We start from the raw sequence: 56166 nt of genomic DNA on the forward strand, positions 1-56166 counted from the left end.
GGACATCGCGGCCGAGTACGGGGCCCGGGTCGTCCACGAACCGCGACGGGGGTACGGCGCTGCCGTCCACGCCGGCCTGCTGGCGGCCGACGCGGACCTGGTCTGCGTGCTCGACGCGGACGGATCGTTCAATCCGGCCGAGCTGCCCAGGCTCGTCGCGGCGGTGCTCGACGGCCGGGCGGATCTCGCCGTCGGGCGGCGTCGGCCTGTCTCGGCGGATGTCTGGCCGTGGCATGCCCGCGCCGGGAACGCGCTGGTCGCCGCCCTGCTACGGCGTCGTGGTGTGCCGGTGTACGACATCAGCCCGATCCGCGTGGCTCGTCGGGCGGCTCTGCTGGGGCTCGGTGTCAACGACCGCGCGTTCGGCTACCCCCTGGAGCTGCTGCTCCGCGCGGCGAAGGCGGGTTGGCGGATTCTCGAACTGGACGTCGCGTACGCGCCCCGGGCAGCCGGCACCACCTCGAAGGTCTCCGGGTCGGTCCGGGGCACGCTGCGGGCGACCCGGGACTTCGCCGGAGTGCTGCGCGCCGACGTCGGTGGTGGCCGGTGAACGTCCTGCTCCTGGTCGCGAAGGCACCGGTGCCCGGGCTGGCCAAGACGCGCCTCTGCCCGCCCGCCGATCCCACCCAGGCGGCCCGGGTCGCGGCGGCGTCGCTGTTGGACACCCTCGCGGCGGCACGCGCCACCACGTCGACCATTCCCGTGCTGGCCCACACGGGTCGGTTCGCCGATGCCGAGTACGGCGCGGAACTGACCGCCGCGTTGGCGGGTTGGCACCTGCTTCCGCAGCGCGGCGGCACCTTCGCCGACCGCCTCGCGAACGCCCACGCCGACACCGCCGCGGCGTTTCCCGGCCGACCGGTGCTGCAGATCGGCATGGACACGCCGCAGATCCGGCCGGCCCTGCTCACCACCGCGCTGGAGTTGCTCGCCGAGCACGGGGCCGTGTTCGGACCGGCGCTCGACGGCGGCTGGTGGGCACTCGGGCTGCGCGAACCGACGTACGCGAGCGCGCTACGCGATGTGCCCATGTCGACCGACGACACCGGTCGCCGCACCCTCGCCGCTCTGCGCGGGCACGGCCTACACCCGGCCATCCTGCCCGTTCAGCGGGATGTCGACGACTGGCCGTCGGCGCTGGCCGTCGCAGCCGACCTACCCGGCACCCGGTTCGCGGATGCCGTCATGTCGGTGGGCGGCCAGCTGGTGAGCGGACGCCCCCGGTGACCTCGACGATCAGTCTCGACGGTTTCGACGTGGTGCTGGGCAGACTCGGCCGGTGGGCCGCCGATCAGGACGGGTGCGGTACGCCGGTAGCCCCCATGCCTCCGGCCCAACCCGACCACTGGCTGGTCCACACCGACGGGCGACGTGACCTGTTGCCGGTACGGCGCTGGCACGGCCCGCCCGAACCGGCGATCGAGTCGATCGCCGCTCGCTGCACCGGGCCCACGATCGATCTCGGCTGCGGCCCCGGCCGGCTGACCAGGGCACTCGCCCAGCGGGGTCTCGTCGCCCTGGGGGTGGACATCTCGGCCGAGGCGGTACGTCTGACCCAGGGCCGGGGTGTGGTGGCCCTGCGACGCGACATCTTCGAACCACTTCCCGGCGAGGGGAGATGGGCACACGCCCTCCTCATCGACGGCAACATCGGCATCGGTGGCGACCCGGTCGGACTGCTGCGCCGGTGCGGCGCCCTGATCGCGGCCGACGGAACGCTCGTGGTCGAGGTGGAACCCCCGGGGGCGGGGCTGTGGCGGGGACAGGCGTACGTCCTGTCCGGATCGTCCGGCGAACCGGAAGTGCGGGGACCGGCGTTTCGTTGGGCGCGGGTCGGGACGGACGCGGTGGCCCGTACCGCCGCCGCTGCCGGCCTGCGGGTCGCCGACCGTTTCCGGCTCGGTCCACGCTGGTTCGCCGAGTTGGCGCACCCATGATCCGCCGGCCACGCGTCCCCGCCCCCGAGGACTTCACCGCGCCGACGCACTCACCGCTGGTCGCCGCCCGGCTCGGCCTCTGGCTCGGGGTGGCGTTCGGGCTGTGTTTCGCCACCGGACTGCTCAGCCACTACATCCAGCACCCCCCGGGCTGGTTCACCTGGCCGACCCGACCGGTCAACCTCTACCGAATCACCCAGGGCATCCACGTGCTCTCCGGTGTCGCGGCGATCCCGTTGCTGCTGGCCAAGCTGTGGAGTGTCTACCCCCGACTGTTCGTCCGTCCGCCGCTGCGCCAGCCGATCCGGTTGTCCGCCCACGCCCTCGAACGGATCTCCGTCCTGGTACTGGTCTGCGCCGCGTTCTTCGAACTGGTCACGGGCCTGTTCAACGCCGCCCAGTCGTACCCGTGGGGGTTCTTCTTCCCGACGGCGCACTACGCGGTCGCCTGGATCGTGGCGGGCGCGATACTGCTGCACGTCGCGGTGAAGCTCCCGGTCGCCCGCGCGGCGCTGAGCACGCCACTGCGGCGCAGGAGAGCGGTGCGGGCCGCAGCACCGGGGCCCGACGATCGGGACTCGTCGCAACGACGCGCGTTCCTGCGGGCGTCGGCGGGCGTCGCCGGAATCGCCGTGCTGGCCACCGCCGGGGTCACCGTGCCGTGGCTACGTCGGGTGTCGCCGCTGGCATGGCGTTCCGCCGCCGGACCGCAGGGTGTACCGATCAACCGTACGGCGGCTGCCGCGCGCATCGCCGTTCCACCGGACTGGCGACTGGAGATCGTCTGGCCGGGCGGGCGGAACACAGTGTCCCTCGCCGAACTGGCGGCCCTGCCACAACGCACGGCGGAACTGCCGATCGCCTGCGTCGAGGGTTGGAGCGCGTCGGCCCACTGGACCGGCGTGCCCGTCGTCCAGCTGCTCCGATGGGCCGGCGCACCGACCGGCCGACCGGTTCGGATCACCTCATTGGAAACCGACGGCCTGTACGCGGCCAGCACACTCCCCGCGGCCCATGCCCGCGACCCACTGACCCTGCTCGCCCTGCGAATCAATGGTGAGCAACTGTCTCCCGACCACGGATACCCCTGTCGACTCATCGCTCCGAGCCGGCCGGGCGTCCTGCAGACCAAGTGGGTGGCCCGGCTGGAGGTGTTGCGGTGAGGGTCGTCCGACTGTTCCTGTTCGTGCTCGGCGCGGCGGCCACGGCGTACGGCGGTTGGCTGCTCCTTCCTCAGCTCGGCACCACACTGCCGTGGCTGATCGGCGGCCCGGTGCTGCACGACGTCCTGGTGGCGCCGCTGGTCGGACTGGTCGGGCTGGTGCTGGGCCGACTGGTGACAAACCGGTTACGTCTGGCCTGGATCACAGCGGGTCTGCTGGCCAGCGCCACGCTGCTGCTGCTCGCGGTGCCCCTGCTGTGGCGACCGCCCTCGGCGCCTCCGAACCCGGGCCTACCGGACCGCAACTACCCGCTGGGGCTCGCTGTCGGGCTGGCCGTCGTCTGGGCCGCGATCGTGATCGTCCTGGTCGTCGCCACCACCGTCGACAGGCGCGTCACGGGCCGACGTAGCGACCGTCCCTGAGTCTGCCCCGCGCGTTCTCCACTCTTCGCCCCAGGAGGGCACACATGTCAGCAGGAGAAATCAGCACGACCGAGCACGCGCCGATCGGCGTGATCGGCGGATCAGGCTTCTACGAGTTTCTCGACGACGTCGCCGAGGTCAGCGTCGACACACCGTACGGACCGCCGAGCGACTCGCTGTCCATCGGTAATCTCGCCGGGCGGCCGGTGGCGTTCCTGCCCCGCCACGGACGCCGGCACACCCTCCCCCCACACCGCATCAACTACCGGGCCAACCTGTGGGCGCTGCGAGCACTCGGCGTCCGCCAGGTGCTCGCACCGGGCGCCGTGGGCGGCCTGCAACCGGATCTGGGTCCCGGGACCCTCGTCGTACCTGACCAACTGGTCGACCGGACCAGCGGCCGCGAGCAGACCTACTACGACGGGCAGCCAGGCACGGACGGGCAACTCCCCCAGGTCGTCCATGCGCCCTTCGCCGACCCCTACTGCCCGGTCGGACGGGCCGCGGTCCTCGACGCCGCCCGCTCCGCCGGTTGGCAGCCGGTCGACGGAGGAACCATGGTCGTCATCGGAGGGCCCCGGTTCTCCACCCGCGCCGAATCACAGTGGTACGGCCGGGAGGGCTGGTCGGTCGTCGGTATGACCGGTCACCCGGAAGCGGTGCTGGCACGCGAACTGGCGCTGTGTTACACCGCGCTGTCCCTGGTGACCGACCTCGACTCGGGCGTCGAGGTCGGTCACGGGGTCACCCAGCAGGAGGTGTTCACGGTCTTCGCGCGGAACATCGATCGTCTGCGCCTCCTGCTCGGCGACGCGGTGATGACGTTGCCGGAGGACCAGGGGGCCTGCCCGTGTGGACAGGCTCTGGCAGGTACGGAGCGGCGACCGTCGTAAGAGTTCCGAAAGGGTTCGCGAACAGTTCGACGGCCGCCGCGACCGTACGCTGCGGTGATGGGAAAACGGATCTTTCGGTCGCCGGTGGCCCGAGCCGGCCTCGCCTGCGCGGTCGTCGTGGTGATGCTGGCCCTCTACTGGTTCCAGCCGTGGAAGCTGTTCACCGACACCTACGTCGACGAGGCGGTTCCCCGCGTGGCGACGACCTCGGCCGCCCCGGTCCCGGCGTCCGCGAGCCCGGCCCCCGCGGGCCCGGCGGCCACCCCCGCGGCCTCGACGCCCACGCCCGCGGCGAACGAGATCCTGACCGTCGGCGAGTTCGTCACCCATGAGCACCGGACGACCGGCAGTGCCGAGATCCACCGGCTCGCCGATGGCCGCCACCAGCTCGTCATCCGGAACCTGAACACGTCGAACGGTCCGGACCTGCGGGTGTGGCTGACCGACCAACCGGTCATCCGAGGCACGGCCGGCTGGCGTGTGTTCGACGACGGCGAATGGGTCGAGCTGGCGAAGCTCAAGGGCAACAAGGGCAACCAGGTGTACGAGCTGCCGGCGTCGGTGGACCCGGACGACTTCCGGAGCGTCTCCATCTGGTGCAAGCGATTCGCGGTCTCCTTCGGCGCGGCCGACCTCACGAGCGCCTGACCGCGCCACTCGGGGCCGCAACCTGCCGGACATGGCATTGACATCTTTCACTGCGCGATCTAGCGTCGAGGCGAATCGATTCGACGCCGAGTTGGCTGCTCCGGCACCATCCGGCGAACGGTCGCGTGGTGTTCGGGCACACGATGCGGCCACCATCGATTCGACGTTCGACTGGTCCTGCGTGGGCGGCGAGACCAGTGGCGGGAACCTGTGTCGATGAGCCGGCCGGGCGCCGTGGGCACATCGCGTCTCCTCGGGCTCGTTCGCGACGAACTGGTTCGACGGGGATGACCTGCGGTGACGCGTCGTGACGGCGTACGGATCGCCGTGGACCTTTCAATCAGTTCGTGCCGAGTGGCGGGAGCCCCTTCATGACAAGACGTAGACCCATCCTTGGATTGCTGGCGACGGCCGCGGCCGTCGTCGTGACCGTGAGCGCTGCGGCACTGGCCGGTGGCCTGAGCACCACCGCGTCGGCCGCGAACATCGGAGCGGCCGCAGCGACCGCCGGGTGCGGCAAGGCGCCCACGTTGACCAGTGGCCAACGGTCCATCCAGAGCAGCGGCCAGAACCGTAGCTTCATCCTGAGAATTCCTGACAACTACGACAGGAACCACACCTACCGGTTGATCTTCGGATTCCACTGGAACGGCGGCACCGCCAACGACGTCGACGGCGGTGGGTCCGACGGAGCCGCCTGGTCCTACTACGGGCTGCGGCAGCAGGCGAACAACAGCACCATTTTCGTCGCCCCCCAGGGCAACGGCAACGGCTGGGCCAACCCCGGCGGCCAGGACGTCACATTCGTCGACGACATGATCAGGGTGATCGAGACCGACCTCTGTGTCGACACCACGCAGCGCTTCGCGCTCGGCTTCAGCTACGGCGGCGGCATGAGCTATTCGCTGGCCTGTTCCCGGCCAACTGTCTTCCGCGCCGTCGCGGTCTACTCAGGTGGGCAGCTCAGCGGGTGCAGCGGCGGCACCGAGCCGGTCGCGTACATGGGAATCCATGGCATCGGGGACGCGGTGCTCAACGTCTCCGCCGGACGGTCCCTGCGCGACAGGTTCGTCCGGAACAACGGCTGCACCGCACAGAGCCCGCCCGAGCCGAGGGCGGGCAGCCTGACCCACATCACCACCACCTACTCCGGCTGCCGGTCCGGCTATCCGGTGGTCTGGGCCGCCTTCGACGGCGGGCACACCCCCGGCCCGGTGGACGGCGGCGGCGACAGCGGAGCCAGGACCTGGACCAAGGGCGAGGTGTGGAAGTTCTTCACCCAGTTCGGTAGCGGCACCGAGCCCACGACCCCGCCGCCGACCACCCCGCCACCGAGCGGCACGTCGGCCCTGCGCAGCACGTCCTCCGGACGGTGCCTGGACGTCAACGGCGGCTCGCAGACCAACGGCGCGGCGGCGATCATCTGGGACTGCCACGGCCAGAGCAACCAGAGCTGGACCTCGACCGCCGCCCAGGAGCTACGCGTCTTCGGCGGCAAGTGCCTCGACGTCAACGGCGCCGGCACCGCGAACGGCAGCTCGGTGATCATCTGGGACTGCAACGGCCAGTCCAACCAGAAGTGGCGGCTCAACACCGACGGCTCGATCACCGGAGTTGGTTCGGGCCGGTGCCTGGACATGGTCGGCGGCGGCACGGCCAACGGCACGCGCATCCAGATCTGGGACTGCACCGGCGCGGCCAACCAACGGTGGAGCCGGAGCTGAGCCCGGCGAGGTTCCCGGCAGAGCAACAGCCGCTCCGGCTGACCATTCACGCACAAGGAGGCTCAACTGTGCCACTTCGTAAACTCTCCGCCCCCTGGCTGGGGGCAGCCATGGCGATCATGCTTCTGTTCGCCATCGGAACGTACGTCGTCACGACCGTCGCACCGGCTGCCGCGGCCACCACTGCCGGCTGCGGCAAGGCGCCCGGACTGAACAGCGGCACCCACACCATCCAGAGCAGCGGGAAGAACCGCAGCTTCATCCTTCGGCTGCCCGACAGCTACAACAACACCTATGCCCACCGGCTGGCCTTCGGGTTCCACTGGTTGGGCGGCACCGCCAGTCAGGTCGCGGGCGGCGGCAGCGACGGAGCCCCGTGGGCCTACTACGGCATGCTCTCGCAGTCGAACAACAGCACGATCTTCGTTGCCCCGCAGGGCCTCAACAACGGCTGGGGCAACTCCAACGGTGAGGACGTGACCTTCACCGACGACATGGTCCGCGTGATCTCGAACGCCCTCTGCGTCGACACCACGCAACTCTTCTCCGTCGGGTTCAGCTACGGCGGCGCGATGAGCTACTCGTTGGCGTGTTCCCGGCCGACGGTGTTCCGTGCGGTCGCGGCAATCGCGGCTCCGGGGGCCATCAGCGGATGCAGCGGCGGAACCCAGCCGGTGGCGTACCTGGGTATTCACGGTATCAACGACAACATCGGCAGCGGACGGTCGCTGCGCGACAGGTTCGTCCGGAACAACGGATGCGCCGCGCAGAGCCCGCCTGAGCCGAGGGCCGGCAGCCTGACCCACATCACCACCGCGTACTCCTGCCAGCCCGGATACCCGGTGCTCTGGGCCGCGTTCGACGGCGGCCACCAGCAAGGTCCGGTGGACGGGTGCGCCGGCTGTGAGAGCGGCGCGCGGAGCTGGGTCAAGCAGGAGGTGTGGCGGTTCTTCACCCAGTTCGGGTCGGACGTGCCCCCCACCACTCCCCCGCCGACGACCCCGCCCCCCGGCCAGCAGAACGTGCTGATCGCGGGGAGCCAGTCCGGCCGGTGCATCGACGTTCCCAACTCCAGCACCAGCAACGGCGCCCGGCCGCAACTGTGGGACTGTCACGGTGGCACCAACCAGCGCTGGACACACACCGCCAACCGCACCCTGACCGTCTACGGCAACAAGTGCCTGGACGCCAGCGGGGCGGGCAGCAGCAACGGCACCGCGGTCCTCATCTGGGACTGCAACGGCCAAGCCAACCAACAATGGAACCTGAACTCCAACGGCACCATCACCAGCGCCCAGTCGGGGCTGTGCCTCGATGCCGTCGCCTCCGGCACGGCCAATGGGACGCAGCTTCACCTCTGGGCCTGCCACGGCGGCGCCAACCAGCAGTGGGCCAGGCGCGCCTAGTAACGCCCGCCAGGTCGGAGACGCGCCGCTCGGGTCCTGTCCCGGGCGGCGCGTCGCCGTCAGGCAGTCGGAGCGGCGGAGACCGAGACGTGCGCGGTGACGATCCGCCAGCCGACAGGCAGGCGTACCCAGGTCTGGGTCTGCCGACCGGCGGCGGCGGTGCCGTCGTACCCGAATCGGGTTGTCACGACCGCCAGGTCCGGGCCGAACGCGGTGATGATCGGGTCGACCAGCCGGCGACCGGGCGGCAGCGGTGGCTGCGCGGCACGCCACTTGCGCTGCTCGTCCAGCCCGTACTGATGGTCGGCGAGACCGAACCGCACGGTCCGCTCGGAATCCCAGAAGTGCCCGCAGATCCGGTCGGCGTCGCCGTCGGCCAGCGCCCCCTCGTAGTCGGCGAAGGCCGTCGCCACCTCGGCGACCACGTCCGTCCGGTCGATCTCCATGCGGTACGTCCCTTCGATCCGTTCGGTCAGGAACTCACCGGCGCGGCCGGGAGCCGTGACACCCCCCGGCGAGGCTCTCCACCTGGTTCGACCTCCTCCGGGTCCGGTTCGCGGGGCGTGGGGCGGCCCAGTGCGAAGACCACACAGATCACCGCGACGAAGAGGTAGCCAAGTGCCACCTGACCGTTGGCGTTCCACTCGATCCGCTCGCCATGGATCAGCCCGATGAACGACAGCAGCGCGCCGGAGCCGGCGAAGATCGCGGCCCGACCGAACCGCTTGTCGATGATGAAGACCACCACCGCGCCGAGCACCAGGCCGGCGAGGATCGCGCCCTGACCCAGCACCAGCAGCCCGTCGTAGATCACGCCGGCGCCGTTGAGCGCATCGTCGCCGACCGCCGCGGCGGTGGTGCCGGCCGCCGCCAGGGTGTTGTCGATCTGCCCGGTGGCCCAGGCCGCGATGTTCGGGATCAGCGCGGCGACCACGGCCGCGGCGTGCGCCCTGGGGGTCGCCTGGAACGCCTGCGCCCCGATCAGCAATCCGATGTAGAGCAGGATCGGCACGATCGCCGCGGTCGGGAAGATCGCGCCGAGCAGTCCGAACATGCCGAGGAAACAGAGCAACGCGATCACCACACCGGTCGCCATCGAATAGCCACTGCGTCCACCGGCGGCCTTCCAACCCGGGTGCCCGACATAGACGGCCGGTGGGAACGGCGAGCCGAGCGCGGCCCCGATCACCGCGCCCGCGCCGTCGGCCAGCAGCACGCTGCGCAGGTTGTAGTTGTCCCCCGCGGTGGCCGCGCTCTCCACGTTCGTCATGCCTTCGGTGAAGTTGTACACGCCGAGCGGGATCGCGGTCGCCAGCAGGGGCGCCATGTCGGCCAGCCCGGTGAAGAGCAGGTCCAGCTTGAACGAGGGGACGGCGATGGCGATGTCCCGGGCCGCGGCCGTGACGTCCGGTACCGACATCGCCCCACCGGCCCAGCCGATCGCGGTGCCGAGCAGCAGCGCGGCGAGCCCGATCGGGAAGTTGAACGGCAGCTTCACGTCGGTCAGTAGGCCGATCAGCAGCAACGCGAAGACCGGCAGCGCGACCCAGGCCATCCGCCACATCTGCCCGGCCGGGTTCATCGAGATGAACGTGATGGAGATTCCGGCGAGGGTGCCGAGCAGCGCGGCCCGGGGCGCGTACCGCCGGATGTAGGGCCCGACGAACGCGCCGATCAACACGATCACGCCGATGATGAAGGCCCACGCCAGCCCGGCCTCCCAGGCCCGCACGGGATCCTGGGTGCGCAGGTAGATGGGGAGCATGATGACGAAGATGACGATGAACATGTGCGGCACGCTCGGCCCGTACGGCAGGGCCGTCACGTCGGTGCGGTTCTCCCGTCGGGCCAGCCGGCGCGCCAGGTAGGTGTAGTAGATGTTCCCGGCGACCAGGGCGATGCCGAGAGCCGGCAGGATGGTGCCGAACACCTCCCCCTCGGGAAGGTTCACCACGGCGAGGCAGAGCCCGGTCAGGGTGAGCACGTTGACCAGGACGTTGACGCCGAAACCGAAGAACGCGTTGGTGTCGCCGCGGACCCAGTACGGGAGCGGGGCGACTGTGGGTTTGGTCGAGGTCATGGCTGCTCCCGGTCAGGAGGAGGGCTGCAACTCGGGGTGGTGGGCAGCGCGGCGCGTACCTGCGCCGAGTCGGCGACCCAGCCGAAGATGCCGCCCTGGGCGGCGATCATGTCGAGTCCGACCCGGTGGAACTCGGGGAAGTAGGACCCGACGCAGTCGGCGAGCACGAGGCACTCGTACCCGCGATCGTTGGCCTCGCGCAGGGTGGTGTGCACGCAGACGTCGGTGGTGATGCCGGTGACCAGGAGGCTGCGGATGCCCCGCTCGGTGAGCAGGACGTCCAGGTTGGTGGCGTGGAAGGCGCCCTTGCCGGGCTTGTCGATGACCGGCTCGTCGGGCAGCGGCGTCAGCTCGTCGATGATGTCGTGGCCGTACTCGCCACGGACCAGGATGCGCCCCTTGGGGCCGGGGTCGCCGATCCGTTTGCTCGGCTCGCCTCGGCTGAGCTTGGCCGGCGGGCAGTCCGACAGGTCGGGCCGGTGCCCCTCGCGGGTGTGCAGGATGCTCAGGCCGACGGCGCGGGCGTCGGCCAACAGTGCCGCGAGCGGCGCGATGGTGGAGCGCAGCTGGCCGACGTCGTTGCCCAGGCTCTCACCGAACCCGCCGGGTTCCAGGAAGTCGCGCTGCATGTCGATGACGAGAAGCGCGGTGGTCGAGAGGTCGAAGGAGTAGGGGCCGGGCCGCGCGGCGGCGATGGTCAACATGGGCGCACCTCACCTGGCCGTGGCGGCGATGACGTCGTCGGAGGTGGTGACGCAGCCGAAGACGCCCCCCTGCATGGTGACCATGTGCAGTGCGGCGTCGTGGTTGGCCTTGTCGGTGGCGCCGGTGCAGTCGGAGAGGATCAGGCACTCGTACCCCCGGTCGTTCGCCTCGCGCATGGTGGTGTGCACGCAGACGTCGGTGGTGATGCCGGTGAGGATCAGGTGGGTGATGCCCCGGGTGCGGAGCACCAGGTCGAGGTTGGTGGCGTAGAAGGCGCCCTTGCCGGGCTTGTCGATGATCACCTCACCGGCCACCGGGGCCACCTCGGGCACGATCTCCCAGCCCGGTTCGCCCCTGACCAGGATCCGGCCGGCCGGGCCGGCCGCGCCGATCTCGGCGCCGATGCGCGCCGAACGCCACCGCTTGTTCGCCGGCAGGTCCGACAGCTGCGGGTCGTGTCCCTCCCGGGTGTGTACGACAAGCATCCCGAGCGATCGTGCGTGCTCCAGCAGCCGGGCAGTGGCCGGCAGGCCGGCCCGGGTGAGGCCGATGTCGTAACCCATCGCGTCGACGTAGCCGCCCGGCCCGCAGAAGTCGGTCTGCCAGTCGATGCAGAGCAGTGCGGTACGCGCGGTGTCCGCCGCGCCGTCGTAGGGCCATGGGTAGGGGTTGGCCGTTACCGGCCCGATGCTGCCCATCCTCTCGCCTCCTGTCGTGATCGCTGGTGCTGCCGTGTCAGCGTCGGGCCGCTGAACGGCGGTACGCCCGCCACCCGCCGCTGGCGCTGATGTCCTCGGCCGGCGGGCCCGCCGCATACGCTTCGCAGAGGAAACCGAGCACCTCGCGCCCGTCGTGCAGCTGAACCCAGCCGAGCGAGAGCGGGGCCGGCACGCCGGCCAGCAGCCCACCGAGCGCGGCGCTGGGCAGCCGCCACAGCTCCACCTCGATCGGGTGGCCCGCCGGCCCGTCCGGGCCGGTCCGGACCAGGCCCGGCAGTCCCTCGCCATCGGGGGTGTCCATCCGGTACAGCCGGTAGAGCGGCGCGGTGCGGGCGGCGCCGGCGAGGACCGCGCCGTGCCCGAGCAACTCGGCGTTGCGGGACTCACCGGTCAGGTGCCGGCCGACCACGGCGATCAGCAGTTCCGCCGAGCGCTGGGGCGGCGGTGAGTCGGCCTCGATCGCCCCGGTCGGCGCACCGCCCTCGGTGAGGGTGGCGGCCAGCCGGCCCAGGGTGGTGTCGCTGAACGCCGGGCCGACCAGGGTCAGGCTCGCCGGACGCCCAGAGCTGGTGAACCCGTTGGGTACGGTCACCGCGGCCAGGTCGAGCAGGTTCGCGAACTGGGTGTAGCGGCCGAGCATGGCGTTCCGCCCGATCGGGTCCTCGGCGATCTCGTCGAGAGTGAAGGTGGTGCCGACGGTGGGCACTACCAGCACGTCGATGTCCTGCCAGAGCTGGTCGACCTGCGCTCGTAGCTCGCGCAGGCGGTGCTGACCCCGGAAGGCGTCGGTCGCGTCGTAGCGCCGCCCGGTCTCCAGTACGGCCCGGGTCACCGCGAGGACCGACTCGGGGTGCGAGCCCAGGAAGTCACCCAGGGCGACGAGCCGCTCGGCCACCCACGGCCCCCGGTAGAGCAGGTCGCCCGCCTCGAAGAAGGCGCCGAGCGGCACCGACCGGGGGGACCCGACGAAGGTGCGCAACCGTTCCACGCCCGCAGCGAAGCGAGCCTCCTGTCCGGTGTCGCCGAAGAACTCCAGGTCTTCGGCCCGGGGCACCCCGAGGCGGAGCGTCCCCGGCGGGCGGGGCACGACCCTTTCGGCCGGGAACGGACGTCCCCAGGGGTCGGCCGGGGTGACGGCACGGGCGGCGTGCAGCACGTCGAGGGCGCCGGCCACGTCGGGGGCGAAGACCGACACGCAGTCCAGTGAGCGGCAGGCGGGCACCACGCCGGCCGTGCTGAGAAGACCACGGGTGGGCTTGAGGCCGACAATCCCGTTGAGCGCCGCCGGCACCCGGCCGGAACCCGCGGTGTCCGTACCCAGGGCGAAGCTGACCTGGCCCGCGGCCACCGCGACCGCCGAGCCCGAGCTGGACCCCCCGGAGATGAGGCCGCCGCCGAACACGCTCTGGCAGCTGCCGTACGGCGAGCGGGCACCGGTCAGGCCGGTGGCGAACTGGTCGAGGTTGGTCTTGCCGACCAGCAGCGCGCCGGCGTCGAGAAGCCGGCGCACCACCGGGGCGTCCTCGGCGGCCTCGTACCCGAAGTCGGGGCAGCCCGCCGTGGTGACCATGCCGGCCACGTCGATGTTGTCCTTGACCGCGAACGGGATCCCGTACAGCGGCAGTGCGGGATCACCGTGGCGGGTCAGCGATTCGGCGCGCTCACGCAGACGGTCGGCGGGGACGGTGCTGATCCAGACTGCCCCGTCGTCGCGCCCGGCGAGCCCGTCCAGGATGAGTTCGGCTTGGTCCGTCGGGGTCAGGCCGCCCTCGCGGTACGCCGACCGAAGCTCCGAAATGGACCCTACTCGCTCTGGCATACAGTCGATTGTCGACTGTTCTGTTACGGGAAACCGCGCGGCACGTAACGACGACATGACGGCGCGTGGCCCCGGCCCGCTCGCCCACGGCTGACCTGCGCTAGCCGAGGTACGAGCGCGCGCCGTGCCCGGAGAGCACGGTCAGCACCTCCTCCGGGTCTCCCCCGGCGACCGCCTCGAACAACCGCTCGTGCCGGTGGACCCCGTCCAGCGGCTGCGCCAGCTCCGCCTCCCGGCGCAGGTTGATCGCCATGTAGAGCTGAAGCTTCACCAGAATCGAGCCGTACACGGCGGAGAGCTGCCGGTTACCGGCGAGCGCCACCAGCGCGACGTGGAACTCCCGGTGTGACTCGGCGACCGCCATCCGGTCACCGACCCGGGTCGCCTCCCGTAACTGGTCCAGTGTCGCTCGCAACCCGGCGAGGTCGCTCTCCCGACCGACCGGGATCCCCGCCCGCACCGAGAAGCGTTCCAACACGTCACGCAGCTCGTACAGCTCCCGCACGTCGCGGTCCGACAGGGTGGCTACCCGGACCCCACGCCGGGGCACGTGCTCGACCAGCCCCTGCTGGGCCAGCAACCGCAGCGCCTCCCGCAACGGGGCCCGGCTGATCCCCAGCCGCCGGGTCAACTGCTCCTCCACCAGGCGCTCGCCCGGGTCGCTCTTGCCGCTGAGGATCTCCCGGGTCAGCCGAGAGACGGCGAGGTCCACCAGGCTGACGCTCTCCAGCTCACCATCCACCGTCGATGCGGCCACGTCGTCCACGCCGTGAGTCTGCCATCTGCCCCCGAACCACCGGGGTGCGCGCGTGCGACACCGGCCAAACGTCTCCACGCGTGTTTCGAGCCGCCGGCGGAGGGCATCCCCCACTGGGACCTGCCTCGCACCCCTCCCCGAGGAGCAGCACGTGAGTGATGACCAGCAGTCGGAGCCGCAGCAGCGCCCACCCGGCACCTTGGGCGCCATGCGCCACAAACCGGATCACGGCGAGGAGTCGTACCGGGGCTCGGGGCGCCTGGCCGGCAAGACGGCCATCATCACCGGCGGTGACAGCGGCATCGGCCGAGCGGTGGCCATCGCGTTCGCCCGCGAGGGCGCCGATGTGCTCATCTCCTACCTGAGCGAGCACGAGGACGCCCAGCAGACCGCGAAGCTCGTCCAGGAGGCAGGTCGCCGGGCGGTCCTCGTCGGGGGCGACCTCCGCGACGTCTCGCAGTGTCAGGCCGTGGTGGATCGAGCCGTCGCGGACCTTGGCGGCATCGACATCCTCGTCAACAACGCCGCCTACCAGATGACCCACGAGACCATTGAGGAGGTCACCGACGAGGAGTGGCAGCACACCTTCGATGTCAACATCACGGCAATGTTCCGGCTCGTCCGCGCCGCCCTCCCCCACCTCGGTGAGGGGGCGTCGATCATCAACACCGCCTCCATCAACTCCGACCAGCCACGCCCGACCCTCCTGCCCTACGCGACCACCAAGGGCGCGATCGCGAACTTCACGGCAGGGCTGGCGCAGATGCTCGGCGAACGCGGGATCAGGGTCAACAGCGTCGCCCCGGGGCCGATCTGGACGCCGCTGATCCCATCCACCATGCCACCGGAGCAGGTCGAGCAGTTCGGCAAGAACACCCCGCTGGGACGCCCTGGCCAGCCGAAAGAGGTCGCCCCCGCATACGTACTCCTCGCCTCCGACGAGGCCAGCTACATCTCCGGGGCGATCATTCCGGTCACCGGAGGCAAGCCAATCCTCTGACCTCGCCCGGTTGGTGCTGTCTGTCCGGTTCGGCCCGTTTGCCTGGGGGTAGGGCCCCATGCAGGAAGGGCGGTCGAGGCGCGGAGGCGGCCGAACCGTCTACCAGTTCCACACCCGCACCAAGACCGGCCGCGCCCCGCAACTCAACCAGGCGGCACCGGACGTGTGGGTGGAGCTCAACCCCGCCGACGCGGCCCGGTTCGGCATCGTCGAGGGCGACCTGGTCGGCGTCTCCTCAGCCCGCGGCGCCATCCAGGCCCGCGCCCGGCTCTGCGGCATCCGCCCCGGCGTGGTCTTCCTGCCCTTCCACTACGGCTACTTCGACCAAGACCCGGCCGACCGCACGCCGCGGGCGGCTAACGAACTGACCATCACCGCCTGGGACCCGGTGTCCAAACAGCCCCTCTTCAAAGTCGCCGCCGTCGCCGTGACGAAACTCGCCGACGCGCGGGGCGTACCCTCGCCGGCACCGACAGTCGGCGGCAGCGCACCACCAGCGGACGCTGACGTGCCGCCCACAGTTGGTGGGCCGGCAGCCGAGGCCACCAGCGGGAAGGAGTGAGCCGTGCACCTCGCCCACCACCTCGGTCTCCTGCACCGCGGGCAGGTCAACCTGGCCGACGCGTTCCGACAGGTCTCCGACGCGCATGCCGAGGAACCCGACATCGAGCACCCCTGCCAGCAGCAGGCGAAGCGCTGCGACGCACACGCCGAACAGCTGCACCCGTTCGTGGTCCGCTACTCCGAGGACGCCCCCGCCGAACCCGACCGGTTGCACTCGGAACTGTTCACCGGCACCCGCACCGGCGGCATCGGTCTCCTGCGTGACCTCCAGGACCTGTACCTGATGGCCGCCGAGTGCGACATCACCTGGACCGTCGTCGGCCAGGCCGCCTACGGTGTCCGCGACGAGGAGCCGCTCTCGGTCGTGCGACGCTGCGAAGGCGAAACGGCGATCCAGCTCAAGTGGCTGCGTACCCGGATGAAGGCCGCTGCACCCCAGGCGCTCGTCGTCGCCGACTGACAGCCCGGGTATTCTGGCGGTCCTGTAGTCCACATCCGCGTACCGGATGTGGCGAATCGGCGTCGAGCAACCGGCGTTGGTCCCGGCTCCGCCCCGTGGGGGGTCCGTGCAGCGGTCCGCGACACGCGGGCTGCCAATCGCACGCCCGCCATCCCGATCTCTGGTTCTTCGACGGGCGCGCCGGCCGTGAGGACCCTGTGCCATGACCCACTCGCCGACGGACCCCGCCGACGCCTTCGCCGAACTCGGCCGGATCAAGCTCGGTGAGACCAGTCTCGACGACGTTCTGCAGCGCGTCGCGGAACTGGCCAAACGGGTGCTACCGGTGCCGGTCGAGGTGTCGGTCACGCTGGTTCGCGGCGGGATCGGGCACACCGCGGCGTTCACCGACGAGTTGGCCCTCGACATGGACGAGCGGCAGTACGCCCAAGGAAGCGGCCCGTGTCTGGCCGCCGCCACCGCCGGCGACATCCTTTCCGTGCCCGACCTCACCGCCGAAGATCGCTGGCCCGACTGGGCCGAACGCGGCCGCAAGTCGGGAGTTGGCAGCTCCTTGTCGGTCGGCATGCCGATCCAGGAGGCGGTCGTCGGCGCGCTCAACGTCTATGCCCGCACCCCGCACGCCTTCGACGACGACACAGTCGCCGTGCTGGAGACCTTCGCCGCGTACGCCGCCGTCGCCCTGGCCAACGCCCAGCTCTACGAGAGCACCGCGAACCTCGCCCGGCAGATGCAGGATGCCATGGCCAGCCGTGCGGTCATCGAACAGGCGAAGGGCATCATCATGGCCGAGCGCCGGTGCACCGCCACCGAAGCGTTCAACATCCTGGCGAAGGTGTCGCAGGACTCCAATCGCAAGCTCCGCGACGTGGCTCAGGCCCTGGTCGACCGGGCCGCCGGAAAAGCTCAGCGCTGACCAGGGTCGGGGGGCCGCGTCTGCCCGCTGGGCTGCGTCCGGCGTCGGCCAGTCCGATCGGTACGTACCTGGGATCGGTCATCTCGTCCTCCTTGGGGGTTCCTGCTCGCTCCCTACCGCTACCCCGAGGTGGTTTCCACACACACCCCGGGCCGCTACTCCTCTGGGACGCGCGGGCCAACCTCGCCCTGCCTCAGGTGTTCCGCGTTGCGGTCGGCCTCGCTGTCGGCGTTCGCAGCCCCGGAGCCTGGATCAGTCGTACGGCGCCCCTCGGCGTCCTGATACACCGCGCCGGTCTCGAGGGCTCTCTCCTGCTGGCTCTGCTCGGGCGTAGTCATGAATTTCACCTACCCTCCGGCTCCACCGGCAAACGGGTCCGCCGGTGCTGCTCGATCGGTACCCGCTCGACGGGGACGCCATCGGTAAACGGTGCCCACCCAGGGCCGCGACAACGTCAGCGACGCGCAGCTCCGGTCGGCTCGCCGACCGGAGCTGCCCACTGTCAGGTCAACGGATGCCTACCGTCTGGTGATCGGGTTCGATGATGGCGACGACGCGTTCGTTATCGCGCGGGTAGGTGGCGTCGGTGTACTTGGCGACGATGCGATCGATGATCGACCAGCCGGCGTCGCCGTCGATCCAGTTGGCCACGCGGCCGCGTACCGCGATGGGGGTGAACGGGTCGTCGGCCGGGGCGATGGACAGCGCCAGACGCGGGTCTCGGCGCAGGTTGCGGGCTTTACGGCTGTCGGGCCCGGTGAAGAGGACGATGTGTTCGTCACGGGTGCCGACGTAGACGGGGGTGACGTGTGGTGAGCCGTCCGGTAGGACGGTGGCGAGGTGGGCGATCGGTGCTTCGTCGAGCACGCGGCGGATGTCGGGATGCAACACTGTCGTTCTCCCGGGTGTGGTGGTCAGCGGTCGTGGTGGGTGCGCCAGGCGACGTAGTCGGTGACGGCGGCGGTGAGGTCGAAGGCCGGCGTGAAGCCGGTGGCGGTGGTGAGCCGGGAGATGTCGAGGTAGGGATCGGGCCCCGGTCCGTTTCGGCGTCCGTCGAGCAGGTCGAGCCGCGCGTGCGGAATGGCGGCGTGGACGGCGTTCACCAGTTGCCGGTTGGTGAAGGGCTGTCCGCTTGAGATGTTGTAGGCGTCGTGGCTGAGGGTCTCGGCGGTGATGAGCAGGGCGACGGCGCGTCCGGCGTCCGGGGCGTAGCAGAAGTCGCCGCCATCGTCGGCGTGCACAGGCGCGGGGTGTTCCCCGCGCAGCACCGTGCTGATGTAGGGCGGGACCGGGTTGAAGGGTGTCGCCGGGTCCATGAGCGGTCCCCAGGTGCTGCCGATGCGAAGCACGACCGCTTGGATCCCGGAGTCTTGCAGTGCGTTCGTGGTGAGTGGTTCGACCGCCTTCTTGAACGCGATGATCGGATGCGGCGCCGGCGCCGTGGGCAGCGCCAGGTCCTCCTGCCAGGGGATTTCGCTACAGCCCAGGTAGGAGCCGAGGCTGCCGGCGACGGCGAAGCGGCGCACGCGCCAGGCGCGGGCGGCGTCGAGCATGGTGAGCAGCCCGGCGGTGTCGGCCCGGAAGTACGCCACTCGGTCCTCGCCGGGAATGCTGCCGGCCAGGTGGACGATGTCGGTGATCTGGTACCGGTCGCCGAGTGCGGACACCGCGGCGGGGTCGGTGACGTCGAGTCGTTCGACGATGACGTCGTCGGGCAGGAACGCCGGGCGCACGGTTCGCCGGTGGGCGGTGGCGACGACGGCGTGGCCGAGGTCCGTCAGGGCGCGGGCGGTGTGGGCGCCGATCATGCCGAGGCCGCCGGTCACGAGGATCACCGGACCACCTCGTAGTGCAGGTGGGTCACGGCCGGTGCGACGACGGCCTCGAGCAGGCGAAGTTCGACGGGCGCGGGCAGGGTCTGGAAGTACGGCCGGCCGGCGCCCAGCAGCACCGGCCGCTGGTGCAGGATCAGTTCGTCGACCAGACCCGCAGCCAGCGCGGCGGTGGTTACCCCGCCGCCCATGAGTGCCACGTCCTTGTCGCCGGCCAGGCGGCGGGCAACGTCGACGGCCTCGTCTATGCCGCTGGTCACCAGGGTCTGGCGGGGATGCTCGGCGGGCAGCGGTCGGTGGCTGAGCACGACGAGCGGCGCGTCGGGGTGCGGGGTACCGCCGCTGCCCCAGCCGGAGTCGTCGTACGTGTTGCGCCCGGCGAGGCTGGTTCCCACCCGTGCCGCGGCCGTGTCGAAGACGCGGGCGCTGGGGGCGCTGAGCCGGAACCCGTCGAACACCGCGCTCGGGGTGTCGCCGTCGAAGTACCAGTCGAACAGCATGCCACCGTCGCCGAGGCCGCGTTGAGGGCCCGGGTCTCGGCCGGTGATGTAGCCGTCGACCGAGACCGACAGCGCTGCAAGGACTTTGCTCATGGGTTGCCTTCCGTTCGTTTGCGGGACGTGTCAGAGGGCTTGCGGGAAGTTGGGGTAGACGCGGTGCGACGAACGCGGTTTCCGTCGGAGCGACCGGTTGTACGTTCAGCAGCGCGATCAGCTCGGTGACGGCACCGGCCGGGGTTGGCCGGGCGAGGTACTCCGACCGCAGGCGGCCGTCACCGACGTCCTTGCGTGGGTCGACCAACGCCCGCTTGGCGACGGTGAAGGGCCACGGGGTCGGCCACGACCACCCGGGCGACGCGCCGTGTCGTAACCGGCGTGGTCGCGGGTGAGCACTTACCGTCGAAGTCCCTACGCAGGCGCAGCAGATACCGGTCGATCACGGGGGGACGCTACCGAGCGACGCGCTCGCCGGTCTTGAACAAATCGCGCACCGTCACAGGGATGCCGGCGAGCGACGGGCCGCGAGGAACGGCGCGTACGACGCGGTGTGGTCGTGACCGCACGAGCACCTGTCGACCTCTCCGCCGAGCAGCCCACTCGGCGTCAACCCGGTGAGACGGCGCACCTCCCGACTCAGGTGGGCCTGATCTGCGTAACCGACATCGACCGCGAGCCCCGCCATGCCGTCTGCCCCGCGCCGTCCGGTCGCGATCGCGCCCGCCTGCGCCAACGCGAGGAAACCCTGGAACCGGAGCGTCCGTTGCAACGACTTCGGCCCCGTGCCCACCGCACACAGGCATCGACGCCGGAACTGACTGACCGACAGTCCCAGATGGTCGGCGACGCTGCCGACGTCACGCGGCGCCCCCGCCCAGGGCATCAACAACCGCACCGCCTCGCGGACCAGCGGGTCCGACGCGGCTGCCCGCGCGCGGTGCAGCAGGAAGTTCTGCAGACTGAGCAGCGCCGCCTGCGGCGTCGCCGCGGCAGTGATCACCTCGCCGAGGCGGTCCACCCACCGGTGGCCGAGTTCGTCGAGCGAGACACCCCGGTCGAGCAGGTCCGCAACGCCACCGGGGATCAGAGCTGGCACCCCGGGGTGGAACCGGACACCCAGCAGGGTCGTCCCCGCGGGGATCACCTCGACCCGCGGTCTGGTCAACGGGCCGAGCAGCCGCGGCTGTCCACCGAGTGGCCAGTGCAGCTCAGCGCCACCGGCCGGTAGGTGTCGCTGCACGTAGGGCACCGCCCCTGTCGTTTGCACCCACACTGTCCGAAGGTGGTTGACCAGCCCAGGTACCGGGGGAAGCTCAACGTAGTACGGGGCCCCGATCATGGCATCAAGCGACGCAGAACTCGTTGCCCTCGGGGTCAAGCATGACGACGTGCCCGAGGACGTCCCCGTACCACTCCTCGCGGATCACCGTCGCACCGGCCGCAACCAGGTCGGGCACTTTCTGCCGGATCAGCAGGGCGCGCTCGGCCATGTCCCGAGAGCCCGGACCTGCCACTCGAATGTCGATGTGCATACGGTTCTTGGCTGACTTGCCCTCGGGGACCTTGAGGAAGGCAATGGCAGGGCCCCGGCCGTCCGGGTCGACGATGGACGCGTTGTCGGGCTCGTCAAAGCCGGCTTCCTTGACGTAGCCAAGGGCCAACGCCCAGAAAGCGGCGATCCGCTGGGGATCGGCGGCATCGCATCCCAGGGTCCAAACAGTGGCCACCGCGCCACCGTACGCGAGCTATGACGACCTGTCACCGACCTGGGCTCAGTGGCCACGGAACGCCTCCTCCAACCACCATGAGCCTCGCTCCGCGCAGACCTTGGCGTCGATCACCAGCGGCCGGGTGCGGGGGCCGGCGAGCCAGCGGCGTACCGGTCCGAGATCGTCGACGGTCCGGACGGTCAGCCCGTCGCAGCCGTAACCGCTGGCGATCGCGGCCAGGTCGGTCTCGGGAAAGGTGACAGTCTCCAACGGGTGTCCGTCCGGGCCGAAGTGGTGCACCTCGGCGCCGTACGCCGCGTCGTCGTAGATCACCACGAGCAGGGGTAGCGCCAGCCGGACGGCGGTGACCAGTTCGGTCGCGGACATGACGAAGCCACCGTCGCCGACCGCGGCGACGGTGAGCCGGTCCGGCCGGGCGACCGCCGCGCCGAGCGCACTGGCCAGACCGAGCCCGATCGACTGGAACGCCTGGGTGAAACAGAATCCGGCCACGTCCGGCACGTCGAGCCACATCGACGGGTAGCCCATGAAGTTGCCCGAGTCGACCACCATCGTCCGGTCGGGCGGCAGCAGGTCGTCCAGGGCCGCCGAGAGCGTCCTCGGGTCGATCGTCGCCAGTGCGCCGGGCCGCGCCGGGGCGCCCTCGTCCCGGTACGGGACCGTCCGCCACCGGCCGTGCTCGCGAATCCGTTGTGCCAGCTCCGGCGTACGCCAGCCGCCGGTTACGGCGCCCACGGGCCCCGGGGGGTCGACGCCCAGTCGACCGAGCACCGCCTCGGCGACGGCCGTCACCTCGCCGGCCACCGTCAGGTCAACCGGCCGGTTCACCCCGAACGCGGCCGGGTCGTGGTCCACCTGGACGACGACCGCGGAGGGTGGGATCAGTTCGCCGTGCCGGGTGGTCCACATGTTCAGCGTGCTGCCCCAGGCGACGACCAGGTCCGCCGCGCCGATCAGCTCGGCGGCGAGCGGGGTGGCGAAGCCGCCGGCCACGTCGATGTTCCACGGGTTTCCGGCGAACAGTCCCTTCGCCGCTGCCGACACCGCGAGCAGCGCGCCGCACGCGTCGGCGAGCCGGATCAGCGGTTCCCGGGCCGCGCGGGCGCCCCGACCCGCGATGAAGACCGGTCGACGTGCGGCCTGGAGCGCGGCCAGCAACGGCTCGACCGCAGGGGCGGCGCCCGGGGTCGGCGCGACCGCGGGGACCGGGCCGGACCACGGTTCGGTCACGCTGCGCTGCACCTCCAACGGGAGGCCCAGCACCACCGTCGCGCCCCGGGCGGCGGCCCGGTACGCCGCGCCCGCGTCGTCGGCCGCGTGCGTCGCGCGTACCCGATGGAAGTCGGCCCCGACCGCGGCGGCGAGGGCCGGCAGGTCGATGAAGAAGTTCGACAGCGGCGCGGTCGCCTCCGGGGCCAGGACCACCATCGGGGTACGGCTCTTCGCGGCCTCGGTGAGGCCGGTCAGCGCGTTGGTGACGCCCGGACCCTGGTGCACCGAGAGTAGGCCCACCGTTCCGGAGGTACGGGCGTACCCGTCGGCCATGCTCGCCGCGCCGCCCTCGTGGGCCGCCGCCACGAACCGGGCGCCGGCCGCCACGAGCGCGTTCGTGACATGGAAGTTGCCACTGCCGACCACCCCGAAGACGTGCCGTGCGCCGTGTCCGTACAGAACCCGCCCGACCACCTCGGCTACCCGCATCGGTGGCCCGGTCCTATCGTTCGACAAGCGCGAGGACCCGGCACGGGCTGCCGGACCCGGAGACGATCGGCAGTGGTCCGGCGATCACCACCGCGCCGGTCGCCGGCAACTGCGCCAGGTTACGGAGCTGGGTCAGCCCGTACTTGTCCTGGCCGAGCAGGAACGAGTGGCACGGGAACGGCGGGTCGAACGAATGCGCGGCGCCCGCGTCGGTCCCGACCGTCTCCACCCCGACGCCCTGGATCGGCGACTCCTCAGCCAGCCAGCGGGCGCACTCGACGGAAATGCCCGGGGTACGGCCGGCGTTGGCGTACCGCTCCGGGTCGTCGCCGTACGCGTCCCAGCCGGTGCGGTAGAGCAGCCAGCCACCGGTGGGCAGGGCTCCGTGTTCGGCCTCCCACGCCTTGACGTGCTCGACCTCGAGCAGGAAGTCCGGGTCGTCGGCCGCGTCGGCGGAGTGGTCGATCACCACCGCGGGGGCGATCAACTGGCTCACCGGGACCTGCGACACGTCGGCGCCCTGTTGTCCGGAGACCCAGTGCACCGGGGCGTCGAAGTGGGTGCCGGTGTGCTCACCGGTGGAGAAGTTGTTCCAGTACCAGGCCGGACCGCGGTCGTCGTACCGGCTGATCTCGCTGAGCCGGAACGGCCAGGTCTGGCCGAACTGCTCGGGCAGACCCAGGATCGGGGTCTGGTCCGAGAGCGGAGCGGTGAGGTCGACAACCTGGATTCGGCCGCTGGAAAGAGCGGCGACAAACTCCTGCAGCACCGTCATGCGGCGACGGTACACGCCGTCGGCGGGTCAGCCGCTCCGCCGATTACCGTACTGACGCGGGCTCTGGACCGAGCCCCGACCGCCGAGGTGCTGACCCTTTCCGTGCGGCTGGGGCGAGGCGACCTTGCCCTTCGCGCGCCGGGCAGCCCGGTTGGCGGGGACGGAAGGTTCGTCGGTCTCGGCCGTGGTCGGGGTGTCGGCATCCTCCGCGTCGGCGGCTTGGACGGGCTCAGGCTCCGGCATCGGTTTCTCCCTGGATTCGTGGGGTGCCCTATGAACCATCGGCAGCCGATGGACGGGGCCTACTCGACACCGGTGTGGGCCCTCAGACGGTATCGCAAGGCCGAGATCCGGCGACAATCCACCAGCCCCGAAACGCGAGCACGGGTCTTCGTCGACTCTCGACCCATTGTCGGACGTCCTCGGTCGCCGGCGGCGGACATGGCACGATGGCCGTGTCCTGCGCCGCCGGTGGCCGGGCACGACACTGATGGAGTCGGGATGTCAGAACTGGCCGGCACGCCGGTGCCAGGGTTGGCGAAGCTCTGGACGCACGATCCGGTCACCGCCGGCCCGTATCGGCTGGTCGGCCGGCTGGGCGCGGGTGGGCAGGGGGTCGTCTTTCTCGGTGAGGACGGCGCCGGTGACCGGGTCGCGGTCAAGATGGTCAACGTCGATCTGAGTGATCCACGGGCGCGCTCGCAGTTCGTCAAGGAGATCGCCGCCGCCCGCCGGGTGGCTCCGTTCTGCACCGCGCAGGTGCTCTTCGCCGAGGTGGACGGCGAGCGGCCCTACGTGGTCAGTGAGTTCATCGAGGGCCTGACCCTGCACCGACACGTCCGCGAGCGCGGCCCGCTGACCGGTAATGCCCTGCACCGGCTCGCGGTCGGCACCGTCACCGCGCTCGCCGCGATCCACAGCGCCGGCGTGGTGCACTGCGATCTGAAACCGGACAACGTGGTGCTGGGCGAGGACGGTCCCCGGGTGATCGACTTCGGCATCGCGCGCGCGTTGGGCGTCACCGAGACGGCGTCCAGCCGGGTCATGGGGACCACCGCGTACATGGCCCCCGAGCGGTTCCGCAACGACCCGATCGGTCCGCCCTGCGACGTGTTCGCCTGGGCGGCCACTATCGCCTTCGCCGCCGGTGGTCGGCCGCCCTTCGGCAATGATTCGCTCTTCGCCGTGATGCACCGGGTGCTGCACGACCAGCCCGACCTGCCGGCGTTGCCTCCCGTCCTCGACGAGCTGATCCGGGAGTGCCTGGCCAAGGATCCTGCGGACCGGCCGGCTGCCGAGCGCGTGCTGGTGCGGCTGCTCCGGCAGGACGGCAGGGTCACCGAGCCGCTACGTCGGGAGAACCTGCTCGAGGCCGGCAACGAGACCGCGGGAGCGCCGACGCCGAACCACCCGCTCCCCCAGGTGACGCCGACGGCACCGCAGCCGGGCCCGACGCAGTCGCGGATCCCGACCCAGCCGACGGTGCCGACCCAGTCCCGGCCAACCCCGCCAGCACACCTGCCGGTGACGACCCAGCCGGCACACCTGCCGGTGACGGAGCCCGAGGCTGGTGCTGGCGGCGACGGCGCGATGCGGCGGCTGCGTCGTGAGGCCGCAGACGCCTGGGGCATCTCGACCGCGCTCTTCCTCGGGTCGGTTGGCGCCGCCGCCGGCTACGTCGCGTCGAGCGCGGTCGGCCCGGCCGCCGCGGTCGGGGCGGTCGCCTTCGTCGTGGTCTACCTGGTACGGCTGCTGGTCGCGACGGCGATCGGGGGACGGTCCGACCGCGGGTGACAGACGCACCGGGGTCGGGGTCGCCGGCTGGCGCCGCATCGATAGGTTGACTGCCACCAGCCGCCCGCCGAGGAGGACGTCCCGATGGCCCCAACCGCTACGCGTACGGGGCAGTGGTTACCGTACACCGCCGCCGTCATCGCCGGCCTGGTGGTCATCGCCGGGGCGTTCGTGTTCGTCCGGCAGCGTGAAGCCGGCTGCGCCACCACCCTCCAGGTCAACTCCTCCACCGAGAAGGCGGCGCTGCTGGTCGACCTGGCCGAGCGCTACAACCGCAGCGACCGGTCGATCGCCGGCGGCGGCTGCGCCCAGGTGCACGTCAGCGCGTTGAACTCGGGCAAGGCCACCGAGGCGCTGGCTACCGACTGGACCCACACCGGCCTGCCGCAACCACAGGTCTGGCTACCGACGTCGAGCCTGTGGACCGGCCAGCTCCGGCTGCTCGACGAAGCCGCCGGCCGGGAGTTGCAGACTCCGGACCACTACCCGTCGATCGCCAACAGCCCGCTGGTGATCGCGATGCCGCAGCCCAAGGCCGAGCTGGTCCGCAAACGCGGGGAGCTGGGCTGGGGCGAGATCCTGGGCCTCTCCGGGCGGGACGGATGGACGGACTTCGGCAAGCCGGAGTGGGGCCGCTTCACCTTCGGCAAGGACAACCCGAACCTGTCCACCTCGGGGCTGGCGGCGACCATCGCCACCTACTACGCGGCGGTGCAACGGGCCAGCGACCTGACCCGGTCCGACCTGGCCGAACCCGCGGTCACCCAGTTCGTCCGTCGGATCGAGGCCAACGTGTCGCACTACAGCGACGACTCGGTGGACCTGCTGCGCAGCCTCGCCGAGGCGGACCTGGCCGGCGGCGCGGCCAGCACGGACGACATGAGTGCCATCGTCCTGCAGGAGGAGCTGGTGGACCTCTACAACACTGGTGCGTTGAGCCCTCGGCAGGACGGGCAGGAGCGGGGCCGCCGACCGAACGTCCCGCTGGTCGCCGTCCATCCCAAGGAGGGCACGTTCAACCTGGACCATCCGTTCGTGGTGCTGCCCACCGCCGACAAGCGGCAGCGCGCGGCGGCGACCGACTTCCAGAAATTCCTGACCGAGGGCGCCCAGCAGGAGAGCTTCGCCCGCCTCGGCTTCCGGGACCACGAGCGTCGGGCCTCGGCGGAGCTGCTTGCCAGCGTCGGCGCCGAGCCCAGCGGCGGGCTCAGCTACTTCGAGCCGCCTGCCCCGGAGGTGGTCGGCGCGATGCTTGACGGTTGGCGCACGCTCCGCAAGAAGGCCAACATCCTGATCACCCTGGACACCTCGGGGTCGATGCAGGCGAAGGTCGGCACCCGTACCCGATTCCAGGTCGCCGCGACGGCGGCGGGCAAGGGCCTCGCGTTGCTCAACGCCGAAGACCGGGTGGGTCTCTGGTCGTTCTCCTCGGAGACCAAGCAGCATCCGAAGAGCCCCTACCGGGAGGAGGTCCCGCTCGGCGGGTTCGACCAGACACGGATCAACAACAAGATCGCCGGCCTGCAGGTCGTTGGCGACACCGCGCTCTACGCGACGGTCCGGGCCGCACACCGAGAACTGCTCGACCGGTACGACCCGCAGCGGATCAACGCGATCGTCGTGCTGACCGACGGCAAGAACGAGTACAGCAAGGACAATGACCTCGCCCGGCTGCTCGCCGAGGTCGCCCTGGACCCGCGGCGTCCGGTGAAGGTGTTCTGCATCGCCTTCGACCGGGACTCGGACTTCGCCACCCTGGACCGGATCGCCAAGGCGTCGTCGGGCAAGGCCTTCGACGCCACCGATCCCGCCAAGATCGACGAGGCGTTCGTGAAGCTGGTCAGCAGCTTCTGACGCTCTCCCCTGGCCGGCACCGCGCCGGAGCGGCGATGGCCGGTCGAGCCGACGAGAGGCGACCATGACGCGGACGTTCCTGCAGTCGGATGAGTTGCACGACCTGGTGGCGGAGCAGTTCGGCTCCCACAGCCGACTCACCTACCTGCACCGGCTGACCGGCGGCAGCAAGAAGGGCGTCTACCGGCTTGGGCTCGACGGTCAGAAACCCGTGATTCTGTATGTGTGGGCGGCAGGCGAGAATTACTGGCCGCCGTCGCCGGCGGTCCCGGACGACCCGTTCACCGACGCGTCGGGCGCGGAACTGTTCGCGGCCAACCACGCGGCGCTCACCGCCGCCGGTGTACCGGGCGCTCGGCCACCTTGACGCAGCAGCGGCCCGCGCCCCGCGCCTGGCTGATGCGCATCACCGGATCGCCGCCCGCCTGCATCATCTCCGTGACCGGGTGGCGCCACGCCAGGAGTACGCACTGGTGCACGGTGAGCTTGGACCGGATCACGTGCTCGTCGCGCCGTCCGGCGAGCCGATAATGATCGACATCGAGGGTTTGACGTACTTCGACGTGGAATGGGAGCACGCCTGGTTGCAGATGCGCTTCGGCGAGGCGTATCCGGCGCTGCGTCCGGTCGATCTGGACCCGGACCGGTTGGAGCTCTACCGGTACGCGCAGGTGCTGTCGCTGATCGAGGGTCCGCTGCGCATCGCGGAGACCGACTTCCCGAATCGGCGATGGATGCTCGACCTGGCCGAGTGGAACATCACCAAGGCACTCGCCGCAATCTGATGCCTGCCGCGGCCCGTTGTCCTGCCGGTGGGGGCAGGCGCTCCGCCTGCCCCCACCGGCTGTGCCGTCACACCAGTCGGCGGCGAACCCACCAGAGGGAGAGCAGGGACAGCACGACGGCCACCGCGAACAGCACGCCGAACTCCCGCCACTGCAGGCCCCAGAACTTCGAGCCGGACACGTAGGTCACCTTCAGGCTGAGGTTCTGCTGCCCCAGCCATCTCTGGCACGTCTCGCGCCCACCGGACGCCCGCGGACCGCACTGGGTCACATCGGCCGGACCGCTGAACTCTGCTCCGGTCGAGGTGATCGTGGTGCTCGACACGACCCAGTCACCCCTGCGCTCGGGCTCGACGTGGACCGTCATGTGCCCGGTGTCGGGGTTCATCGAGATCCCGAAGTCACCGTCGAACGTCAGACGGGTGACGGTGGTGACCGGCTGGGCCAACCAGGGGCGCACCACGAATGGCGCGGCGATCTGGAGGCCGACGACCACCAGCAGGGTCACCGCCATCGCGGCGAGGGTCCGCCGCAGCACCAGGCCGGTGAAGACACCCACCACGAAGGCCAGCGTCGCGTAGCCAATCGCGACGATCCCCCGGGCCGCGAACACCAGCGGGTTCATCCGGTCCGCCGAGGCCCCGTCGATGGGCTGCGCCCACTCGGTCAGCACCAGGCTGAGCAGGCCGGCGCCGAGCGCTGCGGCCCCAGCGCCCACCGCCAGCTTGACCAGCAGCCAGCGGACACGGCTGACGGACTGGCTGAAGACCATGCGGTACGTGCCGGACTCGAGCTCCCGGGCCACCAGCGGCGCGCCCCAGAAGATGCCCACCAGGGCGGGCAGCAGGTACAGGGCCGCGATGGCTGCGATGTGGAACTCGTTCGCCCATTTTGGTTGCAGCGCTTGGAGGAACGCTTCGCCGGCGGCGAGGCAGGCATCGCCCTGGCAGCCGGTGTATCCGGTCTGCTTGGCCAGCTCGGTTACCTCCGCCCAGGTCAGCGTCAGACCACCCAGGACCACCAGCAGCAGGCCACCGGTGGCCAGGGTCGGGGTGCGGAACTGCCGCCAGGTCATCCAGATCATCGCTGTCCCTCCAGAACCCGTTCCGGCCCGTCGCCGGTGGCTCCGCTCATGTACGCCAGCACAATGTCCTCCAGGTCCAGCCGGTCGACCTGCCAGGACGGGTCGACGATCGGCGCGGTGCTGCGCACCACCAGGGTCGACTGCACGTCGGTGTGGCTCTGTTCGACCAAGGCTCGCCCGGCGCCCAGGTCGGCGGTGTCGCGCCGCTGCCCGACCAGGCGGTGGTGGGTGGCCAGCAGATCGTCCACGTCACCGGCCACCCGCACCCGCGAGGCGACCAGCACGATCAGGTGGTCGCAGACCCGTTCCAGGTCGGCGACCAGGTGCGAGGACATCACGACGCTCATGCCCTGCTCGGCCGTCAGCTCCATCAGCCCCTGCAGGAAATTGCGCCGGGCGAGCGGGTCGAGTGCCGCCACCGGCTCGTCGAGCAGCAGCAGATTGGGCCGCTTGGCCGCGGCGACGGTCAGGGCCAACTGGGCGCGCTGGCCGCCGGAGAGCTTGCCCGCCTTCTGCGCCGGGTCCAGGCCGACCTGGGCGATCCGCCGCTCGGCGAGCGCACCGTCCCAGGACGGGTTGAGGTGCGCGCCCATCCGCAGGTGGTCAGCGACGGTCAGGCCGGCGTAGACCGGAGTGTCCTGCGCGACGAACCCGACCTGCGGCGACCCGCTGACCGGCCGCACGCCGAGCACCTCGATCCGCCCCGCGGTCGGATCGAGCAGCCCGCAGGCCAGTTGCAGCAGCGTGGACTTGCCGGCGCCGTTCGGCCCGACCAGGCCCACGACGTGGCCGGCCGCGATGTCCAGAGTGCAGTCCTTCAGTGCGGAACGCCGCCCGTACCGCTTGGTCAGACCGTCCGCGAGCAGGGCGCTATTCATGCTCGGGCCTCCGAAAAAGCCCGAAAGCTGCTGAGGAAGAGCGCCTCGATGCTCTCGTCGTCCAGGCCCGCCTCCCGAGCCTCGGTCAGCCAGCGCGCCAGGTCCTGCCGCAGCGGCTCGTGCTTGCTCAGCGAGTCGCCGCCCAGCGTGCGGGTGACGAACGTGCCCAGTCCCGGCCGTGCCGTGACCAGACCCTCGTACTCCAGCTCGCGGTATGCCTTGGACACCGTGTTCGGGTTGATCGCGACCCGGGCCACCACCTCCTTGACGGTGGGCAGCTTGTCGCCTTCGTTCAGGACCCCGAGCCGGAGCGCGTGCCGTACCTGTCGGATGAGCTGCATGTACGGCGCAACCCCGGACCGTGAGTCCAGGTGAAACTCGATCATCTCGCCACCCCATTCCACTAGTTACCTAGCACAATAGAGCCGCGGGTGCTCCGCGCGCTACCGAACGGCGTCACCTCGCGTCATGGGATCTCTCCTCATCGAGCAGTGGTTCAAGTTGCCGAAGCAGGGCCGCTCGGCTGACGTTGGGCGGCAGCTCGATCCGCAGGCTGATGGTCGCCCCCTCGACCGTCAACACCACCGGCTTCTGATGGTTGCGCAGGCGCCAGTTGCAGATTGCGGCGACCAGTGCCTCCGCCTGCGGCTGCAGCGTGGCCAGGGTGGCCAGATTCGCCTCAACTCAGCCGGTAGCAGTAGCTTGACGCTCGTCACGTCTCCCCTCTCACGAGTGATGCGATCCGTTCCTGCACGGCTGGATCCAGCTCGTGGAGCGTGGTCGAGGCGACCGCACCGCTGAAGTAGCCCTGCACGTGATGTATCCCCAAACGGAAGATCTCGTACAGACTTACTGGAGCGTCATCATCGAAGCCCTCGACAATGACCGTCCTCGGCTGCCCGGTCTGTCCCTGGTCGCTGGCATAGCGAGCGACACGCGCCACGAGCGCGAGTTCCTCCAACGCCATGGGGTGGTGCAGGATCGCGCGGTCGACCTTGATCTGGGTGAGCGGGAGCTCGGCCATCCGCGCCAGCGATGCGTAGCCAACTCCGAAGTCGTCGACCGCGAAGCTGATCCGAAGCTCTCGCGCGAGCGTGGTCAGCCGGTTGTGGAAGTAGACCAGGGGCTCCTGCGGCCACCGCTCGCCCGGCTCCGGTGTGATCGGATCCTGCTCGGAGATCTCCAATGTCAAGGTTCGGGGATGCAACCCTGCCTCGGTGAGCGCTTTGCTCACCTGGTTGAGGTACGCGTCGCTGAGCAGTGAGCGGACCGCCACGTTGACCGACAACGGCTTGGTTCCCTGCCATCCCGACGCAGCGTCGGCCTCGGCGTAGGAGTGGATCGCCTTGGCCAGGAGGATGGCATCACGTTCGACGACGAAACGGTCGCCCCAGTCGTGAGCCATGCGCAGCGCGGACCAGGGAGCGCGCAGCTCGCGGTCGTTGCGGCGGGCGAGGGCCTCGAAGCTCTGCACGCTGACGCCTGTCGCGCGTTTGTCCAGTTCAACTACCGGCTGAAACACCATGATCATCGACCCGACCAGCTGTTGGTAGAGGCCGAAGGCGTCGTCGTACAGCTTGAGCGGTAGTCGACCGAAGGAGGTACGCAGAGCGGTCAGGACGGTCATCTCCGACTGCAGCGGATCGGCCACCGGATCGGACTCCCAGACCGCGCGGAGCATGACGGCCAGCGGTTCACCCATGTCCAACTGAGCAAGTGCCGGGTCGACCACGGCGAGGGTGAGAGTGCGGTCGCTGGCGAACGAGAGAGGTACGCAGAGCATCCGACGACCGACCCCGTGCGAGACGACAAAGCCTGGTGTAGCCCGCGGATGCTTCACCCTGTCGACGGCCGCGGTCTCCAGCATCGGCGACAGGCTGTCCTTGTCGAAGCGTGCCGTTCGGTTCACCACACCGAAGCTGCTTCCCGTGAACTCGACGACTGCGGCCGACTCCGCATCGAGCGCCTGCCGGATGAGCTCGACGCGTCCGTCGCGTTCGCTCTGCTGAGAATGGAGGGGTGAACGCACGTCCGCCCGGAAGATCCGATCCAGCAGCTGCCGGATCGAACTTGTCTGGTCCTCGAGTGGGTTGAGGCAGGGACGCGAGATGCCCGGGTTCGCCGGGCTGCTGAGCGCTTGGCGGTCGTGGCGGGACATGGGCGGTTGGGTCAGCACGGTGGTGGCGCCGTAGACGTGCGCCGTGTGTACCGGCGGCGGATCCATGCCCTGCTCGGCGACGAATGTCGCCATCTGCGCGAACGACACCCGTCCGGCCTCGTCGCCCGCCCCGCCCCGCAGCGCCCGCAAGACGTGGTGCGTCAGTGTTCCGTGCCCGTGCTCGGCGCTCTCCCGGGTCACCGATCCGCTGGGGCAGGCGAGCAACGCGTTGTGCCGTGGTCGGTCCACCGTCTCCGCGTAGGACTGCAGAACCTTGATGTTGCGTCGGTCGGCATCGGCGTAGACACCCGCGTGGCAGCAGTCGAGCACCAGGAACGAGGCACCCGCGAAGGCGTCGAAGATGTCCCGCTTGAGGAAGGACATCCGCAACCCGTTGTCGGGTTCGCGCGCAAGCATCCCCGGGTTAAGGTCGGCCGTGACCAGATAGGCGTCGAGCTGGTCGCTCCATTGTGGGACAAGCGTATGACCGGCGAAGTAGACGAACAGAACATCCGACGGCGCGGAGCGCAGAGCCAAGTCACGCAGGAACAGCTTGATCTCGCGCCAGGTGGCGTCGGGACCGACGAACATCTGCACCGCACCGTCGTCGAAGGTGCCGATGTCCTGGTCCAACAACACGTCCCGCAGGGCGAGAGCATCACTCTCGGCGTACCGAAGCGGTGGCAGTTGAACGTCGCGGCCGCACTGGTCGACTCCGATCAGGACTGCCCAACGTCTACTCGACGCCATCAACCCCCCAAGGCGCTCGCTGCGGTGACAGCGTGAGTTCAGCTCGATGCCGCGAGTGACACTAGCGGCAACTCGGGGTACAAGCCGCCCTGAGCAATCAGTCAGATTGTTGTCACGGCACCGGCCCGGACCAATCTGGAACCGCCCGAAGAGTCACCTGATAGCCGATGTTTCAGCCTCCCTGGGCAGAACACCTGACGGCACGCTGCTGCCAAGCGCACACAGCACAGGATGCGACTACGTGAGCGCATCGCTACTATGGGTCAGCAATCCAGGGGGAAGGGGTCGTACCCGCGTGCGAAGTCCCGCCATCGAAACCGCGCCGACGTCCGCGCCGGGCCGACCCGCGCCACTCGTGGCCGGCCGGCTGCGCAGGCTCGCCCGGCGGCTGATGCTGATCGCGGCCGCCGTCGGGGCCGGTTTCGTCGTGGCCGCTCTGTTTCAGGGGCCGGCCGCCGCCGACGGCGTGCGCGGCGGGTCCGATGCGGCGCTTCATCGCGAGGTCGGCGGCCTGATCGAGCCGGTCGCACGGCTCACGGTTGCCGACCGCCCCCGCCACGACCGCCAACGAGCCGCAGGTGCCGACGACCGCCGCCGCGACAAGCTCCGTGCCCCGCTGGCGGAGCCCATCGGTGGCGTCGTCGCCCCCCGCGAGAGGGCACCCTCGACGGAGCCTCGACGGTTGACCGCTGCGTCGTCGCCCGTCAACCCACCGCTGCCCCGGGCCGGCGCGTCCGTCCCAGCCGATGCGGCAGAGCGCGAAGGGCTCCGGCCGGCTTCCGTAGCTCGCGCGGCTCATCGTTCGGCTCACCGTGTCGACCTGTCGCGGCCGGCCACTGATCAACCGCGAAAGCCAGCCACCGCCGCCCCCAGTCCGACCGCGCCGCTCGCGCCGGCCGTCTCACCCGTGGTGGGCCTGATCACCGCACCCCTGCCGTACGTCGTCGACATCGTGAGCACAGTGCCGATTCGGCCCGTCCTCGTGGCGCTCCTCCGTGTCGCCGATGCCGTTCTGCCACCCGTTCTCGGCCCGGTGACCGTTCCGGCGGCGACACTTCCACTGCCCGTGCCCCCAGTGCTCGGGCCGGCGGCCGGGCCGGTGAGCGACCCTGCTCCCCCACCGACAGTCCCGACACCACCTGCGGAACCGGCACTGGCCCCCGTACGCGCCGCAGTGCCGCAGACCCCGGCCGCGCCACCGCCGCTGTCCGTCGTCGGCCCCGCGCGTGCCACGGCCCCGACGGGGCACCTCGCCGCACACCCGGGACCGCCGGACGCGGGGGGTGTGTTCCCTGGTCAGCCCGTCACGCCCGGCGACCAGGATGCCGCTGGCGTCGATAATGGATCGACGCCCGGGTCGGGGCTGGTCCGGCCGCTCGACCGGCAGGCGCATTTCGGTGCCGGGCAGCCCTGCGACCTCGTACCGCTTCTGGTCGAGAGCCGAACTCCGCCTGCGATCGCCCGCCCCGGCTGAGGCGGGTCGACCGACCCGGTGGCTGGCCCGAGCGGCCCGCTCCACCCGCTGGTCGGTCGATCAGTGCCCGCGCCCGTCCGCCGTGGCGGTGCCGCCGGCCGATGCCCACCCGTCTGTAGCGCACGACCGCCCGGACCAACCCGTGGACGTTCCGGGATCGGTGGCAGTCGTGACGCGTACCGGAGATCGGAGAAAACGTGGTGATCCACGTTGTCATCGCCGAGGACATGGGTTTGCTCCGCGGGGCGCTCTGCGCCGCGCTGTCACGCGAGGAGGACATGGAGGTGGTCGCCGACGTCGAGGGTGTCGGCGAGCTGTTGACGGCGGTCCGTCGGTGCCGACCGCAGGTGGTGGTGCTGGCGCTGACTCCGGAGCTGCCCGACCCGGTCGAGGTGGTCGCCCGCATCGACGTCGAGGCGCCGCACGCCGCCGTGCTGGCGATGAGCCCTCGGTGGAGTCCGGCGCTGGTGGAGGCGGCGCTGGCAGCCGGTGCGCGCGGTCTGGTCGGGAAGGACAGCCCGCTGGCGGAGTTGGTGCGGGCGATCCGCGCCCTCGCGGCCGGGGAGCGGGCGATCGACCCGGCCGCGGCGGTCGCGGTGCTGAGTCCCCCGGAGATGCCGTTGACGCCTCGGGAGATGGACGTGCTGCGAATGGCGGCCGAGGGTCTGCCGCTGAAGGAGATCGCCGTCCGCCTCTACCTGGCACACGGGACGGTGCGCAATCACCTGTCGGTGATTCTGCGCAAGACCGGGGCTCGCAACCGGTTGGAGGCGGTGTCGCGCGCGCGGCGTAACGGCTGGCTGTAGTCGTCGGGGCGGGTCCGGTTGGAGATGTCCGGACCCGCCCCTCGTCACCGTGCGGACCCGCTGGATGCGTGTTTGAATGTTGACGTTGAGTGATCGCTATCGGAGTGCGGGAAGGCTCATCGTGATCCGTACCCTGCTCGCCCTGGACGGTGCCCTGGTGTTGGGCGCGCTGTCGTTCGTCCTCGCCGCCGAGGATGACATCCGTGTCGTGGCGGAGGTGGATCGCGGCGACGCGGTCTCCGCGGCCGTTCGCGCCCAACGCCCCGACGTGATGGTGGCCGACCTCGACTTCGTCGAGGGAGTCGATCCCGGCCGCCTCGGCCTGTGCCCCGTCCTGGTGCTGGCCCACCCGCATCGGGCCCGGCGGCTGCGCGGCCTACTCTGCCCGACCAGGGCGGTCGGCATCCTGCGAAGCGACGCCGCCCCCCAGCGGGTCATCGACGGAATCCGCCGGCTCGCGCGCCGGGAGCCCGTGCTCGACGCGGATCTCGTCGTCGCGGCGCTGCGCTCGGACGGCCCGCTGACCAGCCGCGAGACGGAGGTGTTGCGGCTGACGGCCGCGGGGGCGCCGGTCGCGGAGGTGGCCGTGTCGCTCGGGCTCACCCGTGGCACCGTCCGCAACCATCTCGGTCGCATCGCGCGCAAGGTCGGCGCGCGTACCCGGGTGGAGGCCGTGCGGATGGCAGGCGAGGCGGGCTGGATCTGACCGGCGCCGAGTTCAGCCCTGCCGCGCCGACGCCACGTGCGGCACCACGGAGTCGTCCCAGCAGCCGACGAGCACCCGATAGGTGGCCGAGCGGATCAACAGCTCTTCGTGCGTCCCCACCACGGGCTCGTCGCCGTCGAGGACCAGCACCCGATCGGCGCGTAGCGCGGAACTGATCCGGTGTGCGATCACCACGAGGCTGCCGGGCCGCCGGGCGAAGGCGGCCTCGACCGTCGCTTCCAGCGCGGAGTCCAGGTGACAGGTCGCCTCGTCGAGGACCACCAGCGGGGCGGGTGCCAGCCAGGCCCGGACCGCCGCGATGAGCTGCCGCTCGCCGGCAGAGAGCACTGCCGGCGCGACCGGCGCGCCCAGACCGCCCAGGCGGGTCGCCAGGGGACGCGCGCCGAGCGCGTCGAGGGCGACCTCCAGCGTGTGATCGTCGGCGTCCGGCCGGAGGTAGCGGAGGTTGTCGGCGAGACTTCCGGTGAAGACGTACGCCTCCTGGGGCACCAGCACTCGCATCCGGGCGAGTTCGGCCGGCTCGACCTCGGCGACCGTCGCGCCGGCCAGGTGGACCGTGCCGGCCTGCGGCGGCACCAGACCGGCCAGCAGGGCGGCCAGTGTGGACTTGCCCGCACCGCTCGGACCCACCACGGCGAGATGGTCCCGGTCGGCCAGTGTCAGCGAGAAGTTCTGCAGGATGGGCCGGGCGCGCGGGCCGTAGCCGAAGGTCAGTCCCCGGACCTCGACGGCTGGCGAGCGGCCGGCAGGCGGCCGGCAGTGGGGTGACCGGGCTGCGGGGGCCGACGAGCGCTTGTCGTCGGACACCGGACAGGTGCGCAGGATGTTCTCCAGGGTGACCGCGTAGCGGAGCCCGCCGCCGCCGAGGCCCTGCACCAGGGTGTGCAGGGCGGGTTGCAGCCCGGTGGAGACGTAGATCAGCGCGCCCAGCACCGCGCCGGCGGTGAGACCACGCTCGACCAGCCACGGGGCGGTCACCATCAGCACCAGCAGTGGCAGCCAGCCGCCGATGCCGAGGCTGAGGCTGCGGATCGCCGCCATCCGGGCGAGCATGCGTTCGGCGGCGGCCTGCGCCGACACCCAGCGGGCCACGTCGGTCGTCACGCGTGTCTGGGCCCCGCAGGCCAGCACGTCGCGGTGACCGGCCAGCGCGGCCGCCGCGGACTGGCCGAGCCGCTCACCGGCACGGACGTACGCGCGCTGGTGCGTGACCATCGCCGGCAGCGCGGCGACGAACACGACCAGGCCGGCGACCAGCGGCGCGGCGGCCAGCGCCGCCACCACCGGTGCCAGGGCGAGCAGGCCGAGCAGGGCCGCGCCAGCGGAGAAGAGGAACCCGCGAGTCACCATCAGCAGACCGGCGAAGGTGTCGCGGACGATCTCCATCTGGTGGGTAAGCCGGGTCACGGCGGCGCTGTCCGGGCGGCCGCCCGCCCGGGTGGCGTCGCGCAGAGCACCCCGGACCACCTGAGCGGCCACCTCGTCGCGGAACGGCTCGACCACGGCACCGAGGCTCCGGTACGTCCGACCGGTGGCCGCCGCGCCGAGCAGCACGGCCACGGCGAGGCCCCCCAACCAGACCAGGCCGTTGACAGGACGTCCGGCCAGGAAACCCTCGTCGACGGCGCTGGCGACCAGGTAACCGGAGAGCAGCGCGGGCAGCGACTCGACAAGCGACCAGCCCCCGAGCGCGGCGAGCTCTCGCCGGCGGGCCCGCAGCGCCCGCCAGGTCACCAGGCGCACGCCGGGTCGGCTCACGACCCACCCCCGGCCAGCTGGAAGACGGCACGGTAGTCCGGGTCGGCCCAGAGTTGCCGGTGCGGCGCCAGGCCACGCAGTCGACCGCCGTCCAGCCAGGCGACGAGGTCGGCCGCCGCGGCCGCCGCGGTCCGGTGGGTGACCACCAGTCGGGTACGCTCCCCGGCTCGCCCGACCACAGCCTCGGTGATCCGGTGTTCGGTAGCGGTGTCGAGGCTGGACGTCGCGTCGTCCAGGATGAGCAGCCGCTCGGCGGCGAACGCGCGGGCCAGGCCGAGGCGTTGGGTCTCGCCCCCGGACAGCGGTGTGTCCACCAGCGGGGTGCGGTAGCCGCCGGGCAGACGGTCGATCACGTCGGCGACCGCCGCCATCCGGCTCGCCCGGAGGACCGCCGGCGTGGCCGGGCTGCGATCGGCAGGCGGCGCCGCCACGTCGACCGGCAGCGCCAAGCCGATCGCGTCGTGGACGGTCGCGCCGATCAGCACCGGCTGGTCGAAGGCGTAGCCGACGGCTCGGCGCAGCGCCGCCGCGTCGAGGTCCCGCAGCGGCACGCCGTCCAGTCGCACCTCACCGCCGTCGGGGTCGTACAGCCGACCCGCCACGGCCGCCAGGGTCGACTTGCCGGCGCCGGACGCTCCGACGACTGCCACTGTGGCGCCGGCCGGCACGTCCAGGTCGACGCCGTCCAGGATGGGCCGGCCGTCGTCGGCGTGTACGCACACCCCGCGCAGTCGCAGGGCGCCGCCGCCGGGTGGAAGAGGGCGATCGCCTGCCGGCGTGGCGGGCTGGGTCAACAACTCGGCGACCCGGTGTGCTCCCGCGCGGCTGCGGACCAGGTGGTTCAGGGTGGCGAGCACTCCACCGAGCCCGGCGCCCATGGCCGCGTACCGGACCGCGGCGACCAGCTCGCCCGGCGTGAGCCAGCCCGTGGTCAGGGCGTACCCGCCGACCGCGATGACGCTCAGGTTCAGCAGTGGCGCCACGGCCGAGGTGCGCGCACTCGCCCGGGCCAGCAGTTCCCAGGCGCGCCGGCCGTGCCGGTCCAGCTCCGGCAGGGCCGCCAGCACCCGGTCCTCCTCGCGCTGGGTGGTGCCGGCGGCGGCGATGGTCCGGGCACCGGTCAGCGACTCCAGCAGCCGGCCGGCGATGGTGCCGAGCACCCGTTGGTACCCGGCGGTCGCGGCCGAGGCGTCGGCCACGAAGGCGCGCATGAGGACGGCGAGCAGGCCGAGACCGGCGAGCAGGGTCATCCCGAGGACCGGTTCGATGATGGCGAGCGCGACGACGCTGCCGAGCGGCGGAAGCACCGCCACGATGGCCAGGACCACTGCGTTGCCGGCCTGGCCGGCGTCGGCGGCCTGGCCGACCATCCGGCCGACGAGGTCACCCACCGGGTGCCGGCGGGTGGCGCGGACGTCCAAGGCGAACAGGTGACGCAGTAGGCGCCGGCGCAGCCCGGCGGTGGCGCGTGCCGCACCGAAGCCGCTGGCGAGGTCCGTCAGGGTGTCGACGCCGATGAGGACGACGACCAGGGCGCAGGCGGACACCGCCCACCAGCCGGAGCCGCCGGCGAGGGCGGCGTCGACGGCGCGGCCGAGAGCCGCGGGTAGCAACAGTTCGGCGGCCGCGCCGAGCAGCGCGACCGCCGCGAGTACGGCGGTCCAGCCGCCGCCCGCCAGGACCGTCTGCCGCAGCAGCCTGTCCCCCACGGCGAACGTCGGCATCGGTCCTCCCGTTGGTACGCGGTTGCCCTGGGTGGGCACGTCTACCCACCCAGGGCCCCACGTGTGCGTGGATCAGTTGCAGGTCGTGACGGAGAGCGAGCTGTCGCCGCAGAGCAGCAGGCTCGCCCGGCTACCGCCACCGGTGCGGTCGGCCGGAGCCATCTCCAGGCCCTGGAGGTCCAGAAGTGCCATGTCGTTCACCTCCCTTCCATCCGTTCGCCGATCGGGTCGCCCCCGCTGTCGCGAGGGAGTCTGTTCGCGCCCGGCAGGGGCGCGAGGAAGGGCAGCGCCGGCGGCTGGTCGTGCTGCGCGCTGGCCAGCGCGTACAGCACGCCGGCGGTGCCGGTGCCGAAGTCCATGGAGAGCCGCAGCAGTTGCTCACCGGGGAATGCGGTCCCGTCCCGGTACGGCAGCGCGTGCCAGGCCAGCCGGTCCAGTTGGGCGCGGAGTTCGCGGCGGTCGGCGTCGTCGGTCGAGGCGGCGAGGTAGGCGATGATGCCGGCCCGGCCGGCGAAGAGCCCGGACTGGGCGTAGAACGGTGAGCGGGCCGCGCGGCGAACCCCCGCGCTCGCCTCGGCGAATCGGTCGTCGGCCCGGTGGCGCAGGTACTGGTCGAGGACCAGACCGATACCCACACTGCCGTGCGCCAGGTAGGGCATGGTGCGCCAGCCCTCATTGACCTCCAGGGCGCCGTCCGGGCGCACCACACACCGGCGCAGGTCCTGACGCAACGCCGTGGCGGCGTGCTCCAACAGCTCGTCGTCCCCGCCGAGCTCGTAGAGCCGCAACAGCATCAGCGCCGGTCCGGTCCGGCCGCGCAGCAACCCGGCGTACGGATTGCGTCCGCCGCTGAGGTCCGGGCCCGGGTCCTCGGCCAACTGCCCGATCACCTGCTCGACGGCCCGCCACGCGGCGTCGCGCAACGACGCCTCCCCGGTACGCGCGGCCATCTCGGCCAGGTTGAGCGCGATCCCGGACAGGCCGCTCGCCAAGCTGTGGTCGAGCCCGTCCAGGGGTTCGCGCAGGCAGATGTCGAGAACGTCCAGCGCGTCCTGCCGGCGTCCGAGGTGCTCGAGCGCGTAGGCGACACCGTGCAGCCCGTCGTAGAAGCCGCAGCGGGTGCCGGACGGGGGCGTTGTCGCCCGCCGCACCAGCCAGTCTTCGTGCTCGGGCCACCGCCCGGCACCGCTCTTGTCGAGCGCGTACAGCACTCCCGCCGCCCCGTGGGCGAGGTTGAGGCCGCCGCTGCGGAACTGCTCGATGTCGCCGGGGAACAGCCGGTCGTCGCGTTCCGGGGTGGCGCTGGCCACGATCGCCGTCGTCAGCCGCTCCCGCGTGGTGCGCCAGTCATCCGCGCCAGGAGCCTCTGCTGGGTCGACGGTGACCCGCGGGGCACCGGTGATCTCCTCGACCGCCGGATCGAGGAAGGACCTCGGCACCGGGAAGTTCGCGGCGATGATGTCGGCCAGGTGGGTCACCTTCGCCGGGGCGAGTCGGACCAGCTGGGTCAGTGGCAGGAACAGCGCCAATCGCAGGCACGCCAGGGCGTACCTGTCGACCGCCGGGCCGGTCCGGTCCCTCGGTGCCGCGAAGCCCTGGTTGCGCAGCCCGGGTCGGCGGTGCCCGGCGATCGGGGCGGCCACCTCGAAGTCGACAAGGGCGACCCGGTCGTCCGGCCGGATCATGATGTTGAACAGGTGCAGGTCCCCGTAGACCAGACCGCGCTCGTGGATCGCCGCCACGACAGATTCGACCTGCTCGTAGATCTGACGGGCCCACCTGGCGTACGCCGCCCGGTCGCCGTCCGTCGCGTCGGCGTCGATCAGCGGGTACCTGTCGACCAGCACCTTGTTCAGCGGTCGGCCCTCGATGAACTCAAGCGCGAGGAACCGGTGCTCGCCGAGCGCGAACTCGTCGTGCACCCGAGGCACCTGCGGCAGGTCGGCGAGTTGCCGCAGGGCCTGCGCCTCGCGGGCCAGCCGGGCGACGGCGTCGGTGCCGTCGGCGTCCAGGCCGGCGTGCGGTCGGGCCTCCTTCAGCACCACAGCGGTGTCGGTGCGCAGGTCCCTGCCCACGTACAACCCGCCGCCGTTCGAAAAGTGGATCACCCGCTCGATCCGGTACGGCACCTGGTCCGTGCTGGTTCCGCTCCGCGCGGCCAGGTGCGGGCCGAGGAAGTCGGGCACTGTGACCCAGGACGGTACGTGGAAGACGGGCTCGCGGCGGTCCGGCACCAGCGTGCCGGAGTCGTCCTCGATCGCCGGCACCACCTGGCCGTCGGGAGAGTGGCAGTAGCGGGCGGCGAAGCCGCCGTAACGCACGTAGATCGGGCCGGCGCCGTAGCGGAGATCACTGAGGATGTACGGCCCGGGCTCGCCGGTGAGCAGTTCGTCGAGTTCCTTGCAGGCCAGCTCCAGCTCCGCGTCGTCGCGGGGATAGACAGTGATGAACTTGCCGCTGGCGGCCCGGGTGGCGTACTTGGAGTTGCGGAGCAGCAGCGTGCGCGGCCCGCGCAGAAACTTGAAGGACAGGCCGCGGGGGACGCAGTAGTTCCAGACCGCGTCCAGCACCCGCTCGGCGTTCTCCAGACCCGCCGACACATGAATCTTCCAGCCCTGCTGGGGCAGCGAGCCACCGTCGGGCGCGTAGATCAGCCAGTCGTCGAGCGGCTCGCGGCGCCAGCCGGTCGGCATCGGCCGCTCGGCGGCCGGGAAGACGGGCTGCGCGACGGCGCTGCCGAGCGAGTCGTAGAACAGCCGGTCCGCGGCGCAGTAGCTGTCGTAACGTTCGTCCACCGTCCCGCCGCCCCTCGAACTCGGCCGGCTCTTGTTCCGGCGTCGAATCGAGTCTCATCCACAGGACGCGGCGGGCTCCAGTGCGCTTAGTCACGACCTTCGATGCAGGGCGCACAGGTACTCATGACATAAGTCAGGCCCGCGCACCGTAGACGGCGGCGCCCATCGGCTCGTCGACGTCCAGGTCCGCTACCGCGGCGACACGGGCGATCATCATGTACTGCCCGATCACCATCAGGAGTTCGACCACCTCGCGCGGGGGGAGCAGCCCGGTCAGTGCGGCGGTGCTGTCGTCGGGCGGGCGGACGTCGCGGACGACATCGGTGGTGAAACGCAGGACGATCCGCTGGTCTGACGTGAAACAGTCGTCTCCGATCTCGTCGCGCCCGAGCGCGTGGATCATCTCGTCCGTGGCGCCGACGGAGCGGGCGATTGGCTCGTGCTGAACCCACTCATATTTGATGTCGCTCAACTGGGCGACTCGCAGGATCGCGATTTCGCGCAGCAGCGGGTCGAGGGCCAGGTCCGTGAGCAGCGTGCCGCCCCAGCGCATCCAGTCCGGAAACGCCGTCTCGGCGTTGGCCATGACGCGGAAGAAGTTCAGGGGACGGGCGGCCTGCAACGCGTCGCGGACCGGCGCTGGGGCATCGGCGGGGTTCACATAGGGCAAGCGACTCATATTTCCCCCTCAGAAGCGGCAAATCGGGTGCACCGGACCATATCCGATCCCAGATGCGCTCGCCGCGGATCCGTTCGGGGAGACTGGCGGCGGTGCGGCGGTGAGCACTCGTGCGCGACGAAGGCGGCTGGTGGGCCGAGCCAAACCCACGCTGACGCTCATCGATGTTGCAGAGCCGGCCCAGACGTGTTGGAATGGCTCATATCGCCGCAGCGCGGGGGCAACCGCGCTGGGAACGGCCAGCACGGGAGCATCGCAGCGCCGGCAGCGCGCCGCCTTGGCGGACGCTCGCCTGCCGGATCGCCGGGCCACCTCTACGACGACGGGCGTTTCTCCGGGCAACCATCCCCGCCTGCCGTAGGCAATACCCCCCCCCGGCACGTGTCTCCGACGGACGACGCACTCGACGCCTGACCCGCCGGGGCGTCCGATTCGGCCTGCCAGCACACCAGAACCGGCGACGAGGTGAGAAGCAATAATGATTTCCCGAGAGAGTCTCGCGGGGTGGTACCGAAACCGTTTCGTGTGGGTGGCGGTGATCCTGCTGGTGGTGTCGGCCGGCGCGCTCGTACTGGTCAATCGGGCCGACCCGGAGGCGAAGCCGGAGGACCTGCGAACGCAGATTACGGCCCGAATGCGCACCACCCTCGAACAGGCGGACCCGGGGCAGCACAACCACGCCGGACACGGTGCGCAGCAGGCGGCCACCACGGAGAAGCCGGCAGTGATCTGCGGGGTCCAGGTCTACGGCTACGAGCCGAGCGAGGCCACCGTGCTCGCCGACGTGCAGACGGTCTACGGCTTCCACCTCTGCGGGGTCGCCGAACAGAAGCGCCCCTGGGACGTGGCGGTCAAACTGGCCGGTCCCGTGATCATGGACATGTCCACCGAGCCTCCGGGCATCCAGGTGGTCGAGGCGACCGAGGAAGTCATGTTCACCGACCGGGTCCGGCAGATGCTCCCGCCGAAGTACGCGGAGCTGGCGCTCAAGGAGGCGCTGACCCAGTCGGAGATGGCAGACCAGCGCCGCCGGTACGACGCCGCAGCCGGCCTCTGACCATGCCCGGCGGCCGGTGGCGTGGTCGTTACCCGTACCCGGATCCGAACCGGGCGGCTGCGGACACCCCGGTCAGCTCGATCCACATCCGACCATAGATAGCATAGATCGATAAACGTTGATATTTAAGCTGATAGATGCAACAGTTGGCTTGGGAGCGTTCCCATTCAGATCTTTAGTCTCGAAGAGCGGAGGATGAACAGTGCGTTCACTCAAGTCCGATCGATCCGGCGGACGATCCCGGTCACCCGTCCGTCGGTCCCTGCGAGCGTTCGTCATGGTGTTCGCCATCGTGGCCGGCATGCTGCCCTTCACCGGGGCAGCCCAGGCGCACGGCACGATCATCAACCCGATGAGTCGCGCCTACCAGTGCTGGAAGGCCTGGGGCAACCAGCACATGAACCCAGCCATGCAGCAGCAGGACCCCATGTGTTGGCGGGCCTTCCAGGCCAACCCCGACACCATGTGGAACTGGATGAGCCAGCTGCGGGACGGCCTCGGCGGCCAGTACCAGGCTCGCACCCCGGACGGTCAACTGTGCAGCAACGCCCTGTCCAGGAACGACAGCGTGAACCAGCCCGGGGCGTGGAAGACCACCACCGTCAGCCGCAACCTCACGGTCCAGCTGTACGACCAGGCCAGCCACGGCGCTGACTACTTCCAGGTCTACGTCACCAAGCAGGGGTTCAACCCCGCCACCCAGAAGCTCGGGTGGGGCAACCTCGACCTGATCACGACGACCGGGCGCTACGCGCCGACGCAGAACATCTCGTTCAACGTCTCGCTCCCGTCCCGCAGCGGAAACCACATCCTGTTCGTGCTCTGGAGGGCGTCGCACCTGGACCAGACCTACATGTGGTGCAGCGACATCAACGTCACCTGATCGGCAGGACCGACAGCTGCAGCACTACTTCGGCCCAGGGCGTTCGCGTCCTGGGCCGAAGTGTTCTTCCGGTAGCACTCCGCCCGCGGCACAAACCGGCCTTGAGGGTCGGAACGGTCTGCGAGGATGTGGACACCAGCAAGGCCATGGCTCAGCACCGAGCGGATTCATCACGAGGAAGCACGACGGACGCATCGAGCCCGGCTGGAGGAGCACCGGTGTCGCACAGTGGGCAGCACCTCCCGGAGATCGTCGTCGGACTCGTGGCGACCCCACCGGACCACCCCGCCCGGGTGGCCGCGCGGCTCACCACCGAGCTGGCCGGCCGGCTCGCTGAGCAGGTGAGCGCGGATGTGCGGTGGACCGTTCGGGAAGGCTGGGGCGAGGTGGCGCCGCGACGCGACGGCGGCGTCGAGGCACTGCTCGACGATGTCGCTCGACGGCGCATGAGCGACAAGTGGGACATCGCGATCTGCCTGACCGACCTGCCCCTGCACGCCGAGCGGGTGCCGTTGGTCGCGCAGACCTCCGCCCGGCGCCAAGTCGCGATGGTGTCGCTGCCCGCGCTGGGACTGCACCAGCTGCGAGCAGCCCGTGCGGCCGTGCCGGATCTGGTGAGCCGACTGCTGACCGACGCTTCCGACCAGCGGGTGCCGCCGATCGAGCGGGCATCAGCCGAGATGGCAAGCCGGATGCCCGCCGTCCAGCGAGAGGTCGGCGAGGCCGACCCCGGTGAGCACCGCTACGTCGCCTCGGGGCTGATCGGCCGGGTACGGCTGTTGACCGGCATGGTCCGCGCCAACCGCCCGGGGCGCGCCCTGCTGGGTCTGTCCAAGCTGCTGGTCGGTGCGTTCGGCACGGCCGCGTTTGCGCTCACCACGGACACCATCTGGCAGATGGGCGATGCGCTCGGCGGACTCCGGCTCGCCGTGATCATGCTGCTCGGGCTGACCGCGTTGGTGGCCTGGTTGATCGTCGCGCATGACCTGTGGGAGAAACCAGACCATGACACACCGGCTGAGCTGGCTCGGCTGTTCAACCTGGGTACGGTCCTCACCCTCACGCTGGCCACGGCGGTGTCCTACGTGGTGCTGTTCGTGGGAACGGTGCTTGTCGGTGCGCTGCTGATCGACACATCAGTGCTCGAACAGACCCTGCAGCGACCGCTCAGCTTCACCGACTATCTGACGCTCGCCTGGATCACCAGCTCGCTGGCCACGGTGGGCGGCGCGATCGGCTCCGGGCTGGAGAACGAGGAAACGGTCCGGGCTGCCGCCTACGGCTACCATCCCGAACCCGGCGGCTGGCGGGACGAGAAAGACGCGCGGTGACCGCGGTCAGCTGGTGGGCTGGAAGACCGCCCGAACGCAGCCGTCGATTTTCTGCTTGAACATCTCGTAGCCGCGCGGCGCTTCGTCCAGTGACATGGTGTGCGTCGCGAGATGTTCGGTGACCAACTCGCCGCGGGCCATCCGCTCCAGCAGCATGGGAATGTAGCGCTGTCCGTGCTGCTGTGCGCCGCGCAGAGTCAGCCCCTTGTTCATCACCGCTCCGAGCGGGAACTTGTCCACCAAGCCGGCGAACACGCCCAAGATGAACACACTGCCGCCCTTGCGGCAGTTGTAGATCGCCTCCCGGGCAGCAATCGGACGGTCGGACTCGATCCGCAACTGCTGCTTGACCTGGTCGTAGAGGAATTGCGGACCGCTGCTGTGCGACTCCATACCGACCGCCTCGATGCACACGTCCGGGCCTCGACCGCCACTACGTTCCAGCAACTCGCCGCTGACGTCCTGCTGTTCGTAGTTCAGCGTCTCGACGCCGAGATGCGTCTGGGCCATCTGGAGCCGGTTGTCGAGTCGGTCGATCACGATCACCCGATCGGCACCGAGCAGCACGGCGGCGCGGGCCGCCATCTGCCCTACCCCACCAGCGCCCCACACCGCCACGACATCGCCCGGTTTGACCCCGGCGAGGTCGGCGCCCATCCAGCCGGTCGGCGCGGCGTCGGAGGCGAACAGGGCGCGTTCGTCGCTCACCTCGTCCGGGACGGCGAAGGCGCCCTGGTCGGCGTAGGGAACGCGGATATATTCGGCGTGGCTGCCGGCGAAGCCGCCGAGTGCGTGAGAGTAGCCGTAGCAGCCTCCGGGCGCCGCGCCCCAGACGTTCTCGGTGATCATCGGGTTCGTGTTTCCGTTGTCGCACAGCGAGAACTGTTTTTGCTGGCAGTACCAGCACTTGCCGCAGGAGACGAACGAACAGACGACGACCCGGTCGCCTACCTTGTGGTTGCGTACCTGCGGACCGACCTCGACGACATCGCCAAGGAACTCGTGCCCGAGGACATCGCCACGTTCCATGAACGGGATGTACCCGCCGAGCAGGTGCAGGTCCGAACCACAGGTCACGGTCCGACGGACGCGGACAATGATGTCCTGTTCGTTGCGAAGTTGCGGGTCCGGAACCTGCCGCACCGCGAGCTCGTTGGCTCCCTCCCAGACCAGCGCCTTCACAGTCGTCCCTCCCGCCGACCCTCACGGGTGGCCATCCGCAGTGGTTTGTTCATCGGAGTCGGCTCAGTGGTGGGTGGATAGTCGGGGTGGAGGACCTCGGCGGTCTCGATGAGCTGCTTCGACTCTCGCAGGGCAGCCCGGATCGCCTGCTCCGGATCTCGGCCGGTGGCTCGTCGAGCAGCGGCGGCAACAGGCAGTCGGGAACCATCGCGCAGCCGTACCGCGATCTCTGTCCCCCGATCGCCGGGGGCGGGCCGGAGCTGGACCTCGACGGCGTCGCCAAGGCCCGCCAGCGGCTCGGGGAGCTGTCCGCCGGGAGCGACGGCGTCGGCTGGTCCGTTCACCGTCGCCACGTGCCACCGCGGCCGGCGCCTAGTCTTCTGGCTTCGTTGCCAATGGCCGTCACCCTGGTCAGTCCCGCCGAGCAGGCGCCGCGCGACCATCCCGCCGGCAACCACGACCGCTCCGCCGATCAGCCACCTCATGTCCGCCCCTGTCGCGTCATCTGCTCGTGTGGGTGCCGTCGTTAATTGGCAGCCTTCTGAGCAAACCCTTTCATAAAGGGCGACGGCGCCGGGGCGATTCTGACAGTGAGCGAGCTTCCGCTGGTCAGGTGGCTCCCGCCGAAACTGTCGCAGGCCCCTACAGCATTTCCAGCGGTTGCGGGCCGGTCGGTGGCGGGAACGCCGTGTCGAGTGCCGCCACGTCCTCCTCGGTCAGCTGCACGTCGCGCGCTTCGGCGTTTTCCCGGGTGTGTTCTGGCTTGGACGATCGGGGGATGGCCGCGACCATCTGCTGCCGTAGCAGCCAGGCCAGCGCGACCTGAGCGGGCGTGGCCTCGTGCCGGGCGGCGGCCTCCGCGACCTGGGGGTGGCCGAGCAGTCGACCCTGCTCGATCGGCGAGTACGCCATCACCGGAATTCGATGCTCGCGTAGCCACGGTAGGAGGTCGTACTCGGGACCGCGGCGGGTGAGGTTGTACAGGATCTGATTGGTCGCGCAGGCGCTTCCGCCGGCCTCAAGCAGTTCGGTCATGTCCCCAAGATCGAAGTTGCTCACGCCCCACTGTCCGATGTCACCGGCGTCGACGAGTTCGGCGAACGCCTCGATCGTCTCCGCGAGTGGATGCGTGCCGCGCCAGTGCAGCAGGTAGAGGTCGATGTGGTCGACGCCGAGTCGTTGCAGGCTGCGGCGGCAAGCCTCTACGGTTCCCCGTCGGCTGGCGTTGGACGGCAGCACCTTGTCGACAAGAAAGACGTCGGCGCGTCGTCCGACGATCGCCTCGCCGACGAGTTCCTCGGAAGCGCCGTCACCATACATCTCGGCAGTGTCGATCATCGTCATGCCCAGGTCGAGCCCGGTGCGCAGGGCGGTCATCTCGTCTCGTCGCCGCGCGGGGCGCTCGCCGAGATACCAGGTGCCCTGGCCGAGTACGGGCATGGTCTGGCCGGACGGTAGCTCGATGGCGTCGGCAGGCAGGGTCATGTCGACCTCTCCGATTAACAGTGGGTGGTCTGGGTTACCCGCCGCGAGGGGCTGCACACGCGTAGCGCGGCTCTCTCCCCGCAGGCAGTCGGTGTGCAGCGGGCAGTTTCCCGATTGTCCGCCCTCGGTCGGACCGCGCTGCCCAGTTTCCCGGTTCCCCCACCGGGAAGGCGACCGCGATCTAGCGACGCGCCGCCGACTTGGCGGCGCCACGAAGGGGAGGCCGCAGAAATGGCGCAGAGCCAGCAGCCACTGACCGGCAAGCGAGTCGCTTGCCTCGCCGCCGACGGAGTGGAGGACGTGGAATACACGCGGACCCGAGCCGCCGCGGAGCAGGCGGGAGCCGAGGTCCACCTGATCTCGTTGCAATCCGGCGAGATCCAGTCGATGAACCAGGACATCAACCCTGCCAATCACTATCGAGTCGACCGGACCGTGAACGACGTCGACGCGGCCGACTACGACGCCCTGTTGCTGCCGGGCGGGACGGTCAACCCCGACCGGCTCCGGATGAACCCGCAGGCGATGGACTTCGTGCGGGCGTTCTTCCAGCAACAGAAGCCGGTGGCGGCGATCTGCCACGGCCCGTGGTCTCTCGTCGAGACCGGCATGGTCAATGGCCGGACCCTCACGTCGTTCCCCAGCCTCCGCACCGACATCCGCAACGCCGGCGGGAACTGGGTCGACCAACAGGTGCAGGTCGACAACGGCCTTGTCACCAGCCGCAGCCCCAGCGACCTTCCGGCCTTCTGCGCGAAGATGGTCGAGGAGTTCGCCCAGGGTGAGGACGTCCGCCAGATGGCGACGGCCTGACCGATGGGGCTCAGGGCCGGGGCATCAGGCCGGTCCTGAGCCCGTCTCGGCGGCCGTCCCGGCTGTTTGCCGCAGACGGCCCTGGGTAGGCGCAATCGGTGAGCGGGCCAGACGCAGAGCTAGGCACTCGGTCGGACACCAGCCGCGCCGTGGCGTTCAGCGACGCCATCTTCGCCATCATCATCACGTTGCTGGTCCTGGACCTCCGGGTGCCGGACGTTCCTCCTGGCCGCATCCTGTCTGGCCTACTCAACCAGTGGCCCTCGTACGTCGCGTATCTCGCGTCCTACTCATATGTGGCCGTCGTCTGGCTCAACCACAAGGCGGCGTTCAACCGCATTCGGCAGGTCGATCGCGGCCTGCACTGGATGAACCTGTTCGTGCTGTTCAGCACGGCGCTGCTGCCGTTTCCGACAAGCGTCGTCTCGCACGCCCTGCAGGAACACAACAACACTGACCAGCGTGTGGCCATCGCCTTCTACGCAGCGATCGGCGCGTTGCTGTGCGTGACGTGGCTGGCGTTCTACCACTACCTGGCCCGGAACCCCGATCTGCTGAAGGACCAGGCGAAGGACGACTTCTTTGCCGTGGAGCGGGTCCGGGCCATCGCCGGAGTCGTCCTGTACGTCCTCGCGGGGATAGTCGGCTACCTGGTGGCTCCCTTGATCGGCCTGGTCATTTTCGTTCTCCTGCCCATCTTCTACGCGATCACCAGCGCCGGCCTGTACCAGCTGCGGGTGACCCGACGGATCACCCGCCACCCTCCCCCGCCACCCTGAGGGCGGGGGAACCGCCGTTTCTCCCCGGTCGGGGCGGGTACCCGCCGCAATCCGGTTCGAGAGGGGATCCGAGGTGAACTACAGCGAGTTCGTTGCCGTTTGATGCGTTGGCGCCACGGGTAGACGCGACCGGGTCCGAGGGGGTGGGCCGAGGATCGGCGCCACATACCGATGGTGCGTTCCTATCCGGTTCGCATGCCAGGCGAGGCCCGAGGAGTGCGGGATGACCGAACCGGAGAGTCGGAACACGGGCGCACGGGAGTCGCCCGCGCAACCGCGTGAGCAGGTTGATCAGCAGCGCGACGCCGAGGAAGGCGCGGAATCCGCCCGCCGGGGCCAGAACGGCGGTACAGCTGGCGGGCCAACCGGTGCCAAGCCCGGCGAACGCCCTGTCGTCCCGAAGAGTGGTGAGCGCGGTCTTCCTCAGCCGGCTGGCGGGCACAGCAGCAAGACGATGTCGGACCCGGACGTCGTCCTCCAGATTCCGCAGATCAAGGTCGAGCAGATCAATGTCGAGGTCGACAATCTGGACGCCTCTGTTTCCCTGCGAGCCCGGCTGGGCAGCCTGCTCCAGCTCGACGTGGGCGTTCAGGCGCATCTGGGCACGGTGAAGATCGACATCAGGGGCGTCGAGGCAGAGGCGATGCTCGAGGTGCGACTTGACGAGCTCCGGGGCATTCTCGACAGCGCCCTCCGCACAATCGAGCGCAACCCTCAGATCATCGAGTCGGTGGTGAAGACGGTGGACACGGCGGTGAACCAGGTCGGGCAGACAGCGCAGGAAGCGCTGGGGCCGAATGGGCCGCTGTCGCAGACGCTGCAGCAGGCCACCCAGCAGTTCGGTCAACAACTCGGACAGGCGACGCAGCAGCTCGGGCAGACCACCCAGCAACTGGCTCAGAACAAAGGGACGGCGGCTGGCGGCGCTGTGGAGGGTCTCGGCACCGTGCTGGGCGGGTCTCCGGCCCGAGCGGCGTGGCAACGGATGAAGAAGACAGTCCACAGCAGTCGGCCGCTGAGGCAGGTCACGACGCGGCTGGCAGGGCCGCAGGGGCAGCAGCCGCAGGGCTGATCGACGTCTGCCGTTGGTGGTGGCATAGCAGCTGGCCACGTCACGCCGCCGCATCCTCAGCGGGGTCATGATTGGCCCAGGTTGGTGACCAGGTTGACGGCGACGGCCAGAATGCCAGTTCCGAAGGTGTAGGAGAGCAGCGCATGCCCGAGCGCGACCCGGCGCACGCGGTTGCTTGTCGGTTCGTTCTCCCCCGGGGCGTAGGACATGCCGACCGTGAAGGCTATGTACGCGAAGTCGGAGTACGCCGGCGGCTCTTCCCGCTTGAAGTCGATGCCGCCATCGTCGCGGTAGTACAGCCGGGCGTACTTGAACGCGAAGACCGTATTCACCAGCGCCCACGCCAGGACCACCGCGACGACGCTGAGGATCACCAGCGTGACAGCCACCATGTCCTGCTGGTTCGAGGCGCGGACGAGCGCCTCGGCCACGGCGGCGAGGCTGATGGCGGACGCGATCAGGATCGCCGCATCGGTGGAACTGGATTGCTGCTCCGCCTCGGCAAGCTGCTCGGTACGCCTTGGGCTCGCCGACCAGCAGGCCCGCCACACCCAGACGAGGATCGCCCCCGCCGCGAACGTCCAGATCACCAGCGGCGTCAACTCCGGCGCACCGATCAGCGCGGTGGCGACCCCTGCGACGACACCGACGGCTAACGACCACAGGGCACGCCTGACCGACAGCAGTCGTCCCCGCGCCGGCCGTCCCGAATGCTGCTCCACTTGATCAGCGTTCCAGTTCGAACGGATCATGTAGGGAATACCCGAAGCGATTACCGGATCAGGTCGTGAATATCCTGGCGAGAACCCGCTGGACTCCCAACGGACCCGCCGGTTCAGGGCTGATACTGACCGCGGGTGCGGGGCAACCACTGGGGATGGTGGTCGCGCAGGTAGCCCACCAGTCCCTCGCGCAGGTCGCAGCGCAGGTCCCAGGCGCTGGCGCCGTCGGCGGCCGAGGCCTGCACCTGGATGACCACCGTCTGCGGGGTGGAGTCGACCATCTGGAGCACCCACTGGCCGCGGTCCCACAGCGGCGAGGACTCGACCAGCCGGCGAGCCTCCCGGCGCAGGTCGTCCAGGTCGGCGGTGTGGTCGACATGAATCTGGACTTTGCCGACGACCCGGGACTCGTTCCGGGTCCAGTTCTGGAACGGCCGCTCGGTGAAGTACGTGGTCGGCAGGATGAGCATCCGCTCGTCCCAGAGCCGGATCACCACGTTGGTCAGCTTCACCTCCTCGACCCGGCCCCATTCGCCGTCGACCACCAGCACGTCGCCGACGTGCAAACCGTCGGCGAAGGCGACTTGGACACCGGCGAACGCGTTGCCGAGCGCGGTACGGGCGGACAGGCCGATCAACGCGCCGACCACTCCCGCCGACGTCAGGACGGAGACGCCGAAGAGGCGTACCGGCCGGAAGGTGATCAGGATCAGGCCGATCGCGACGATCGTGACCACGGCGACGGTGAGCCGCCGCACGGGACGGATCTGGGTCCGAGCCCGCCGGACCCGGCGGCTGCTGACCGCGTCGCCCGGTAGTCGGCTGAACGCGACCGCCTCGGCGACGTGCAACGCCCTAATCACCAGCCATGCCCCGGACACGACCAGGGCCACCAGGACGACGTGTCGCAGATGACCCTGCCATCCGGCCGGTCTCAACGGCAGCGCGTAGTTCAGCGCCCCGGCCAGCAGGACCGCCGCCGCCGGGCGGCGGCAGGCGTGCCGCATCGGCTCCAGCAGCCACTGGTAACGGCCATGGGCAACGCGGCGCACCAGCAGGCCAGAGATCAGGTCCACGACCACCGCCGCCGCCAGCGTGGCTACTACGATCAACGCGGTACGCATCAGAGGCCGCTCACCGTAATCCCGACGCCAGCTTCCCCGGGCTCCCTGCCCAGTCCACGTGCCCAGGGTGCCATCCGACTTGGTGATGGACGGCGAAGTTGGCAAACAACCGCTGACGGTCAGCGCCGCATCCGATTTCGCCCCGAGGACACTTTCGCCCCCTTATTCTGACCTCATCCCGGCCGGTCGACGCCGGGTCCGAGTCGGGGGATTGAGACCGCTACGCCGCCGTGATTATCAGCGACTACGGCATCGGCGTCCTGGTAACCAATACCAGCCCCGGCACCTGGGCCTGGTGACGCGGCTCTCTTACCGCTGTTGCTGACTCCGACGTGCAGATTGCAGAGCCGCGTCGAGGCCGTTCAACCGCAGCACGCTCCCGCCGCGCAGGTGCGCCAGGTCCGCGCTGCCGTCGCCCTCGTACTGGACAAACGTCACCTGTTCGGTCCATACCAGGCGGGTACCGTCCGCCTCGACGTCGAGCCGAACGGTGACCAGCGACGTCCATCGCAGTTCGCCGTCGACGAGAGCCTCGTATCCGTAGACGAGCCCGTGGGCACCCGTGATGTCGATGTACCGCGACCGGTACTCCAACTGCTCGGGCACCGTGTCCAGCCCGGTGAAGGTGCTGCGCGCCGTCTCACCACCGCCCACCCGGAAGTCGTGCTCGTACGAGCCTGCGCTGCCGGGAAGCCGGAACCATCGCCGCCTGATCGCGGTGTCGGCGAACGCCGTGAAGACCTCGCCCGGCGGCACGTCGAGGTGCCGCGAGATCGTGAACGTGTCGTGTCGGACCATGTGTGCCTCCCGCTGTCACGGCCACGACGGGTGGCCGCACGCCAGTTACGATCAGTAAGAAACGCGCGCCCAGCGGGTTTAATCCGGCTCTCCGATACGCACTTTGAAGTCAGCCACTGACACATGAGGAACCACAGCCATGACGAGCCTTCTTGGCGCCGACCTCGCACAGCGCGGAGTCGCGCCGGACTGCGTCCAGACGATCGAACTCGTCCGCGACGTGCTGACGCGGGTGGGCGACAAGTGGACCCTGCTGACCATCACGGTCCTGGCGTCCGGCCCGCTGCGCTTCACCGCGCTGCACCGGCAGGTTGCCGGCATCTCCCAGCGGATGCTCAGCCAGACGCTGCGCGCCCTCACCCGCGACGGGCTGGTGACGAGGACCGCATACCCGGAAGTACCCCCGAGGGTCGAATATGCCCTGACGCCACTCGGCCGTTCACTGAACGAGGCCGTGGACGGACTCGTGCACTGGGTCCGTGGCCACCAGAACGACATCGTCCGCAACCGCGACGAGTTCGACCAGAAACCCGGCGATCCCACCATCACCGGGAAGCCGTGATCTGAGCGTCACCTCAGTCGAGGCGGAAGCTCGCCAGGGCTAGTCGTTGGAAGGGCTCGGTCTCGTTCCACTGGCTGTCCTGGGCGATCCAGGACAGGCTGTATGCGCGGGTCTTGTCCTCGTTGACCAGCAACCGGCGGACGTGCAGCCGCGCACCGGCGGCCTGGTCGCAGGTGTACTCCCACTCCGCGGCGCCGCCCGGGCGGATGACCGGCCCGATGCTGACCTTCTGGTAGCCGGCCAGCGCCCCGGTGTTCAGCGCGTCGCGCTCCGCGGCCTCCCACCGCTTCGACGGTACGGAGGAGGCTGTGGCGGAGGGGTCGACGGCAATGGCCCGCACCTCGGCGGGGTCGCGGAAGCACACCAGCGCGCCCTCGGTGTGCCGGGCCCATCCCTCGGGCACCGCCACCAGAAAGCCGGCGGGGTCCTGGTGCCACGCCCACCCGTTCGGCAGGGCGTACGGCGGTCGCACACCGGGCTCGTGCAGTGGCTCGGCGACACTGGAGGCGGCATCGTCCAGGCAAGGGTGGGCCGGCGCCGCCGCTGTCGACTCCACCGCGCCGGCCGCCGCGCCGCCCGGTTCGGCCGCCGGAGGGCTGTCCTGGCCGCGCAGGCCGCCGACCACCGCGCCGGTTGCCGTGCCGACGACGGCCACGACCGCCAGCAGGCCCACCACGGCGCCGGCGAAGGCCCAGCCGGTCGTCCGATCGCGGGCGGTTGGCGCCAGAACCGGAATGACAATGGTGTTGGCCGCGTCCGCGGCGACCGGGGCCGTCGGTGGCACGGCCCGGGGCCGACGGCGGGACGTGGCGCGCACAGCCCGCCAGCGGCGCGCACGGGGCGTCGGCACGGGCTCGATGGGTACGGTCGCCGCGGCCACCTGCTCCAACTGGTCGCGGGCCTCCTGGGCGGTCAGCCGTTGGCGGGGGTTGCGCAGCAGGAGCCCGGTGATCACGCGCTCGAGCGGCCGGACGGTCATCCGGTCCGGCGTCTCGGTGGCCAGGGCGGCAAGCATGGCGAGGGTCGAGGGCCGATCCCACGGCGGGCGGCCCTCCGCGGCCAGGTAGAGCGTCGCGCCGAGGGCCCACAGGTCGGTGGCGGGGGTGGACCTCCCGTCGCGGGCACACTCGGGCGCGATGTACTGGATCGCCGACAGGGTCGCCGTGGTGACGGTCGCCGGATCCCGGGCGTCGAAGATCGACAGACCGAATCCGCCGAGCATGACCCGCCCATCGTCGGCGAGCAGTACGTTGTGCGGCCGGACCTCCCGATGCATCACCCCCACCGCGTGGGCGGCACTCAGTGCGGCAATCAGGTGCAGGCCGACCCGCGCCACCTCGGCCG

At 70.4% G+C, this 56166-nt stretch carries 54 protein-coding genes and 1 pseudogene (2 of these 55 running past the window's edge); 25 read left to right on the plus strand and 30 right to left on the minus strand.

Annotated elements, in window-relative coordinates; genetic code table 11:
- The 9 genes from KBX71_RS04005 to KBX71_RS04045 all read left to right on the plus strand — a co-directional run.
- Positions 1–550, plus strand: the 3' portion of a protein-coding gene (locus KBX71_RS04005) for a glycosyltransferase family 2 protein (protein WP_210816569.1). It extends 128 nt beyond the left edge of the window; 550 of the gene's 678 nt are visible here — the last part of the coding sequence; its start codon lies beyond the left edge, outside the window; it ends in the stop codon at positions 548–550.
- Positions 547–1227, plus strand: a complete 681-nt coding sequence (locus KBX71_RS04010; RefSeq protein ID WP_210816570.1) for a DUF2064 domain-containing protein — start codon at positions 547–549, stop codon at positions 1225–1227. The genes KBX71_RS04005 and KBX71_RS04010 overlap by 4 nt, the downstream gene beginning before the upstream one ends.
- On the plus strand, positions 1224–1937 hold the full coding sequence (locus KBX71_RS04015) for a class I SAM-dependent methyltransferase (RefSeq protein ID WP_374102573.1): 714 nt from the start codon (positions 1224–1226) through the stop codon (positions 1935–1937). The genes KBX71_RS04010 and KBX71_RS04015 overlap by 4 nt, the downstream gene beginning before the upstream one ends.
- Entirely contained in the window at positions 1934–3100 is a 1167-nt protein-coding gene (locus KBX71_RS04020) for a molybdopterin-dependent oxidoreductase (RefSeq protein ID WP_210816571.1), read from the plus strand. The genes KBX71_RS04015 and KBX71_RS04020 overlap by 4 nt, the downstream gene beginning before the upstream one ends.
- Positions 3097–3522 carry a hypothetical protein gene (locus KBX71_RS04025; RefSeq protein ID WP_210816572.1) on the plus strand — a complete coding sequence of 142 codons (426 nt, stop codon included), beginning with the start codon at positions 3097–3099 and terminating at the stop codon, positions 3520–3522. Before KBX71_RS04020 ends, KBX71_RS04025 begins: the two co-directional genes overlap by 4 nt.
- A gap of 44 nt (positions 3523–3566) precedes the next feature.
- Positions 3567–4415, plus strand: a complete 849-nt coding sequence (locus KBX71_RS04030) for an S-methyl-5'-thioadenosine phosphorylase (protein WP_210816573.1) — start codon at positions 3567–3569, stop codon at positions 4413–4415.
- A 57-nt stretch (positions 4416–4472) separates the two neighbouring features.
- Positions 4473–5063: a DM13 domain-containing protein gene (locus KBX71_RS04035; protein ID WP_196925937.1), complete on the plus strand. Its 591-nt coding sequence runs from the start codon at positions 4473–4475 to the stop codon at positions 5061–5063.
- Positions 5064–5434: 371 nt separating this feature from the next.
- The gene (locus tag KBX71_RS04040) at positions 5435–6787 is read left to right on the plus strand and encodes a lectin (protein ID WP_210816574.1); all 1353 of its coding nucleotides are present in this window, start codon (positions 5435–5437) and stop codon (positions 6785–6787) included.
- A 110-nt stretch (positions 6788–6897) separates the two neighbouring features.
- Positions 6898–8193, plus strand: coding sequence for an RICIN domain-containing protein (locus KBX71_RS04045; RefSeq protein WP_210816665.1), 1296 nt, complete (start codon positions 6898–6900; stop codon positions 8191–8193).
- Between the two features lie 59 nt (positions 8194–8252).
- On the opposite strand, the gene KBX71_RS04050 is transcribed toward KBX71_RS04045, so the two are convergent.
- From KBX71_RS04050 to KBX71_RS04075, 6 genes are all read right to left on the minus strand, one after another.
- Positions 8253–8639 (minus strand): AtzH-like domain-containing protein, encoded by a 387-nt coding sequence (locus tag KBX71_RS04050; RefSeq protein WP_210816575.1) that lies wholly within the window; start codon positions 8637–8639, stop codon positions 8253–8255.
- Between the two features lie 26 nt (positions 8640–8665).
- Entirely contained in the window at positions 8666–10273 is a 1608-nt protein-coding gene (locus KBX71_RS04055; protein WP_210816576.1) for a regulator, read from the minus strand.
- Positions 10270–10977, minus strand: a complete 708-nt coding sequence (locus KBX71_RS04060) for a cysteine hydrolase family protein (protein WP_210816577.1) — start codon at positions 10975–10977, stop codon at positions 10270–10272. Before KBX71_RS04060 ends, KBX71_RS04055 begins: the two co-directional genes overlap by 4 nt.
- Positions 10978–10986: 9 nt before the next feature.
- Positions 10987–11676 (minus strand): cysteine hydrolase family protein, encoded by a 690-nt coding sequence (locus KBX71_RS04065; RefSeq protein WP_196923923.1) that lies wholly within the window; start codon positions 11674–11676, stop codon positions 10987–10989.
- Between the two features lie 37 nt (positions 11677–11713).
- A complete protein-coding gene (gene atzF / locus KBX71_RS04070) occupies positions 11714–13516 on the minus strand; it encodes an allophanate hydrolase (RefSeq protein WP_210816578.1) in 1803 nt (600 codons plus the stop codon).
- A 100-nt stretch (positions 13517–13616) separates the two neighbouring features.
- Positions 13617–14282, minus strand: a complete 666-nt coding sequence (locus KBX71_RS04075; RefSeq protein ID WP_196925931.1) for a GntR family transcriptional regulator — start codon at positions 14280–14282, stop codon at positions 13617–13619.
- Positions 14283–14481: 199 nt separating this feature from the next.
- Between KBX71_RS04075 and KBX71_RS04080 the strand changes: the two genes are divergently transcribed.
- From KBX71_RS04080 to KBX71_RS04095, 4 genes are all read left to right on the plus strand, one after another.
- Positions 14482–15273: a glucose 1-dehydrogenase gene (locus KBX71_RS04080; RefSeq protein ID WP_210816666.1), complete on the plus strand. Its 792-nt coding sequence runs from the start codon at positions 14482–14484 to the stop codon at positions 15271–15273.
- A gap of 58 nt (positions 15274–15331) precedes the next feature.
- The gene (locus KBX71_RS04085) at positions 15332–15835 is read left to right on the plus strand and encodes a molybdopterin dinucleotide binding domain-containing protein (protein ID WP_247682855.1); all 504 of its coding nucleotides are present in this window, start codon (positions 15332–15334) and stop codon (positions 15833–15835) included.
- Positions 15836–15838: 3 nt separating this feature from the next.
- The gene (locus KBX71_RS04090) at positions 15839–16297 is read left to right on the plus strand and encodes a hypothetical protein (protein ID WP_210816579.1); all 459 of its coding nucleotides are present in this window, start codon (positions 15839–15841) and stop codon (positions 16295–16297) included.
- A 202-nt stretch (positions 16298–16499) separates the two neighbouring features.
- The gene (locus KBX71_RS04095; RefSeq protein ID WP_210816580.1) at positions 16500–17213 is read left to right on the plus strand and encodes a GAF and ANTAR domain-containing protein; all 714 of its coding nucleotides are present in this window, start codon (positions 16500–16502) and stop codon (positions 17211–17213) included.
- 507 nt (positions 17214–17720) lie between these two features.
- Here KBX71_RS04095 and KBX71_RS04100 read toward each other — a convergent pair.
- From KBX71_RS04100 to KBX71_RS04135, 8 genes are all read right to left on the minus strand, one after another.
- A complete protein-coding gene (locus KBX71_RS04100; protein ID WP_210816581.1) occupies positions 17721–18104 on the minus strand; it encodes a PPOX class F420-dependent oxidoreductase in 384 nt (127 codons plus the stop codon).
- A 23-nt stretch (positions 18105–18127) separates the two neighbouring features.
- Positions 18128–19048 carry an NAD(P)-dependent oxidoreductase gene (locus KBX71_RS04105; protein ID WP_307846952.1) on the minus strand — a complete coding sequence of 307 codons (921 nt, stop codon included), beginning with the start codon at positions 19046–19048 and terminating at the stop codon, positions 18128–18130.
- A complete protein-coding gene (locus KBX71_RS04110) occupies positions 19045–19638 on the minus strand; it encodes a dihydrofolate reductase family protein (RefSeq protein WP_210816582.1) in 594 nt (197 codons plus the stop codon). The genes KBX71_RS04105 and KBX71_RS04110 overlap by 4 nt, the downstream gene beginning before the upstream one ends.
- 400 nt (positions 19639–20038) lie before the next feature.
- Complete coding sequence (locus KBX71_RS34495; RefSeq protein ID WP_307846953.1) at positions 20039–20881, minus strand: helix-turn-helix domain-containing protein; 843 nt, start codon at positions 20879–20881, stop codon at positions 20039–20041.
- Positions 20882–20885: 4 nt separating this feature from the next.
- Positions 20886–21269: a VOC family protein gene (locus KBX71_RS04120; RefSeq protein ID WP_210816584.1), complete on the minus strand. Its 384-nt coding sequence runs from the start codon at positions 21267–21269 to the stop codon at positions 20886–20888.
- Positions 21270–21314: 45 nt separating this feature from the next.
- Entirely contained in the window at positions 21315–22973 is a 1659-nt protein-coding gene (locus KBX71_RS04125; protein WP_210816585.1) for a thiamine pyrophosphate-binding protein, read from the minus strand.
- 13 nt (positions 22974–22986) lie between these two features.
- On the minus strand, positions 22987–23748 hold the full coding sequence (locus KBX71_RS04130; protein ID WP_210816586.1) for a cyclase family protein: 762 nt from the start codon (positions 23746–23748) through the stop codon (positions 22987–22989).
- Between the two features lie 27 nt (positions 23749–23775).
- Complete coding sequence (locus tag KBX71_RS04135; protein ID WP_210816587.1) at positions 23776–23991, minus strand: hypothetical protein; 216 nt, start codon at positions 23989–23991, stop codon at positions 23776–23778.
- A gap of 258 nt (positions 23992–24249) precedes the next feature.
- Between KBX71_RS04135 and KBX71_RS04140 the strand changes: the two genes are divergently transcribed.
- The 3 genes and pseudogenes from KBX71_RS04140 to KBX71_RS04150 all read left to right on the plus strand — a co-directional run bounded on the left by KBX71_RS04140 (position 24250) and on the right by KBX71_RS04150 (position 28181).
- Positions 24250–25542: a serine/threonine-protein kinase gene (locus tag KBX71_RS04140; protein ID WP_210816588.1), complete on the plus strand. Its 1293-nt coding sequence runs from the start codon at positions 24250–24252 to the stop codon at positions 25540–25542.
- Between the two features lie 84 nt (positions 25543–25626).
- Positions 25627–27396, plus strand: a complete 1770-nt coding sequence (locus tag KBX71_RS04145) for an extracellular solute-binding protein (RefSeq protein WP_210816589.1) — start codon at positions 25627–25629, stop codon at positions 27394–27396.
- 64 nt (positions 27397–27460) lie between these two features.
- A pseudogene (locus KBX71_RS04150) lies at positions 27461–28181 on the plus strand (hypothetical protein).
- A gap of 67 nt (positions 28182–28248) precedes the next feature.
- Here the strand turns inward: KBX71_RS04150 and KBX71_RS04155 are convergent.
- From KBX71_RS04155 to KBX71_RS04170, 4 genes are all read right to left on the minus strand, one after another.
- Positions 28249–29265 carry an ABC transporter permease subunit gene (locus KBX71_RS04155; protein WP_210816590.1) on the minus strand — a complete coding sequence of 339 codons (1017 nt, stop codon included), beginning with the start codon at positions 29263–29265 and terminating at the stop codon, positions 28249–28251.
- Positions 29262–30143, minus strand: a complete 882-nt coding sequence (locus tag KBX71_RS04160; protein ID WP_210816591.1) for an ABC transporter ATP-binding protein — start codon at positions 30141–30143, stop codon at positions 29262–29264. The genes KBX71_RS04155 and KBX71_RS04160 overlap by 4 nt, the downstream gene beginning before the upstream one ends.
- Positions 30140–30529 carry a GntR family transcriptional regulator gene (locus KBX71_RS04165; RefSeq protein ID WP_196925917.1) on the minus strand — a complete coding sequence of 130 codons (390 nt, stop codon included), beginning with the start codon at positions 30527–30529 and terminating at the stop codon, positions 30140–30142. The genes KBX71_RS04160 and KBX71_RS04165 overlap by 4 nt, the downstream gene beginning before the upstream one ends.
- A 326-nt stretch (positions 30530–30855) precedes the next feature.
- Entirely contained in the window at positions 30856–33051 is a 2196-nt protein-coding gene (locus tag KBX71_RS04170; RefSeq protein WP_210816592.1) for an EAL domain-containing protein, read from the minus strand.
- Between the two features lie 1671 nt (positions 33052–34722).
- Between KBX71_RS04170 and KBX71_RS34500 the strand changes: the two genes are divergently transcribed.
- Positions 34723–35331 (plus strand): response regulator transcription factor, encoded by a 609-nt coding sequence (locus tag KBX71_RS34500; RefSeq protein ID WP_210816593.1) that lies wholly within the window; start codon positions 34723–34725, stop codon positions 35329–35331.
- A 121-nt stretch (positions 35332–35452) separates the two neighbouring features.
- On the plus strand, positions 35453–36037 hold the full coding sequence (locus KBX71_RS04180; protein ID WP_124820977.1) for a response regulator transcription factor: 585 nt from the start codon (positions 35453–35455) through the stop codon (positions 36035–36037).
- Positions 36038–36049: 12 nt separating this feature from the next.
- Here KBX71_RS04180 and KBX71_RS04185 read toward each other — a convergent pair whose 3' ends face one another.
- The 5 genes from KBX71_RS04185 to KBX71_RS04205 form a co-directional block, all read right to left on the minus strand.
- Entirely contained in the window at positions 36050–37816 is a 1767-nt protein-coding gene (locus tag KBX71_RS04185; RefSeq protein WP_210816594.1) for an ATP-binding cassette domain-containing protein, read from the minus strand.
- Positions 37813–39540, minus strand: coding sequence for an ABC transporter ATP-binding protein (locus KBX71_RS04190; protein WP_210816595.1), 1728 nt, complete (start codon positions 39538–39540; stop codon positions 37813–37815). The genes KBX71_RS04185 and KBX71_RS04190 overlap by 4 nt, the downstream gene beginning before the upstream one ends.
- A 72-nt stretch (positions 39541–39612) precedes the next feature.
- The gene (locus tag KBX71_RS04195; RefSeq protein ID WP_013734295.1) at positions 39613–39732 is read right to left on the minus strand and encodes a SapB/AmfS family lanthipeptide; all 120 of its coding nucleotides are present in this window, start codon (positions 39730–39732) and stop codon (positions 39613–39615) included.
- Between the two features lie 5 nt (positions 39733–39737).
- A complete protein-coding gene (lanKC, locus tag KBX71_RS04200; RefSeq protein WP_210816596.1) occupies positions 39738–42335 on the minus strand; it encodes a class III lanthionine synthetase LanKC in 2598 nt (865 codons plus the stop codon).
- Between the two features lie 133 nt (positions 42336–42468).
- Positions 42469–43014: a carboxymuconolactone decarboxylase family protein gene (locus KBX71_RS04205; RefSeq protein ID WP_210816597.1), complete on the minus strand. Its 546-nt coding sequence runs from the start codon at positions 43012–43014 to the stop codon at positions 42469–42471.
- A gap of 478 nt (positions 43015–43492) precedes the next feature.
- On the opposite strand from KBX71_RS04205, the gene KBX71_RS04210 reads away from it, so the two are divergent.
- The 3 genes from KBX71_RS04210 (at position 43493) to KBX71_RS04220 (ending at position 46285) form a co-directional block, all read left to right on the plus strand.
- Complete coding sequence (locus KBX71_RS04210) at positions 43493–44071, plus strand: hypothetical protein (RefSeq protein ID WP_210816598.1); 579 nt, start codon at positions 43493–43495, stop codon at positions 44069–44071.
- 277 nt (positions 44072–44348) lie between these two features.
- Positions 44349–44954 carry a lytic polysaccharide monooxygenase gene (locus tag KBX71_RS04215; RefSeq protein ID WP_167493076.1) on the plus strand — a complete coding sequence of 202 codons (606 nt, stop codon included), beginning with the start codon at positions 44349–44351 and terminating at the stop codon, positions 44952–44954.
- Between the two features lie 218 nt (positions 44955–45172).
- Entirely contained in the window at positions 45173–46285 is a 1113-nt protein-coding gene (locus KBX71_RS04220) for a hypothetical protein (RefSeq protein WP_210816599.1), read from the plus strand.
- Positions 46286–46291: 6 nt separating this feature from the next.
- On the opposite strand, the gene KBX71_RS04225 is transcribed toward KBX71_RS04220, so the two are convergent.
- The 3 genes from KBX71_RS04225 to KBX71_RS04235 all read right to left on the minus strand — a co-directional run bounded on the left by KBX71_RS04225 (position 46292) and on the right by KBX71_RS04235 (position 48952).
- Positions 46292–47467, minus strand: coding sequence for a zinc-dependent alcohol dehydrogenase (locus KBX71_RS04225; RefSeq protein ID WP_210816600.1), 1176 nt, complete (start codon positions 47465–47467; stop codon positions 46292–46294).
- Complete coding sequence (locus KBX71_RS04230; protein ID WP_210816601.1) at positions 47464–47811, minus strand: hypothetical protein; 348 nt, start codon at positions 47809–47811, stop codon at positions 47464–47466. The genes KBX71_RS04225 and KBX71_RS04230 overlap by 4 nt, the downstream gene beginning before the upstream one ends.
- Before the next feature lie 298 nt (positions 47812–48109).
- Positions 48110–48952, minus strand: a complete 843-nt coding sequence (locus KBX71_RS04235; RefSeq protein WP_210816602.1) for an aldo/keto reductase — start codon at positions 48950–48952, stop codon at positions 48110–48112.
- A 231-nt stretch (positions 48953–49183) separates the two neighbouring features.
- Between KBX71_RS04235 and KBX71_RS04240 the strand changes: the two genes are divergently transcribed.
- The 3 genes from KBX71_RS04240 to KBX71_RS04250 all read left to right on the plus strand — a co-directional run bounded on the left by KBX71_RS04240 (position 49184) and on the right by KBX71_RS04250 (position 51616).
- A complete protein-coding gene (locus KBX71_RS04240) occupies positions 49184–49765 on the plus strand; it encodes a type 1 glutamine amidotransferase domain-containing protein (RefSeq protein WP_210816603.1) in 582 nt (193 codons plus the stop codon).
- A gap of 149 nt (positions 49766–49914) precedes the next feature.
- Positions 49915–50544 (plus strand): TMEM175 family protein, encoded by a 630-nt coding sequence (locus KBX71_RS04245; RefSeq protein ID WP_307846954.1) that lies wholly within the window; start codon positions 49915–49917, stop codon positions 50542–50544.
- Positions 50545–50767: 223 nt separating this feature from the next.
- Positions 50768–51616, plus strand: a complete 849-nt coding sequence (locus KBX71_RS04250; protein WP_210816605.1) for a hypothetical protein — start codon at positions 50768–50770, stop codon at positions 51614–51616.
- Between the two features lie 65 nt (positions 51617–51681).
- Here the strand turns inward: KBX71_RS04250 and KBX71_RS04255 are convergent, their stop codons facing one another.
- The 3 genes from KBX71_RS04255 to KBX71_RS04265 all read right to left on the minus strand — a co-directional run bounded on the left by KBX71_RS04255 (position 51682) and on the right by KBX71_RS04265 (position 54260).
- Positions 51682–52368 (minus strand): DUF1345 domain-containing protein, encoded by a 687-nt coding sequence (locus KBX71_RS04255; protein ID WP_210816606.1) that lies wholly within the window; start codon positions 52366–52368, stop codon positions 51682–51684.
- Positions 52369–52451: 83 nt separating this feature from the next.
- Positions 52452–53462 (minus strand): mechanosensitive ion channel family protein, encoded by a 1011-nt coding sequence (locus KBX71_RS04260; protein ID WP_210816607.1) that lies wholly within the window; start codon positions 53460–53462, stop codon positions 52452–52454.
- Positions 53463–53771: 309 nt separating this feature from the next.
- Entirely contained in the window at positions 53772–54260 is a 489-nt protein-coding gene (locus KBX71_RS04265; protein WP_210816608.1) for an SRPBCC domain-containing protein, read from the minus strand.
- Between the two features lie 139 nt (positions 54261–54399).
- Between KBX71_RS04265 and KBX71_RS04270 the strand changes: the two genes are divergently transcribed.
- On the plus strand, positions 54400–54822 hold the full coding sequence (locus KBX71_RS04270; RefSeq protein WP_210816609.1) for a helix-turn-helix domain-containing protein: 423 nt from the start codon (positions 54400–54402) through the stop codon (positions 54820–54822).
- Positions 54823–54835: 13 nt separating this feature from the next.
- On the opposite strand, the gene KBX71_RS04275 is transcribed toward KBX71_RS04270, so the two are convergent.
- Positions 54836–56166: the 3' portion of a serine/threonine-protein kinase gene (locus tag KBX71_RS04275; RefSeq protein ID WP_210816610.1), read on the minus strand. It continues 334 nt past the right edge of the window; the window shows 1331 of its 1665 coding nt (coding positions 335–1665); the start codon falls outside the window, past its right edge — the gene reads right to left on this strand; it ends in the stop codon at positions 54836–54838.

This window comes from Micromonospora sp. D93, assembly GCF_018070365.1.
GTDB classification, from domain to species: domain Bacteria; phylum Actinomycetota; class Actinomycetes; order Mycobacteriales; family Micromonosporaceae; genus Micromonospora; species Micromonospora ureilytica.

What these genes read in the sequence shown, in the direction of transcription:
- KBX71_RS04020 (WP_210816571.1), top strand. Translation starts at nt 1,934, where the DNA reads ATGATCCGCCGGCCACGCGTCCCCGCCCCCGAGGACTTCACCGCGCCG.
- KBX71_RS04030 (WP_210816573.1), top strand. Translation starts at nt 3,567, where the DNA reads ATGTCAGCAGGAGAAATCAGCACGACCGAGCACGCGCCGATCGGCGTG.
- KBX71_RS04035 (WP_196925937.1), top strand. Translation starts at nt 4,473, where the DNA reads ATGGGAAAACGGATCTTTCGGTCGCCGGTGGCCCGAGCCGGCCTCGCC.
- KBX71_RS04040 (WP_210816574.1), top strand. Translation starts at nt 5,435, where the DNA reads ATGACAAGACGTAGACCCATCCTTGGATTGCTGGCGACGGCCGCGGCC.
- KBX71_RS04045 (WP_210816665.1), top strand. Translation starts at nt 6,898, where the DNA reads ATGGCGATCATGCTTCTGTTCGCCATCGGAACGTACGTCGTCACGACC.
- KBX71_RS04050 (WP_210816575.1), bottom strand. Translation starts at nt 8,639, where the DNA reads ATGGAGATCGACCGGACGGACGTGGTCGCCGAGGTGGCGACGGCCTTC.
- KBX71_RS04055 (WP_210816576.1), bottom strand. Translation starts at nt 10,273, where the DNA reads ATGACCTCGACCAAACCCACAGTCGCCCCGCTCCCGTACTGGGTCCGC.
- KBX71_RS04060 (WP_210816577.1), bottom strand. Translation starts at nt 10,977, where the DNA reads ATGTTGACCATCGCCGCCGCGCGGCCCGGCCCCTACTCCTTCGACCTC.
- KBX71_RS04065 (WP_196923923.1), bottom strand. Translation starts at nt 11,676, where the DNA reads ATGGGCAGCATCGGGCCGGTAACGGCCAACCCCTACCCATGGCCCTAC.
- atzF (WP_210816578.1), bottom strand. Translation starts at nt 13,516, where the DNA reads ATGCCAGAGCGAGTAGGGTCCATTTCGGAGCTTCGGTCGGCGTACCGC.
- KBX71_RS04080 (WP_210816666.1), top strand. Translation starts at nt 14,482, where the DNA reads ATGCGCCACAAACCGGATCACGGCGAGGAGTCGTACCGGGGCTCGGGG.
- KBX71_RS04085 (WP_247682855.1), top strand. Translation starts at nt 15,332, where the DNA reads ATGCAGGAAGGGCGGTCGAGGCGCGGAGGCGGCCGAACCGTCTACCAG.
- KBX71_RS04095 (WP_210816580.1), top strand. Translation starts at nt 16,500, where the DNA reads ATGACCCACTCGCCGACGGACCCCGCCGACGCCTTCGCCGAACTCGGC.
- KBX71_RS04110 (WP_210816582.1), bottom strand. Translation starts at nt 19,638, where the DNA reads ATGAGCAAAGTCCTTGCAGCGCTGTCGGTCTCGGTCGACGGCTACATC.
- KBX71_RS34495 (WP_307846953.1), bottom strand. Translation starts at nt 20,881, where the DNA reads ATGATCGGGGCCCCGTACTACGTTGAGCTTCCCCCGGTACCTGGGCTG.
- KBX71_RS04125 (WP_210816585.1), bottom strand. Translation starts at nt 22,973, where the DNA reads ATGCGGGTAGCCGAGGTGGTCGGGCGGGTTCTGTACGGACACGGCGCA.
- KBX71_RS04130 (WP_210816586.1), bottom strand. Translation starts at nt 23,748, where the DNA reads ATGACGGTGCTGCAGGAGTTTGTCGCCGCTCTTTCCAGCGGCCGAATC.
- KBX71_RS04135 (WP_210816587.1), bottom strand. Translation starts at nt 23,991, where the DNA reads ATGCCGGAGCCTGAGCCCGTCCAAGCCGCCGACGCGGAGGATGCCGAC.
- KBX71_RS04140 (WP_210816588.1), top strand. Translation starts at nt 24,250, where the DNA reads ATGTCAGAACTGGCCGGCACGCCGGTGCCAGGGTTGGCGAAGCTCTGG.
- KBX71_RS04145 (WP_210816589.1), top strand. Translation starts at nt 25,627, where the DNA reads ATGGCCCCAACCGCTACGCGTACGGGGCAGTGGTTACCGTACACCGCC.
- KBX71_RS04155 (WP_210816590.1), bottom strand. Translation starts at nt 29,265, where the DNA reads ATGATCTGGATGACCTGGCGGCAGTTCCGCACCCCGACCCTGGCCACC.
- KBX71_RS04160 (WP_210816591.1), bottom strand. Translation starts at nt 30,143, where the DNA reads ATGAATAGCGCCCTGCTCGCGGACGGTCTGACCAAGCGGTACGGGCGG.
- KBX71_RS04165 (WP_196925917.1), bottom strand. Translation starts at nt 30,529, where the DNA reads ATGATCGAGTTTCACCTGGACTCACGGTCCGGGGTTGCGCCGTACATG.
- KBX71_RS04170 (WP_210816592.1), bottom strand. Translation starts at nt 33,051, where the DNA reads ATGGCGTCGAGTAGACGTTGGGCAGTCCTGATCGGAGTCGACCAGTGC.
- KBX71_RS04190 (WP_210816595.1), bottom strand. Translation starts at nt 39,540, where the DNA reads ATGCCGACGTTCGCCGTGGGGGACAGGCTGCTGCGGCAGACGGTCCTG.
- KBX71_RS04195 (WP_013734295.1), bottom strand. Translation starts at nt 39,732, where the DNA reads ATGGCACTTCTGGACCTCCAGGGCCTGGAGATGGCTCCGGCCGACCGC.
- KBX71_RS04205 (WP_210816597.1), bottom strand. Translation starts at nt 43,014, where the DNA reads ATGAGTCGCTTGCCCTATGTGAACCCCGCCGATGCCCCAGCGCCGGTC.
- KBX71_RS04210 (WP_210816598.1), top strand. Translation starts at nt 43,493, where the DNA reads ATGATTTCCCGAGAGAGTCTCGCGGGGTGGTACCGAAACCGTTTCGTG.
- KBX71_RS04215 (WP_167493076.1), top strand. Translation starts at nt 44,349, where the DNA reads ATGGTGTTCGCCATCGTGGCCGGCATGCTGCCCTTCACCGGGGCAGCC.
- KBX71_RS04235 (WP_210816602.1), bottom strand. Translation starts at nt 48,952, where the DNA reads ATGACCCTGCCTGCCGACGCCATCGAGCTACCGTCCGGCCAGACCATG.
- KBX71_RS04240 (WP_210816603.1), top strand. Translation starts at nt 49,184, where the DNA reads ATGGCGCAGAGCCAGCAGCCACTGACCGGCAAGCGAGTCGCTTGCCTC.
- KBX71_RS04250 (WP_210816605.1), top strand. Translation starts at nt 50,768, where the DNA reads ATGACCGAACCGGAGAGTCGGAACACGGGCGCACGGGAGTCGCCCGCG.
- KBX71_RS04255 (WP_210816606.1), bottom strand. Translation starts at nt 52,368, where the DNA reads ATGATCCGTTCGAACTGGAACGCTGATCAAGTGGAGCAGCATTCGGGA.
- KBX71_RS04260 (WP_210816607.1), bottom strand. Translation starts at nt 53,462, where the DNA reads ATGCGTACCGCGTTGATCGTAGTAGCCACGCTGGCGGCGGCGGTGGTC.
- KBX71_RS04265 (WP_210816608.1), bottom strand. Translation starts at nt 54,260, where the DNA reads ATGGTCCGACACGACACGTTCACGATCTCGCGGCACCTCGACGTGCCG.
- KBX71_RS04270 (WP_210816609.1), top strand. Translation starts at nt 54,400, where the DNA reads ATGACGAGCCTTCTTGGCGCCGACCTCGCACAGCGCGGAGTCGCGCCG.